The sequence below is a fragment of the uncultured Campylobacter sp. genome (genome assembly GCF_938045345.1).
In the GTDB taxonomy this organism is placed as follows: domain Bacteria; phylum Campylobacterota; class Campylobacteria; order Campylobacterales; family Campylobacteraceae; genus Campylobacter_B.
On the sequence record NZ_CALIMS010000059.1, the window covers coordinates 1 to 57671 of the forward strand.

The following is a 57671-nucleotide window of genomic DNA, read 5'->3' on the forward strand; positions in this document are numbered from 1 at the left end:
ATTAAAGATATAATTAAAATTTTACAAATTATTTTACTCGCTGATATTTTTTATCCTTAAGATAAAATTTAAAACAACTTAAACAAATATTGTGTAATATTTCAAAAGTATCTTGACCTAAGGCGAAATATGGAAAATATATTTTTAGAATCTTACGACGTATTTAAGGTATCGAAAAACGCGAGCAAGCTAAAAATTTACAACGACTTTTTAAGAGACAACAAAAGATACTCCGTAACGCGCTGCTATTATGTCATAGTCGTGGATAATACCTTTTTGACCTACTCGCATTTGATGATTTATGAAGAGCTGCTTTATCTTCTGTATTCACAAAATAAGCTAAAAAACGGCGATTTTTCGCTGACGCTCAAAAAATCGGAGCTAGCGAAAAAATTTAAGACCGATATCACAAAAAGCGCTACCGAGACGATAAAGCGCTTTTATGAGATGCAGCAGGTCAAAATCACTATTTTCGTAAAAGACAAAGTCGAAAAACAGATGAATATCATAGAGCGCATCGACGCACCGCAAAGCGAAAAATACGGCGACATCCCCGACGAGATCAATATTTCGCTAAATTCCGAGTTCGTGCGACTTTACCGCTGCGCGTATCTGGATAAAATCGAGTATTTAAATAGCTTCGATATCGAGCAGGGCAGCTTCATCCGCTACTTCATGCAGCACGAGCTGGACGGAGGCGTCAAAAGCTCTGCAATCATCGATAAAATGGGTGTTACGACCTATCTGCCCTTCACTTATAAAAAGCGCTTCGAGCAAGAGATCGCAAGAGTGAGCTTTTACTATAAAAACGAGAAATTTTGCATAAAAGACGGCTTTGTTGTCATCGAAAACCACGAAAACAAGGCGATAGATAATCAAAACGCGTCGATTGAGCTTTTCGGCGTGATATATGAGCAGATGACGCAAAATTGCACCAAAGCTGTTACGCTAAACGAGCAAAATTTAGCGAAGTATTACGCGCGCTTCGGCAGGTTTGAGACGAGCCAGACGATATTTAAAATTCTAAGCAATATGGAGCTCATGCTAAATCAATCGATGCAGAAAGAAAACGCGAAGATCGCCTGCTTTTCGCACTTTTTCGAAAGTATCGTCTGCAAAAACGGCGAGGAATTTGAAATTTTGATCGAGCTAAATCAAAAGGGCTTTGAGTATATCGTCTCGCGTAGCGCGAATTTGGACTTTTGGAATGTCGAATCCGCAGACTATGGACTCACGCCGTATCCCGTAAATAGCTGTGCGACAAACGGCAAACTGGGGTAAATTTAAGTCGGTAAATTTTAAAATCTATCCGTAAAATACGGGAGTACGCCCGCTGCATCAAGGACAAAGCGCGGGCAAAATTTTAAAAATTTACTCCTGCGTCCTTAGCTCGGCGATGAGCCCGTCAAGCTCGCCGTTATTTTGCGCACTCAAAAGTCGCTCGTTTATGAGCTGCATTTGCGCCGAAAATTCGCTACCAAGCATATCTGCGACGAAATTTTCACTCTCGCTCTCATCCGTCATCGGATACATATCGCGCCAGATGTCGGTTATCCACCAGCCGCACTTCGAGACGCAGGTAAAGTCCTTCAAAACGCCCGTTTTTAGCTTCATCATCACTTCGTCGGTTTGCTTGATCTCGCTTGCGACGAAGTCTTTATGGATGCCGTCTAGGCAAGTGAAAATGCGGTGCCCTAGACTTTGGACGCTGTTTTCGGAGCAGATCCTAAACTGAAAGACGCTATCTTTAAAATTTAAATCAGACAAGCAGATTGGATGCTTTTGAGTAAAATTCGGAAACGAATCAAAGCTCCTATCGTCGATGCTAAGCGCCCAGTTAGAGCTTGGATTTTTGCGGGCGAACTCGCCGAAACTTAGTCTGATAAATTCTTTATGGCTTAGCTCTTCGGCGGTGAAAAAGTCGTAGTTAGCGCAGTTTGCAGCTTTAAAATCTCTAAATTTCATGATCCCTCCCGTAAAATTTCGCTTCAAATTTACTCAAAACAGCATTTTATCATTTTGCGGGATTTATTTTTATTAATCCGAATAAATTTAATCAAGAATTTGCCAGGTTTAAACCTCGCAAAAAGCGTCTAGTTATATTTTGAGTGAAATTTATGCATGCCGAATAGTTAAATTTGCTGAAATTTAAAATTTTTGAAAGATTTCGCCGCTTGGAACTTCGCATCGCAAAATTCCGAGAGCGGAATTCCAAAGTAAAATTTTACGCCAAACCCATACGCGCAGAATTTTGCTCGCGAGAGGGCTTCGCCAAATACGGCATGGAATATCTATCTAAAATTTCGCGGATTTGGGGCGTCTAAATTTACGCGCCGCACACGAAGTTAAATTTTGTATTTCGCGTCGCAAAATAAACAATCATCACATTATAGAAAATTTGCGAATTTATAAAATTCGGGCTTTTAAATTTACTTCAAAAGCCCGAATTCTAATTTACTTCACCAGTTCGTAATTATATTCTTTCGTGCCGTCGAGTAAATTCGTGACGTTGTAGCCTCGCTCGTTTAGGGCTTTGGCGAGCTTGGCGCTGCGGTTGCCGCTGTAACAGTGTGTGATTATTCTTTTGCCTTTGTTGGCCTCAAGCACGTCCTTGTAGTTTTCTAAAGGCTCGCCGTATGGGATATTTATCGCGCCTTTCATATGCCCCGCGTCGTAGTCCTGCTTCTGCCTAGCGTCGATGATCAGCACGTTCGGCTCATTTGCTATTTTCAAAAACCCATCTGCGTTTATGCTGCCGACCTTATACAGCTCGTAGTCGTACTGCTTCACGCCGGGCGCATTCATAAGCATGCTAAAGCCCTTTTGTTTAAGCAGATCAAGCGCCTTGCCGCTGCGGTTGCCGGTGTTACAATAAAGCACGACGTTTCTATCCTTGTAGGCGTTTATCTCATCCAGTCTGCTTTCCAGCTCTCCAAGCGGGATGTTGATCGCGTGCTTCACGTGGCCTGCGGCGTACTCATCCGCGCTTCTAACGTCGATGACTAGATAATTTTCTTTCGCCCTGTTATCCTCCTCTATTGCTGATAGCGCCGCGCCGCTTATGGCGTAGCCGTTAGGCTGTTGCATCTCGGCGTAGCAAGTCGCAAAAGATCCCAATGCCGCCAGCAAAACCGCGCTTTTTAAAATTTTGTGAGAAATAAATTTCATATGTTTCCTTTGAATTTTAGCTTTTAAAGCGGGAGATTATATCAAAATTTTATCTAAATAGTGTGAATTTGTGCGGAATGTGATAGGTTATGCTGATACGGATTACCGATGTGAAAACGCGAAAGAGACTCGAATAAAAAACTTTTGCCAAAATATCTTAAAGGCTCGTAGGTAAAGATACTTTGCGTAAATTTATCTTTTAGAGACGGAGCAACAAATTCAAAAAAACTCACATTTGCCCGAAGGTAAATTTTATGCTTTTGCCAATTTTCATTATTTTTCAAGTATAAGTAAGATATAATCTCTAACTTTTTTGAGACGCTGTATGCTCTTAAAGGTAATTTGAAGATGGTGTCAAGAGAGAGACTTGAACTCTCGACCTCCGGCTTATGAGACCAGCGCTCTAACCAGCTGAGCTACCTTGACACGTGAAAAGAAATGGCAAGTATAGCTAAATATTCTTATTTTTAATTGAAACGCTTTAAAAGGAGAGAAAATGAATGCGGCTTTGATTTTATTAGTTGTCATAGTTTTGTTAGTTTTGGCGCTAGTGGGCGTTTATAACTCATTCATCGCCAAGCGCAACCAGGTGCGAAACATCGCTTCCACCGTCGATACACAGCTTAAAAAGCGCTACGACCTCATCCCCAATCTAGTTAGCGCTACGCGCGAATATATGAGCCACGAAAGTGCAGTGCTAACGCGCGTTAGCGAGCTTCGCTCACAAGCGATCAGCGCAAGCTCTAACGCCGATAAATTTAGATTAAATAGCGAAATCTCGGCTCTTTTGGGACAGATCCGCATTGCGGTAGAGGCGTATCCAAACCTCAAGGCTAACGAATCGTTTGCTAAGCTGCAAAACGCGTTAGGCGAGTGCGAAGAGCAGATTAGCGCCGCACGCCGCGCTTATAACGGCGCTGTTACGGTCTATAACAACGCCTGCGAAATGTTTCCTACTAACATCATCGCTAGCGTTTTTAACTTCGTCAAAGCGGAATTTTTCGCCGCTAGCGAGCAAGAAAAGCAAGCCCCGAACGTCTCTGAGCTTTTCAAAAAATAAGCGCGAGACGTAGAAAATTTGCGATGAAATTTTAAAATTTCATCGCAAATAATGTCGAGCGTCGCAAAGCTAAATTTTATAGCGAGCAAAACAGATTGCGCGCAAAACACGCGCTTTTAAAAAAGGTTTGCTTCGCTCCCCCGCATACTCGTCATCTCGTTTGAGATATTTTGCGGCATGCGGTACTGAGAATTTTAACAATAAAATTTTACGGTGCAATGCCAAATTTTAAAAGTCTAAATTTCGCAGTGTAAATTTTAACTAGCTTGCCGCCGGAGTTACTTACGCAAGCGGCGGTGATATATGCAGCGTTAGTCGTGAGTAATTTTGCAAATTTGCGCTTCGGTCGCAGTTGCGAGATCCTTCGGCGCGAGAGCAATCTGTTTTCCGCGCACACCTGCGCTAACGTAAATTTTCTCCTGCGCTAGCGCTCGCTCGTCGATGAAGGTGCGGAAGTACTTTTTCATCCCAAGCGGCGAGCAGCCGCCCCTGATGTAGCCCGTTACCTTTTGCAAATCCTTCAAATCCATCAGCTCGCAACGCTTCGCGCCGCAGATGTGCGCGAGCGCCTTGAGATCCAGATTTAGATCGCCTTGCAGGCAGGCTACGACATATTCGTGATCCGCCGTGCAAACTATCGTTTTATAGACCCGTTCGATCGGCTCATTCACGCTATTTGCCACGTGCACCGCGTCTAAATTTAAAGGATCAACCGCATATTCTTTGATCTCGTAAGGGATTTTCAGACCGTCCAGTACGCGTGCGGCGTTTGTTTTTGAGCTCATTTCGCCTCCTTAAATTTAATAGCGGATTTTGTTTTCTTTCAAAAAATCGCGTAAATCTTCGTATTCACTCTGATCGAAATAGCGCCATTTGCCGGGCTTTAGCATCCCGAGGGTCATTCTGCCGAATGCCGTGCGCTTAAGCTCCACGACATCCAGATCGAAATAGCCGAAAAATCTACGCAACTCGCGGTTTTGACCCTCGTTGATGATCGCTTTTATTTTCGTATAACCACCGCTGCTAGGCATTATGCGGTAGCCCAAAAAGGGTTTAAATTCCATCGATTTGATCTTACTTTTGGCGTGCGCACCTTTGCTCGCATCTGCAGCAAAAAAGCCCTCGCGGATCGCCGTTACTACCTCCTCTTTCACCTCGCCTTTTACCTTTAGATAGTACTCTCGCTCGATGTCGCTGTTCATCAGCGCCGTAGCGATCGCGGGCGCATCGGTCAGCAGCAAAAGCCCCTCGCTTGCAAAATCCAAACGCCCCACGCTAACAAATCTGCTAAATCCCTCCGGCAAGCTATCGTAAATCGTCCGCCTGCCGCGATCGTCCTTTTTAGTAACTAACTCGCCTTTCGGCTTGTTATAAACGATCATCGTAAATTCCGTCTTAGGCTTGATGAGGCGCGAGCCTATGCGGATCTTCTCCTCGCCGCTAACTTCGATGAAATCGCTAACGACGCGACCGTTAATGCTAACTTTGCCTTGCTTGATCAGCTCATCTGCCTCACGGCGTGAGTAGCCGGTGTTATGGGAGATAAATTTATTCAGACGCATCTTTTGCATTATTTTAGCCCCAAGCTCGTTAGATCGTGAATATGCAAGATCCCAACGGGCACGCCATTTTCGACTACGGGCAGGACCTGGATTTTAAATTGCTCGATCAAATTTAGCGCATCTATGGCTAACATATTTTTATCGTCTAGCATTTTAGGATTTTTGGTGGCATATTTTAGCGCGGCGTCATTGATGTCAAAATCCTCTCGCATCAGTGCGCGGCGCAGATCGCCGTCGCTTAGGATCGCCTCGAGCGTGCCCTTTTCGTTCACTAACAAGACGGTGCCGAGCTTTCCGTGCGTCATAACGTCGATAGCTTGTTTTAGGCCGGTATTATGCTTTACGACCGGTAAATTTTTACTTTGCATTACGTCTTTTACTTTGACGAAAAGCCGCTTACCGAGGCTTCCGCCGGGATGAAAATTTGCAAAATCCTCCCTGCCGAATCTGCGCTGCCTCATCAAACAGATAGCTAACGCGTCTCCTAACGCAAGTGTTAGCGTCGTAGAAACCGTCGGCGCGGCGCCTAGCGGGCAAGCCTCTTTGACGATATTTAGGCTTATAAACTCATCGCTAACCTTGCCGAGCGAGCTATTTTTATCGCGCGCCATCGCGATGATCTTTACGCCGAAGCGTTTGAGGTGAGGCAGAATTCTAACCAGCTCCTCACTCTCGCCGCTAAAGCTGATCGCAAGCACCATGTCGTCCTTACCGATCATGCCCAAATCTCCGTGCAGTGCCTCGGTAGGGTGGACGAAAAACGACGGCGTGCCGGTGCTGGCAAGCGTCGCGGCGATCTTAACGCCTATGTGGCCGCTCTTACCCACGCCGGTGACGATTACCTTGCCCTTGCAAGCTAGGATCAAGTTTACAGCTCGCTCAATTTCGCCGCCGATAAGATCCACATGCCGCAAAAGCTCCGCTCCTTCGAGCCTTAGCACCTCTCGTGCCGTATCTAAAATTTCACTCATTCAACCTTCTTTTTAAAATTTGCTTTCATTTTGCGCCTCTTTGCGCCACGCCTAAATTTACGCTAGCTGAAATTTCGCGCCTTTGAAATTTGCGCCATAAAATTTTAATCCGCGAAATTCTGCGCCGCTTCGTTCGTATAGCTGCTGGCTTGCTAGATGCTCTTTAAATTTTGCTTTACGCCGAAATTTGCGCTCAAATTTTACTAGCCGCTTTAAAATTCCGCGTCGCAAAAGTCACTCACATCGCAAAATTCCACACCCAAAAGCTCGCAGGCGCCATAAAATTTCATTCGTCCGCCGCAGATCAAATCCGCCTCGCACGCTAAATTTAGCCGTGCTTACATCAAATAAATCACCGGCACTATGGTCGGATATTTTTTGATCTTTCTAAAGATGTGCTTTCGCACGGCCTGGCGGATCTTACCCTCCAGCGCCCAGTGATCGAGTAAAATTTCATCTTTTAAATTTGCTAAAAACTGCTCGATGATGCCCTGCATCTCCTTGGTAAAGTGCGCCGTTTGGTTATCGGCGACGAGCCCGTAGGTGATGACGCGCGTCTGAATGAGCCTCTTTTCATTTTTGTCGATCTGCGCAATGATGACCGCGACGCCCGCATCGGCTAAATTTTGACGGTGCTTGACGATCTCGTCGGAGATCTGCTTGTTGATCTGATTATCAATAAAAACCTTACCCGTCTTGACGGTCTTGACGCGCTTTAGATATTTTTCGCAAACCTCCATCTGATCACCGTCGTTCATTAGATAGATATTTTTCTCCTCGATGCCGCACTCCATCGCAGTCTCTTTGTGTTTTACGATATGATTATATTCGCCGTGCACGGGTAGGAAAAATTTCGGCTTTATCAAGCGCAGCATGAGCTTTTGCTCTTCGATCGAAGCGTGCCCGCTTACGTGTATCTCGCTGAAGTCCTGATACGCGACCTTTGCGCCGCTTTTTAGAAGGTAGTTAAGCACGGTCGATACGCTGCTTTCGTTGCCGGGGATCGCTTTGGCGCTGATAATTACCTGATCGGTGGATTTGATCTTAATGTATTTGTGCTCGTCCGTCGCCATGCGGTACAGCGCACTCATCGTCTCGCCCTGCGAGCCGGTAGTAACGATTAAAACCTCATTATCCGGGTATTTGGAGACCTGATCGGCATCGACGAAGATCTTTTTGTCTAAATTTACGTAGCCAAGCTCCATCGCGGTAAATAAATTTCGCTCCATACTTCGTCCGATGACGCAAACCTTGCGGCCGTATTTTACGCCGCGCTCTATAGCCTGATATACGCGGTGGATGTTTGAGCTGAAGGTACTCATTATCACGCGCCCCTTACAGCTCGAAAATATTGTATCAAAGGTCTTTCCTACCGAGCTTTCGGACTTTGTGATCCCCTCTTTGTGCGAATTTGTGCTATCGCTCATCAAAAGCATAACTCCGCTATCGCCGTAATAAGCTAGCCGGTTCAGATCGGTCGGATAGCCGTCGATCGGCGTGTGGTCGATCTTAAAATCGCCCGTATGGATGATCGTGCCCGCCTTAGTCGTGATCGCAAGCGCGCTCGCATCGATAATCGAATGCGTTATGTGGATAAACTCGACCTCAAAATCACCGATCTGATAAAGCTGGCGCTTCTGCACGGGCCGGAAGTAGCTACGCTCGGCTTTAAGGCCGTGCTCTTCAAATTTATTGCTTATCATCCCCAGAGGAAGCGGCGTAGCGTAGATCGGGAATTGAAATTCTTTGAAAAAATATGGCATCGCGCCGATGTGATCCTCGTGCGCGTGGGTGATGAGAATGCCCTTGATCTTGTTTTTTATCTTGCGAACATAATCGAAGTCGGGGATTAAAATGTCCACGCCGAGCATGCTCTCCTCCGGAAAGCTCATGCCCACATCGACGATGATCGCACTCGTATTGGTCTCAAAAACGGTCATATTCGCGCCGATCTCGCCCAGTCCGCCAAGCGGCGTGATACGCACCGTCTCATCGCTGCGATTAGCGTCTTTAAGCGGGTGCAGGCGCTCCTCGTGGATCAGCTTGTTTTGCGCGATCGCATCGTCCATCGCCTTTTGCCACGGCTCGTTGCCAGTAAGACTTTTTGGCATATTTGAGCGTTTTTTGTGCTTTTTCTTTTTCTGCGAGTCCGAAGAGCTATCGTCCGCAGCGCTAGAATTTGCGCCTTTTGCGTTATTGCCGCTTGGCTTTGCACGGCCGTCGCGGTTTAAATTTGAACCGCCCGCGCCGTTTTCGTTGTTTTTTGGGTATGCGCCTGCGAAATGCGCACCATTCGCGCCGTTTGAATTGCCGCTTGACGAACCGCCCGAAGAATTTGATCCGTTGCGGGAGGCGTTTTTTGAACCCTTTGAACGAACGGAATTTTGCCCGTTTTTCGCGCCTTTATTTTTGCGAGAGCCGTTTTCGTGCTCGCCGCCGAATTCCACATCGCCCGCAGAGCTCTCGCTCGCGATAGATTTTTTTAGATTTTCCTTGCGTTTTTTGTAGCGATTGCTTTTTTTGAGTCGTTCGACGCCGTTTTCATTTCTGTTTTCTTCCATCTTTTACCTTTAAATTTTTAAAAATTTCTAAAAAAAGGGTGGAATTTAACTCGTGCGCCCGAACTGTAGGCGGAATTTTCAAATTTAAAAAGATCTCTTCGGCTAAGCCTCTATCAAATTTTGCACTTAAATTTTTAATAAGCGTCTTTCGCGGCGCGCTGAAAGATACGCGCAAAAAGCTTTTAAATTTCTCGTGTTCATCGAGATTTTGGAGCTGAGCGCAACTTTTTACGCCGAGGCTATCTGCGTTTATCTCGGCACCGGGCTTGAAATTTTTGCCCTTTACGAGCCTGATCACCGACGAAGTTACCTTCGGCGCAGGCTCGAAGCAGCCAGGCTCAACGTCGAATAGAAGCTCGCAACCGCCAGCGAGATCGGCTAGGATCGAAAGAGCGCTAAAATCGCTCTGCCCGGCTCTAGCGCAGAATTTTAAAGCGACCTCCTTTTGGATCATCACCAAAAATCCGCCGCATAGCTCATCGTCGATCGCCTGCAAAATCATCTTTGTAGCGATGTAGTAGGGCAAATTTGCGACCAAAAAATATTCGCCGCAGCCAAGACCCCGCTGCTGCCAAATCCGCAAAGCATCGCCCAAAACGAGCTCAAGCTCGCCGCTAGCGATCTGCTGTGCAAATTTAGCGCTTAAAATTTGATATAAATCTTCATCTATCTCGAAACTCTTTAATCTGTAAAATTCCAAAAGCTTGCGAGTCAAATCACCTAAGCCAGCCCCGATCTCAACGACATTCTGTACATTCTCGGGAATCGCTTGGATGATCTTGCTTAAAACGGCTTCGTCTTTTAAAAAATTTTGCCCGAACTCTTTTTTCGCCCTAATCATCGAGGAAGCTTAGCCAAATTTTACTTATAAAGTCATTATATTAAGTAAAATTTGGCTAAAATCATAAAAAATTTTATTCCAAAGGGCCGCTTTGAATAGATTCGCAAAACGCATAATCCCATGCCTAGACGTCAAAGACGGATGGGTGGTAAAGGGCGTAAATTTCGTAGGTCTCGTGGATGCGGGCGATCCGGTGCAGGTCGCCAGACGCTACAATGAAGAGGGTGCGGACGAGCTATGCTTCCTCGACATCACGGCGTCGCATTTGGGGCGCGATACGATCGTGGACGTCGTGGAGCGGGTCGCTCGCGAGCTTTTTATCCCGCTGACCGTGGGCGGCGGCATCCGCACGATCGACGATATCTCGCGCCTGCTAAACGTCGGCTGCGATAAAATCAGCCTCAACTCTGCCGCGATAAAAAATCCTGATTTGATAGACGAGGCGGCGAATAAATTCGGCTCGCAGTGCGTCGTAGTCGCGATCGACGCAAAACGAAATTCGAGTGAAATTTCGCGTGGCAATTTATGCGACGTGACTCAGAATTTGAGCAGAATTTCAAGCGGTTCGCAGGATGAAATTTTGACTGGGAACGGCGAGCTTTGCGGCTATAGCGTTTTTATAAACGGCGGTAGGCTGGATACCGGCAGGGACGCGCTTACTTGGGCAAAAGAGGCGCAGGAGCGCGGTGCGGGCGAAATTTTGCTCACGTCGATGGACTGCGACGGCGTTAAAAACGGCTTTGAGCTAAATTTGACGCGGATTTTTAGCGCGCTTGATATCCCAGTGATCGCAAGCGGCGGTGCGGGCAAAATGGAGCACTTTAAAGATGCATTTTTAGCGGGCGCGGACGCATGCCTGGCGGCATCGATTTTTCACTTCAGAGAAATCGAAATCAAGGCACTAAAAGCGTATCTGCAGGAGCAAGGCATCGAAGTGAGACTGTAAATTTAGTCAGATTTATACCGCAGGGTTGAAACTTAGCCGCCAAAGCGACCAAATAATTAATTTTATTTCAGCCTTTATTATCTTGCAAGTTTTTTGCAAGCATCGTTTTTGCTTAGATAAAATTTATTCGTTTTAGCTAAATCATAAGCTTTTTTTATGATACTTTTACATCTTCTACCCGCCACCTGCACTGCTACCATTATGAAAGGTAAGAGTACAGCTCTCATAGATATTTGCTCAGATTGATTTTAATTTCATCCGATACTTTACGACGAAAAAATTTCAAAATTTAGCCTTAAATTTATCGTCATTTTGCTATGATTAGCGAAAAATAACGAAAGCGTAAATCCATAAATGATAATCTCTGCCGGACGAAATGAAATTTTTGATTTTGCCCTGCCTATGGGCGTAGGGCTAGTGGATATGAGTATAAATTTGACTAAATTTCTATGCGAAAATAGGCAAAGCTTGCCGAGTGAAATCATTTTCGTGGGTTCTGCAGGGCTATACAAAGAGGGTAAAATTCTAAAAATTTATGAAAGCAGATCGGCTGCAAACTGTGAGATATCGGCGCTTTATGAGCTTTCATACTCTCCGATTAGCTATGAAATTGCAGCTAGGAATTCTACCAATGTTTCATATGAAACAATAACTAATAGCTCAAATTTTATCACGACCGATAAAAAATCTGCGCTAAAATTCTTTGAACGAGGTTATTTTTTAGAAAATATGGAATTTTTTGCGGTTCTTAAGGTAGCTCAAAAATTTCAAATTCCCGCTTACGGAATTTTTTGTGCGACAAATTTTTGCGATTCAAACGCTCACGCAGATTTTTTAAAAAATCACGCCGCTGCAAAAGAAAATTTAACTAAATATCTAAAAACTAAGGCATTAATTTGAAAAATATCTTTGATTTTACGATGAAAGAGCTTGAAAATTTCGTCGAACCAAAATTTAGAGCCAAGCAAATTTACGAATGGATTTACAAAAAGAATGTGGATGACTTTGCACAAATGCCAAATCTACCAAAAGAGATCCGTCAAAGTTTAGCTCAAAATTTTTATTTAGACCCGCTTAAATGCATCAGATCCGAAACAAGTAGCGACGGCAGTATCAAATACCTTTTCGCTCTCAAAGACGGCAAGACGATAGAAAGTGTCTTATTGCCGATGAAGGATGAGCTGAGAGATGAAAACGAAAAAATCATAAGACACGCGCGCTATTCAATCTGCGTAAGTTCGCAAGTAGGCTGCAAAATTGGCTGCAGCTTCTGCTTGACAGCAAAAGGTGGCTTCGTACGGAATTTAACTCCAGGCGAGATCGTGGCTCAAATTTGGCTCATCAAGAAAATGAACGCGATCCCGTACGAGCGCCGCGTCAATGTCGTATATATGGGGATGGGCGAACCGCTTAATAACCTAGACAACGTTGCCAAAGCCGTGCAAATTTTAAAAGAAAACGACGGACTCGCAATAGCGCCGCGTCGCCAAACGATAAGTACGAGCGGACTTTCTACGCAGATAAAAAAGCTTGGCAAAATGGATCTTGGCGTGCTGCTTGCAATCTCGCTGCATGCAGTGGATGACGAATTGCGTGAAAAACTAATGCCGATAAATCGCGCCTACAATATCGCATCGATTATGCAGGCGGTGCGCGAGTTCCCAATCGATCTGCGAAAACGCGTGATGTTTGAATATCTAATGATCGATGGGATAAATGACCGCTCAAGCGATGCCAAAACGCTAGTGAAGCTTCTGCACGGCATCCGTGCAAAAGTAAATCTGATCTATTTTAATCCGCACGAAGGCTCGAGCTTTGGCAGACCAAGCCCCGAAAATATGGTGAAATTTCAAGACTATCTCTGCGCGCACGGCATTACTTGCACGATCCGCCAGAGCAAGGGGCTAGATATCAGTGCGGCGTGCGGACAGCTCAAACAAAGAAACGAGCAGGGTAAAATTTTAGATCAAAATGGCGTCAATATGGATAAAATTTTAAAAAAATAGAAAAAATTTGGCTAATATTTCCAGATCATAAGGCAAATCGGCAAAAAATTTATAAAGGAGTAGCAATGAACACGCAAAAAATAGTGGATGAGATCGGCATCTTCTTAGACAGATCGCTGCTTAAAAAATCCTAGATTACAAAGGCGGAGATTATCCGCTTTATCGAGGCAAAATGGGTGGAGACGGACGATGAGAAAAACCGCGTCTATGCCTCATACATCTACGCGGCGCGCATGGTGAATGAGTACAAATGGGCGGGCGACGCCTCAAATATGCTGCGCTGGCTAAGCGAGATGGACAAGCATACCAGAAGTAATGAAAATCCGCCCTGTGTGAGCGATTATTATAAGGGCGAATGCTGCTTGGAGTGCGGAGCGGAGCAGGAGGCGCTTAAATTTTTGCGCAAAAGCTACGAAGCGAATGAGGAGCACCTTTTCACCCGTAGCCCAAAGGTCGCGGAGTTTTTTAATGCACATCTTGCGGAGCCTAAAATTTTTCCTAAATTTGAAGATGAAGAATACGAGGACTTTAGTTTCCCGCTGCGGCTGGAGTATTTCGGTAAAGCTTTAGAGCAAGAAGGCGAGTTTTGCTGCACCTTTTTAGATGAAGACAGCGAAGAGACGGACGAGTCAAGCCGTATGCGCTCAAACGCAATCGAGTTTTTAAAGCAAAATCAGGAAGAAATTTTAACGGGCATCTTAGCTGAAATTCTAAAAAACTACCCAAAATGGCAGAAAATTTACGACTATCCGAGCGAGACGAAAAGCGATTTCATGCCAGGCATCAGCACGCCGCAGGAGCTTAGCGAACTATTGGAGCTACAAAATATCTATATCCTAGACGGCGCGAAAATCGGCTTTGAGTTTAGCTGCTCGCGGGATATGGGGCACGGCCTAGGCGTGATGACGCGCAAAGGCGAGGTCATTAATATCGGCGAAGCAGAAGTAGCGTTTATGGCTATTTGAATAAAATAAACTAAATTTTAAAGCATAAAACAAATTTTTATAGTTACTTTTAGGCTAAATTTTACGCATTTTTTTATCACTTTTACCATATGCAAATACAAGAAGCCAAAATAATAAAAATTAACTGCCGCGTCTTAATCTTACACACATCTTACCGATCAAATTTCGCACTAATTTGCAATTACGATTGTATAAATGAATGGGTGTAGAATTTTAGCGATACAATGAGAAATATTGCATTTCCTCTCTCGCTTTAACATTTATAAAGTTTCTCTCATATTGGTTATACCGCTATTCCGAATTTTAAATTTACATACTATTAAACTCGCGATTATGCTAAAACAAACTCTGAAATCATCCGCGAATTCCTTCTTATCTACCCTTAACATTTCGAATTTTCATAGAAATTAACAATTACAATCCAAGTCTCATGCCAATATCTTGCGATATTTCTATTGTTCGTTTTTGTTCTATGCTACGGTCTATGCCCAAACCAAGTACCCTCTTGCAATATTCCCCAAAAGAAGCAACTACCATTTTGCTCCCTATGCTTGCTATCAATGCCGAGCTTTCTAAATTAACAGAGCTTCCCACCCCACCCTTTTGCTTAAATAGAAAATTAGCGTATTCGTCAAATTCTTTTTTAAATATTCCATGTTCTTGATTGTATTTTTTAAAAGAATCAACACCAGATTTAAAATCTTTTATACTGCCACCCAACTTATCTTGAAGCATCCAATATTTATGCGCTCTGAGCTCAAATTTACCGTAATCTTCGCTACCGAAAATAAATATATGAAACCCGCTGTCTAGCCAAGTTGAATTATATGCTTTTATGGCCTTAGCGCTCTTTTCCCAATCTGCATATTTTCTCTTTTCTGAGGATAAATTCTCGAATGCCCTTTTAAACTCTATAAGTAAAAACTTCCCATTGTTATGAGTTAAAGCATCACCTATTTTTTCTATATCACCATCAAGTGGAGCTATATCGATATCCAACAAACACTGCCTTACAAAATAATACTCCACTGTTTTTTCCCACCACAACATTTTCATCCTTTATTCACAATTACTAATATTCTAATTATGAATTATAGCCATCGCAAAATAAAATCGTCTTAAAATTTTCAAATAACTATAGATGAGAAATTAATAAATTAAACACCGTTATAACCATAAAATTTTATAAAAACCGGCAAAAGCAAAATCCTGGTCATAAAAATAATCGTCGCCACTTCAAAATTTTATTGAGTTGCTTAAATTTTACCGATTTTAGCAAGATTATAAAACTCTCTCGCGGCATCGAATTTGCTTTTTATCTCATATCGCTCTCCGCTCAGTTCGAAGCAAATTACATTCGCGTGCAGTAGCAATCTAGGCGCTCCCGTCGTCTTGACCCGCTCCGTCTCATCCATCTTTTTATCCAATATCCGCTCCGCTTGCTCTCGCGAAAGCCCATACAGCGGCTCTCCCAATATCGGCGCGCCCGCGGCAAATAGATGCAGCCTGATCTGATGCTGCCTACCCGTCAGCGGATAGCACTCAATCAGGCTAGCGTCCATGTCCTCAAAATATCGCAGCGGGCAAATCAGCGTGATCGCCTCTTTTCCGTCGCGCGATATTTTCATACGAATTTTAAGATCGGCGAACTCGCCGCTAGGGGCGATCGGAGCATCGATCACAAACCCCTCAAAATCCTTTAAAAATTTCAGTTTCTCACTAAATTTTGCGTATTTTGCAGGCTCAAATTTTTTAAAATTTACGCATCCCGTAAAAGTAGCCGGCATAGATTTAGCCGCAGGTAAGGCGCAAGGTTTATGTCCGTTATCCGCGCTACTCATCGCGATAGCGGGTTTAAGCTTATCGCTCACTCCGCAGGATAAGGCATCAAATTCAAATTCGCCGCCAACATCGCCAGTAGGAGCACCAGATTTAAATTTAGCCTGCGCGCCGCCAGATAGAGTGCTGCACCATAATCCCCTACTCGCACCATTAGACAAGATATTAAATCCAAATTTATCGCCTGCCCCTTTTAAAGCTCGCATATCGCGCAGATCCGATACGTTATATGGTAAGCTCACAGCATCGCCCGCAAATTTTGATCCGCAAATTTCATCAAAGCCTAGCGCATAGCAATCCTCTATCTCACCATTGCAAGCGGCACCTTGCAAGCTCTCCCTCAAATCTCCTCGCACGAGCGCTAAATAGCTTTTCATCACTCTACGCTGTTCGAAGCACTCTTTAAGCTCGCGCGCCGCGTCTTTATCCTTAGCGACGATAAGAATTCCGCTGGTTTCTAAATCAAGCCTATGCGCCACGCACGCGTCCTGCCCGTATAGCGACCAGATCTCGTCATACATATTATAAGGCGAGTTACGCCCGCTCGGATGGCTTAAAATTCCACTCGGCTTGTCAAATGCCGCAAACGCATCGCACTCAAAGATCGGCTTCAGTCCACGCGGCTCGCATTTGTAATCGATCAAAAAAATTTCTCCGTGCGCGACGGAATTTTTATGCAAATTCTGATCCTCTGCATCGGTTACGCGATGCTTGTCACAGATGCGCTGCGCGGATTTCATATCGTATCCGAGGCTAAGCAGAATTTCATAAATTTTGCGCCCCTCAAAGCTTCCCAAGCTTCTCTTCTCATAACCCATATTAAACTTTCAGCCCCATTTTTATATAATTTTTACCGTCATTATACAAGAAATTCTAACCGAAAGGCTGCTAAAATGGTCGAAAGATACGCAAGAAAAGAGATGTCTGAAAAATGGAGCTTGCAAGCCAAATACGACGCGTGGCTAAAAGTCGAGCTCGCGGCGGTTAAAGCGTGGAATAAGCTAGGTCTAATAAGCGACTGCGATAAAGATAAAATTCTACAAAACGCAAGCTTTAGGATCGAGCGGATAGATGAGATCGAAAAGACCACCAAGCACGACGTGATTGCATTTCTAACGAGCGTGAGTGAGAGCCTTGGGCAGGAGAGCCGCTTCATGCATTACGGAATGACTAGTAGTGACTGCATCGATACCGCCGTTGCGCTGCAAATCAAAGAAAGCATGGAGCTCATCATTGAGGATGTGCAAAATTTAAAAGCCGCGATAAAATCTCAAGCCATGAAGCATAAAATGACACTGATGGTCGGACGCAGCCACGGTATCCACGGCGAGCCGATCACTTTCGGACTCGTGCTCGCGGTCTGGTATGATGAGATAAATCGCGCGCTAGAGCTTTTGCAACATGCAAAAAGCGTCATCAGCTACGGCAAAATAAGCGGTGCGATGGGAAATTTCGCGCACGCTCCACTAGAGCTGGAAGAGCTGGTGTGCGAATATCTGGGGCTAAAGCCCGCCCCCGCGTCCAATCAAGTCATCCAGCGCGATCGCTACGCGCAGGTAATGAGCGCACTTGCGATCCTAGCTTCCAGCTGCGAAAAGATCGCCATCGCAATCCGTCACTATCAACGCACCGAGGTTTATGAGGCGGAGGAATTTTTTAGCCCAGGTCAAAAGGGCAGCTCTGCGATGCCGCACAAACGAAATCCTGTGCTTAGCGAAAACGTAACGGGACTATGTCGTATGATCCGTAGCTTCGTAATACCTGCGATGGAGGACGTAGCTCTATGGCACGAACGCGACATCAGCCATAGCTCGGTCGAGCGATTTATCCTCCCCGACGGCTTTATAACTGCTGATTTTATGCTAAATCGCTTGACAAGCTTGATCGAAAAACTGCTCGTATATCCCGAAAATATGATGAGAAATCTAAATTTAACCGGTGGGCTCGTGTTTTCGCAGCGAGTACTACTAGAGCTGCCTAAACGAGGAGTTAGCAGAGAGGATGCTTATAAAATCGTGCAGCGTAATGCGATGAAGGTCTGGGCAGATCTGCAAGAGGGCAAAAAAGCTATAGATGAGCAAGGGCATAGCCTGTTTTTGCAAAATCTGCTCGCAGATACAAAGCTACGAGAAAAGCTAAGTGCAAGCGAGATCAAAGAGTGCTTCGACTACGGATATTACACCAAAAACGTGGACGCGATTTTCGCTAGGGTTTTTGGCAAATAGCAGGCACGGCGACTTGCTATTTTAAAGCTCCGAACGGGCCTACAAAATGTAGCGAAGCGGCTAGAAATTTATGTTTGCGCCGAAGCATTTTAATAACCGCGATTGAAATTTTAAAATTTTGATAAAGATAAAATTTTAGTAAAAGCGTAGCGCTTGCGGATTAATATAGCATCTAAATCCGTACGACAGGCGTCACTGCTTTTACTATGAATTTATAAAGGTAAAATTCTACGCTTGCGGCTAACATTAAAATAGTAAAAATTTAATGCTTTAAAACGGTAAAATTCTTAGGTGTAGTAGTTTTTAAAATTTTACCGCAAAATTTAAGTGCTAATCCAGAAAATGTAAATGCGAGATTTCCATAAAGCAAACAGGACCAATTCGCCTCTAAATCAACTGCCATTAAAGCGCAATCCTTTTACGTGCTCGCTTAGCATTTTGCCTATGGCAACCAACCAAATTTTAATGATTTTATGGTGCTTCTGCGTTGGCTCAAGCTAGGGGTCGTGAGATATTCGAAGCAATTATGAAACAAATTTAAAGTGGCAAATGGAGACATTAATAAAATTCCGCTTTTTTAACTTGAGATTTTAACGATTCTTAGAAAAAAGAGGATTGAGTAAAATTTCATAAATTCCATCAATTTAAGCGCTTAGCAGATAGCACTAAAAATAGGAAATTAAGCTTGCGTAATGATATTTTTAAAAATTTTAAAATTTTATACGCGTAAGCGGGTAAAATTTGACGTCTAGTACCGGCAGCATCCTTGATTATCATATAATTGCATCTGAATTGCTCGCAAATTTCGGATTAAACAATCCTGCGATTTGACGTCTAATAATTATTTGGAATTTAAAACGGATGGAGTGGGAGTTCGTTCGCTCCATCCTGCACTAGTACGTTAGAATTTTTAGAATTTAAAGTTATACCCCAGATAAATTCCATGGTTAGTCTCATACACCTTGTCTACGCCTTCTCCAAGCTTACTAGCCTTGTATCTCGTATAGTCCGCTTTGTAGCCAAACTCGATCTCGTTATGCTCATCAAAGCTATATAAACCGCCCAATCTTGCGCCAATTACCCAACCAGGCAGAGTCTTTGAAAGCGAATCGCTGCTTCCGTCAGATTCGTCATATGAATAAATTTTATATTTCAAAAATGAAACTCCTGTATAGGCGCCCGTTACGAGTTTAAAGCCGTTTGTAATCTCGGGCGTAAAATCCCCGCCTACGAGCAAGCTATGCTTATTCCACTCGTGTTTAAATATGATGTCCTCCTCGTCAGTGCCAGTTTTCGAAGCTTTGAAATCATACAAGTACTCGCCGTACGCCCTAGCTATACCAAAATCATAGCCGCCTTTAAAGCCGAGCGCAGCCTGCCCCTTATTATCTTTATTCGTGCCAGAATCTTCCTCGTCAGACCATTTAGTAGTGATGCTGGATTTAAAAGAATAATCTCCCTCGATACCTAAAAATATCCCCTCGCCGAAGCTTGAGCTCGCGCACACCGCAGCGGTAAACGCCGCGATTAAAATTTTATTTTTCACATTTTCTCCTTACAATTTATAATTTCGGGCTTTCCGCCGCCGCCGCTTTGCCATTTTACCGCTTGCTATCTTTAAGCGTCTTCCGCCAAGCTCGCTCATAAGCGCGTTTAAAATTTGCTGATTATAATATCCTTTTTTTGAAATTTCTATGAATTTCGCGACAAGACTTGGAATTTTATCTCACTCGCCTTGGATAAAATTTTATCTCGTTTGCTAAGGACAGAATTCTATCTCGCTTGCCAGCACGGAATTCGACGAAATTCTACGCCACCTCCCCGTGAGCAGTTAGCAAATTTAAACACCGGACACCATTAAAAAAACAATCTGTGATAAAATTTAAATCGCCTATTTAGTTGTTCGTTTTTATGTATAATTTAAAATTTACACACGAGATAAGTGCCGTGTTACCGATAGTAACTGCACTTTTAAAAATTTAAGACGATTTGATTTGGAATTTATAAAATTCCCGCCTCATTTTTGTATCATAAGCCAAATCCAAAAAAGGAGTATCTATGGAAGAAAACAAAGTGGAGTTACACAACTCCCGCTTACAAGGGCCGCTGGACTCGGACGTAGACGAGCTGGGTTTAGACAGGCTCACCGACACCGTGCCGTTTCCTAAGCGCGGCGTCATCATTATGACGATTGCCGCTGCAGTAGGCTTTGCTCTATATACCGCGTTACCATTTGAGCCTAATGTCAAAAAAGGCCTTGCGCTACTTGCTTTTATCGCGATTATGTGGCTTACAGAGGCCGTGCATATCACGGTAACCGCGCTTATGGTGCCGGTGCTTGCGGTAGCTATAGGGCTTGGTAAATTCGCTAAGGACGGCACTTTCACGGCTGCCACCATCAAAAGCACGCTTGCAAATTTTGCAAACCCTACGATCTTTACCTTTTTCGGCGGTTTTGCTCTGGCAACGGCTCTGCATATGCAAAAGCTCGATAAAAAGATCGCGATGTGGCTAATCGCCCGCGCAGGCGGTCGCTTGGGTGTAGCTGCGATTTTAATCTGCCTTGCTACGGCAATCCTTTCGATGTGGGTTTCAAACACCGCAACTGCTGCGATGATGCTTCCGATCGCGCTTGGAATTTGCGCCAACATGGACGAAAGCAAAGATCGCGGCACGCTCGTGTTTTTGCTTTTAGGCATCGCGTATTCTGCAAGCATCGGAGGTTTGGGCACGCTCGTGGGATCTCCGCCAAATTTAATCGTGGCTCAAGCCTTGCACTACAGCTTCGCAGACTGGATGAAGGTGGGTTTACCGCTAATGTGCGTGATGCTACCAATAATGCTTATGGTGCTTTATATAATTTTCAAGCCGAATTTAAGTCATAAAATAGAGATGGATCTGGAGCATATCCCTTGGACGCGCGAGCGCATTATTACGATCGTCGTATTTGCTCTAACAGCGCTTGGCTGGATATTTTCGAAGCAAATTTCAGCCCTTGTGGGCTTTAAAGTGGATGATGCTTACGTCGCCATCTGCTCGGCAGTCGTAATCGTCATTCTAGGGCTTGCCAAGTGGCACGATATCGCCGAAAACACCGAGTGGGGCGTGCTGCTGCTTTTTGGCGGCGGACTTACGCTAAGTGCGGTTTTAGGCGATTCCGGAGCTTCTAAGGTGCTTGGCGATCTAGTCGCGCATACTTTCGGTGGAGCGCCTACTTACATCGTACTTTTGGTAACAGCAGTTTTCATCATCTGCCTTACGGAATTTACAAGCAATACCGCCTCTGCTGCGCTTTTAGTGCCCGTATTTGCGGGTGTAGCGGCTCAGATGGGACTACCGAAAGAAACTCTTACGATCATCATCGGCGTGGGCGCGAGCTGCGCTTTCGTAATGCCGGTAGCGACGCCGCCAAATGCTTTGGTTTTCGGTACGGGACGCATCCGACAAATAGAGATGGTACGAAGCGGCGGAATTTTAGCGATATTTTCCGCGATTTTAGTTTCGGGGTACGCGTATATTTTTTACTCGTAAAATTCCGTCAAAATTCTATAGTCCGGGTATCTGCTCGGACTAAATATATTTATAAGATATATTTTTGAACTCCTAAATTTTCGGAATTTTTATAAAAAAATTATAATTTAATACTATTTTAATCAGTTATCTGTATAATACGCATATTTTATGGAAAGAAGAATTTATGGATTTTGATTTTATAGCTAAATTTAGCCCGATGTTTGTAAAGGCGGGAATTTTAACGCTAAAGCTCGCATTTTACGGGATTTTACTATCCATCATCATCGGTTTTATCTGCACTCTGATAAAATATAAAAGATTGCCGCTGCTAAGCCCGCTCGTGGGCGCATATATCGAGCTATCGCGCAATACTCCGCTTTTAATTCAGCTATTTTTTCTATACTACGGCCTGCCGAAGCTCGGCGTTCAAATTTCGGGCTTTACCTGCGCGATCGTAGGTCTTGCGTTTTTGGGCGGAAGCTATATGAGCGAGAGCTTTAGGCTCGGTTTTGAGGCAATAAAAAAATCCCAGATCGAAAGCGCGATGAGCCTGGGCCTTAGCGAGGCGCAGATAGTATTTTACGTCGTGCTGCCACGCGCTTTTGCGATCGCCCTGCCCTCCATCAGCGCAAACATCATATTTCTACTCAAAGAAACTTCGATCGTTAGCATAGTCGCACTCGCCGATCTCGTTTATGCCGCAAAGGACGTGATCGGGCTGTATTACAAGACGAACGAAGCGCTGTTTATGTTAAGCGTTTCGTATCTGATCATAATCTTGCCGCTTTCGCTAGCGCTTACGCTGCTTGAAAAGCGCCTTGCGTATATGAGAGGCTAGCGATGGAACTCTTAAGCGGCGAAAATTTAATCAGGCTTCTTGGCGGGCTCGGGGTCACGCTGCAAATCGCGTTCATCTCGATCGCGGTTTCGCTCGGCCTAGGCTTGGTACTTGGAATTTTAATGGCCTCCGGGCGCAGAGCCTTATACATCCCGCTTAAAATTTGCCTAGAGATCGTGCGCATAATGCCGCCCATCGTTTGGCTATTCATCGTATATTTCGGCGCGAGCAAGGCATTTGGCATCCACATCTCAAATATCGCGGCTTCGATCATCGTCTTTAGCATCTGGGGCGTTTTTGAGATGATGGATCTGGTGCGTGGCGCCGTACTTAGTATCCCTAAGCATCAGTTCGAAAGCGCCGAAGCGCTCGCATTTAGCAGATCTCAAATTTATCTCTACGTCATCCTGCCGCTTGCAATGAGGCGGCTAGTGCCCGCAACGATAAATTTATTCAGCAGGATGATAAAAACAACCTCGATCGCCGTGCTAATCGGCGTCATCGAGCTCGTCAAGGTCGGACAGCAGATCATCGAAGTGAATGTCTTCCGCGACAATTACGCGCCACTAATCATCTACGGAGCGATATTTTTCGTATATTTTTTGATCTGCTATCCGATCTCGGCGCTTTCGAAAAAATTAGAAAACAGGTGGAGCTGATGGAAATTTTAAAAATCGATAAAGTCAATAAATTTTACGGCGAGTTGCACGCGTTAAAGGACGTCAGTCTTGACGTCGCGCAGGGCGAGGTCGTGGTGATCCTAGGTCCTAGCGGCTGCGGCAAAAGCACCCTACTTCGCACAATCAACGGGTTAGAGCCGATACAAAGCGGAAATTTTATAATTGAGGGCGAGCGGATCGATCAAAATTTTAAAGAGTGGCGCAGGATCAGACAAAAGATCGGTATGGTCTTTCAAAGCTACGAGCTTTTCGATCACCTTAGCGTGCTACATAACATAATCCTGGGCCCGATGAAGGTACAAAACGTCCCGAAAGAAGACGCGATAGCTTTAGCTCGCGAATGGCTAAAGATCGTAGGTCTTGCGGATAAGGAAAACTCCTACCCCAAAGAGCTTAGCGGCGGGCAGAAGCAACGCATCGCAATCGTGAGAAGCCTTGTGATGAAGCCAAAGATCATGCTTTTTGACGAGGTTACCGCGGCACTTGATCCAGAGATCGTGCGCGAGGTGCTCGACGTAATGCTAAATCTTGCCAAAGAGGGGCAAACGATGCTAATCGTGACGCACGAGATGGGCTTTGCGCGCGCCGTAGCCGATCGCATAGTTTTTATGGACGAGGGAAGCATCGTGGAGATTAACGAACCGGAGGCCTTCTTTACCGCTCCAAAGAGCGAGCGCGCGAAGAAATTTCTAAATATGTTCGAATTTAAAAAATAAATTTTAATAAAGGAGAAAAGATGAAAAAAACGCTAAGCACGCTTTTTATCTTAGTTGCGTTATTTTTCGCAGGTTGCAACGACGAGGGCAAAGGCTCCTCAAATTCCGCACAAGGTTCCGCCGCGCCGCAAAGTTATATCGACGGGATTAAAAAGCGCGGCGTAGTAAGGATCGCGGTTTTCGGCGACAAGCCGCCGTTTGGTTACATCGACGAGACGGGCAAAAACGCGGGATATGACGTGTATTTTGCAAAACGTATCGCAAAGGAGCTTTTGGGCGATGAGAGCAAGGTTCAGTTCGTGCTCGTAGAGGCCGCCAATCGCGCGGAATTTTTGGCGTCGGATAAGGTCGATATCACGCTTGCAAATTTCACCGTCACGCCAGAGCGTAAAGAGGTCGTGGATTTCGCACTGCCGTATATGAAGGTAGCTCTAGGCGTCGCGAGCCCGAATGGCGATATTACCGACGTTTCGCAGCTTAAGGACAAAACGCTTTTAATCAACAAAGGCACGACTGCGGATCTGTATTTTACGAAAAACCACCCCGAGATTAAGCTTTTAAAATTTGACCAAAATACCGAGACTTTCGGTGCGATGCTGGACGGCAGGGGCGACGCTATCGCGCATGATAATACGCTTTTGTTTGCGTGGACGAAATCAAACCCTGGTTTTAAGGTAGGCATTCGCTCGCTCGGCGATCAGGACGTCATCGCGCCTGCGGTCAAAAAGGGCAACGACGAGCTTCGCAAATGGCTTGACGATCTAATCGTAAAGCTTGCGGGCGAGAAATTTTTCCACGCCGACTACGATGCGACGCTAGCGCCGGTATACGGCGACGACATCAAAGCTGACGACGTCGTAATCGAGGGCGGGAAGCTATAAATTTAGATTCGCCGTCTAATTTAGCAGGGCAATTATCAAGCCCTGCAACTTCGCAGCTACGAGCCTGCCGTATCTTTGCCGAACGGCGGCTGTAAATGTCAAAAGTGGCGGCGAGCGCTTTTATAGGTAGCTAAATTTATCGATCTAGCGGTAAAGTTTTGCTTCCGCACAACAAATTTAGCCGCGGAGTAAATTTAGCCGAACCGAAACACAGCCTAGCGCAGATCGTCTCGGCAAAATTTAAGTCGCGCGCGGCGGCATAAATTTCAAGCGATAGTAGAATTCTAATACAACCCGCTCGTGCAGTAAAAATTTATACCGCACAAGCAGCAATAAATCGCAAGCGGCCGCGCATGAAACGAATCTGAAATTTATAAAAATTTTATAGACGACTTGCAAAATTTTATGCGGATACTAACCGCACACCCATCCTGTCTTTTGATTAGAGCTCAAAGCAGCTTGTAGGCTCCGCGCAGGTAAATTTGCTCTACCGATTTAAGAGCCAAACGCATAAGCCGCGCAACGCATCCATTTCCACACTCAGCTACACAACGCATCCGCGCCGCTGCCACCAAAGCCTACGATCCCGCGCGCTTTGTCCTATCTGTGCGCCGCCACGGCCGTATGCAGCCGCCTCTGCCATACTTCACCGCGCTGCCGCCCACTTCATTCGCTCCAAATTTTACGGTTCAAATTTAGCTCGCTCACGATACCCGCAAGCGCACCGATCTCATCTACGTAAAGCGCCATAGTAGCGTCCTGCTTTAGCGAGCAGTCGATTCTAGGCTCGAAATTATCGCGCCAGGTCTCGATCGCCACGTAAATTTTATCCTCCCTTAGCACCGCGTTTATCTGCGAGCCCAGCCTTAGATAAACCTCCGTCAGTCGCTGCATTAAAAGCGGCGTAAGAGCGTATCTGGCGCCTACCTGATCGGTCGTATAGACGTCAAAAAATTCCTCAAATTTCACGTCGTCCATATTCGCTCGCTGCCCGTATTTGCGCAGATTTCGCGAGTTTTTATGACATACGCGCACCTCGCAGTTAAGCCTTTTGTGAAAGTCTGCGACGAAAAGCACTCCTTGAAATTTTACGTCGGTGCGAGTGCCGTTTTTGGTGCGCACCTTTTCGGCGGCGTAAAAGTCGCTAAACCTCACTGGCACGCCCTGCACCTCCCCGCTCATCATATCCTCGCTCGATTGTTCGTTTATGTAGCAGTCGTAAATTTCAAAAAACTCATCTGCTGTAAGCCCGCCGCTTTCATCGTAGCTAAGCCCGAAGCTTTTTGCGATGCTCGCGACGATCCTGCTTTTGAAATTTGATCTAAAATTCCGTTTTTTGCTCGCCGTTAAAAGAGCGCCTACGACGCCATAAACGGAGATGCCGAAAAATACGCCGGGCGCCACTTCGTCCCAAAAGCGCGCCACTAGTGCGCCCACGCTGGTCCCTACGACAGCGGCGATGAGACCGGCCTTTTTCACCGCTTTTTGCAGCGCCGCACGCTCATCCTCTAGGCTCTGTAGATCGGCTAAAAAGTTAAATTTTGATCCGCCCGCGCCGTCTTTTTCGCTCCCGCCCTCACCCACTTCAGCTTTTAATACCCGCCCCTCTTTCGCATCGACACTTAAAATTTGCCCATTTTGCGCCGTGCTCTGCCCTAGCGTGCCCCTATTTTGCGCCGTATCGGAGCCGCTAAATTTATCGAAATTTGCGTGCTGCGTGCCGCCGTTTTTGCCAAAGCTTAGGCTGTAAAATAGGCGGTAGAGCAGCCCGTTTAAGAGGGGAAAGATGATGAAAAGCGCGACTATGAGCCAGTTTGTATCAAACGAGACGAGCTCTGCTCTGGTATTCAAAAACACGTAAAGCCCGAGCAGCAGCAGGGTTATCAAAAATGAGGCGAGCTTGCTAATGCGCGCGAGCTTTTCGCGCCGTTTTTCAAGCAGGTAAAGCTCCTCTAAATCGCCGTTTCTATCCATAATCCGCCTTTTGTAGCGCATTTAAGCGCTAGTTTTTGCCGCGCGTAAATTTAAACGTTCGCACGCCGCCGCCTGATCGCCGCTAAATTTAGCGCCCTGCTGTGATAAATTTTAAAATTTACTGCGCCTGCCTTAGATTTAGCCGTTATAAATTTTAAATTTCGTCCTTGCCGCGCCGCAGCTTGCTTAATGCGGGCAAATCTTTAGCGCCTCTTTCAGCCGCCCTAGCCCGTCTTTTAGCAGCGCCCTAGAAGTCGCGATATTTAGGCGCAAAAATTTCTCGCCGCCCTTGCCGTATTGCGCACCGCAGGAGAGATACAGCCCCGTTTTTTCGCGGATGAAGCGCGCAAGCTCCGCGCTATCCTGCGTGTAAGCGCCCGCGTCAAGCCACATCAGATAAGTCGCGTCTTGCGGCACGACATGCACCTGCGGAAGCTCACGCGCGATAAATTCCGTCGCGAATTTGCGATTTTCGCTGAGGTATTCGCGCAGCGCGTCCAGCCACAGCGCACCCTTCGTAAATGCGGCGATCGCTCCTTGGACGCCGAAAAAATTCGGCTCGGCGATGTCGTCGGAATTTAGCGCCTTTGAAATTTTATGACGCAAGCGCTTATCCGCGACAAAGACCGCCGCGCTTTGCAGCCCCGCGATGTTAAACGCCTTGGTTGGCGCGATTATGCTGGCCGAGATCCTCTCGCAGCTCTTGCTTGCCGCAGCAAAGGGCGTGTAGCGCACGCCCGGCTCGGTCAGATCGCAATGCACCTCATCGCTAAGCACCGTCACGCCGTGCTTCTCGCACAGCTCACCGATGCGGGCAAGATCTTCTCTGCTAAAGGTGCGGCCGACCGGATTGTGCGGGTTGCAAAGGATAAAAAGCGTCGTCTGCGGATCGGCTAGCTTAGCCTCCAAATCCGTCCAATCGATGCTATAATCGCCGTTAGCATAGGCAAGCTCGTTTTCTATCGGCACGCGGGCGGCGTTTTTGATGCAGTAGTAGAAGCAGTTATAAACCGGGCTCATCAGCAGCACGTTTTCGGCGGGCGAGGTGAGCTTGCGGATGATCGAATCGATCGCAGGCAGCGTGCCGCCAGCATAGATCAGCCACTCCTTTTGGATTTCATAGTCGTGGCGCGCGAGCCACCAGCCTTGATACGCGCTGCGCCACTCATCATCGATAATCGAATAGCCCAAAACCCGCTCGTTCAGCCGCTTTTGCAGAGCCTCGATGATCTCGGGCGCGACGGCAAAGTCCATATCCGCGACCCACATCGGAAGCTCATTCTCTCCAACATCCCATTTAAGCGACTTCGTACCGCGGCGGTTTGGCAGAGTGTCGAAGTCGTATTTCTCCTTGCCACTTATAAAATCAAAAAGTCCCATCTTACGCCCTTAACTCAGTGATGATCTCTATTTTAGACGCGTCGGTCGAGCCGTCTAGGATCAGCTCGCCGATGCTTTCTGCGCGGATCAACCCACTGCTTGGATTTTTGACGCTATCGATCGCGCCTTTTACCTCGGCATGCACATCGCTGTATTCAAACGCTAGCGTCGTATTTATAAGCTCGCAGTCTTGCAAGCGTAAATTTTGTATATAGCAAAAGCCCTGCAGGCTCTCGATCTTACAGTTTCGTAGCGTTACGTTTTTAGAATTCCACCCGAAGTACTCGCCCGCGATGAAGCAGTCCTCGATGAGGATATTTTCGCAGTTCCAAAACGCGTCCTTGGAGAGGAGTTTGGAATTTTTGATCGTTACGTTTCTGCAGCCGTCGAAGCAGTAATCCCCAAAAAGCGATAGATTTTCGATGCTTAAGCTTTCGCAATCAAGCCCAAAATACGCGCCCTTTGCGGTGACGTTTTTTAGCGTAACGTCGCTGCAGTGCCACAAAGTCTCCTGCGCGTCGTGGAATTCCACATTTTGCAACGCGGCGTCTTTTACGCGGCGAAGCCCCTTGGGCGCGCCGTAGAGGCAGTCTTTTAGCACCACGCCACGGCTATACCAGATCCCTGCGCGCGCGATCTCGTCGAAGAAGCAGTCCTGCGCGCGGATATTTTCGGCATACCAAAACGGATATTTCCACTCAAATTTACAGTTTTGCGCGACGATATTTGCGCTGTGTTTTAGCGGCGACTCGCCCTCGCCGAAGACGGAATTTTCGATCCGCAGATCCTTTGCGCAAAACAGCGCGCGCTCGCCGCTAAAGTGCTTTTGTCTTAATATTTGCATGGCTTTCCTTAGATTTAAAATTTGCTTCAGATTATACAAGGAATTTCAAAATTCCGCGTAGCTTAGGCGTATGAAACGCAAGCGAATTTTAAAAATTTTAAAATTTTAGAGGCGGCGAGGGGCTAAATTTGATGTGCCTCAGTAATGGTTACGAAACATATGCGGCGAATGCGCGGCAAATCGCAGGGCTTTTTATAATGGCGTGCTTGCAAACGCCCATGAAGCGCGCCCAGGTCGTTATGGCGAGCCACACAGGCGCCCGTATCCACTCGCGACGTGCGTCGCTCGAAAGATACATAAAATTTATCGCAAGCGGCGCCTTATAAAATTTGTAAAATTTTCTACAATCAATGTGCAAGTTCCTCTAAAGCGTCGTGCCTGAAAAGCGCAAAATTTTACCCCGCGCATAAACGGGGTGCGTCTAATGCTCGTGGTGATGCGAGTGCGCGTCTTCGCCGCGGTCTCGATCCGTAGCACGCTTTCGTAGATCAAAATACACAAAAAGCCCGCTAGGCTCGCCATCCTCGTAAATTTCAAGCTTGTAGCGCATTACGGCGTGCGTGCACACTGCAACGTCAAGCGTCGCTTCATAGCCGTCTGCACTGCGCTTTAGCGGGAATTCCGCATTGCCCATATTCATACTCACGCCCGAAATTTTAACGCTCGGATTTTTCAGCTCACGCGAAATTCCGCTTATTTTTAGCTCGTTTGCTCCCGCTTCGATCGGATGGCGCGCCACGCTAAAGAGCGCCTTCTGCCCGCCCGCGTTAGTCTCGCAGTCCTGTGCGGCTAGATTGCAACCCAGACGCGTCCTTATATCCTTAAATAATGCATCGCTCTCATCCGCGCCAAATCCTAAAGTAGCAGCGAAAATCAAGCTAAAACGTAGAGCCTTTATCATTATGATCCTTTGTAAATGAAATTTGTGCGCAATTTTAGCAGAAAATTCCGCGCCTATTAAAAATATTTATTAAAATTTTAGCTAAAATAACGATATCTTCTACGAAAGGATGAAAAATGGCTGAGTTTTTAATCAAAGACGCCAAGGACGGCTGCAAATTCGATCTACTCTATGACGGACACGTGCTATGTACTTCGGAGGTTTACACGAGCAAGGCCGCTTGCAAAAACGGTATCGAAAGCGTCGCAAAAAACGCCGCTCTAAATAAGATCGAGGATCAAATCGCGGGCAGAGAAAAGCTAAACAATCCGAAATTTGAGCTTTACACCGATAAAGCAGACAAGATTCGCTTCCGTCTAACGGCCAGCAACGGACAGATCATCGCCGTTAGCAAAGATTTTGAAGCCAAAGCGGATGCTCTAAAAGTAATAGAGCTTATCGTAAAACAGGCTCCGAAAGCCAAGATCAAGGAGGCGTAAATGGACATAAACGGACTTGTAAATATGGTCTCGGCGCTCAAAAGCGATGATAAAAATTTAAGAGAATTTCAAAGCGGTCCGGTCGCTTTTATCGAAAAATTTCTAGGCGTGGACCTGCCCGACGACCAGATAAATGCGATAATTGCGGGCATCAGCTCAAATTTTTTAAGCAAAAACGAAAGCGGCGGATCTAGCTCGCTAGGCTCGATGCTGGGCGGACTTTTGGGCGGCGGCGAGGACGTGCAAGCAAACGCCGTCGATAGCAAAGGTGTGGATTTTAGCGCGCTGATCGGCAAAATCGCAAGCGCCAAGCTCGACCTTAACGGCGACGGTAAAATCGATATCAACGACGCAAGTAGCTTTTTGGGCGATCTTTTAGGAGGCGGCGCAAACGGCGAAGACAAGGGGTTAAGCTTAGGCAGCCTGCTAAAAACGTTTAAAATTTAAACGAGGCTAAAATTAAAATGCAGGCCGGATTTTGCGCGACGATGTTTAAATTTGCGCGCGTTATTTTAATCCGTTTTAATCCGTGCCTGCAACGTTTAACGCTCGCGTGAAGGGTTAAATTTACGCTGCATTGCGCGCAAAAACCTCGCGCTTAATTAAGGCGGATTTAAATTTAAAGCAAAAAAGGCATTGAATTTAAGCCGCTTCTTTGCAGCATTTTATTTATGCTGCCGCGACATAGCGCCCTGCTCCGCTCTTTTGAGCGTCTATATTGAGCCAAAATAACCAAAAACTCTGCTTTAAATTTTATCTTTGCCATTTAGCGTCCGCTTCAAATTTAATCACTCTTTGGCTCGATTTCATTTCGCTACTCATTCAAATATCCGCGCAGCGCGTCAAAGCATATAGTCAAATTTCATCAAAATTTTAAAAACGGCTATAAATTAAGCGTGAAAGAGTTCGCCTAAAAAGGATATATTTTATTTCTATTTACTATTTAGGTAGTATAATCGTTCTCGTCCGACAAGATAAAACCTCCTTTTTGTATGAAGCCCGAGTTTAAAAGCTCGGGCTTTTTTTATGCCCGAAATTCTGCTATAATCCCGCCAAAAACTGCAAGGAAATTTTATGCTTTCACATATCGACGAAAACAATATGCCGCGCATGGTGGATGTCGGCACTAAGGATGATAGCGAGCGCGTAGCCACCGCTAGCGGTATCATCCGCATGAGCGCGGAGGCGTTTGCCGCCGTCAAGCAAAACACAGCGAAAAAAGGTCCCGTACTTCAAACCGCCGTCGTTGCCGCGATAATGGGCGCTAAAAAGACGAGCGAACTCATACCAATGACCCATCCGCTTACGATTACTTCGATTAAAACCGATATTGAGGAGCTTGCGAGCGAGTGCGCGTTTAAGCTTTTCGTAACGGTAAAAATCACAGGCAAAACCGGCGTCGAGATGGAGGCGCTAACGGGCGTGAGCGTGGGGCTACTGACGATTTATGATATGCTAAAAGCGATAGATAAGTCGATGCAGATCACCGACGTCGTACTGCAACGCAAAGAGGGGGGCAAGAGTGGCGTGTATATTAGGAGCTGAAAAGCCAAAAATCGACTATCCACTCTTTTGGGAATACAAAGTAGTCCTAGACACGACTACCCAAAAGCGCGAGCAGATCGATGAAATTTTAAAGGGCGAAGATTACAAAATAGACTTTTCGCGCTTTTCAAACGGCGGCAAATACATGAGCTTCAACGTAAGCGTTTTCGTTAAAGACGACTTACATCGAAACGAAATTTTCGAGCGCTTAAAAGCCCACTTTAAATATGTATTGTGACAGGAGATGAAATGAAAGAAGCAATAATCAAAAAATTCGGCGCCGATCTCGCGCAAATTTCACAAGCCGAGCTAGCCTCATATGTGCAAGAGCTCGCCTTGCAAGAAGCCACGAAGGCTTTGTGTGAGCTTGACGACGAGAGTAAAAGCGCCAAAAGCACGCAATTAACCCTAGACTTCGCAGCCGAGTTAAAAGACGCGGGCGCGCTTAGCGATGAGACGGCAGAAGCCCTACTTAACGGCGTTAAAAAGGCGCTGTGCGACGAGGACGAGCAGGCTCTTTACAAGCTTATCTACGACTACGACGATCTGCGCAAAAAGATCGCTTGTAAGCAAAAGGCGATTAAAACCCTTGTTCTGCGCAGCTACGACGATCTAGAAACGGCGCTGCAAAACGCAAGCGAAACAGAGCTAAAAGAACGTATAGGCTCGGCGCTACAGCGAGCGATCGCGAGCAAACTGCCGCTTGCGGACGTGCTGAAAGAAGCGAGCGAACTGGCCTTCATAAGCGTGCTCGAAAGCGGCACCGACATCGAGGACACCGCGCACGAGACGGCGAAAAACATCGCATTTTCGGCTATCGGCGACGGGGAATTTACGAAATTCCGCACTAAAGAAATTTCAAAAATCATCATAAATCGCGCGATTTTCGTCGCAAACGAGAGCAAAAATACCGCCTCTGCGCTGATTAGAGGCGCGATTTTAGGCTGCTACGACGGCATAAACAAAGCCGCCGAAAGATACCGCGACGAGCTAAGTTTCTCGCCAGTAAGCGACGCACAGAGTCTAGAGAACGAAAGACTTCAAATTTCGCAGATGAGCGAGCTATTTAGCGCGGTTTTAAGCGATGCGGTCGCAAGCTCGGAGGAGCCCGCTAAAAGCGAAATCGCCAAGATCGCCGATGAAGAATTCGGCGGCTACCTGGCTAAATTTAGAAAAATTTCAAGCGATCTTGCCGAGCAGCTAAGCGCCAAAATCGGCGAAATTGAGCTTGGCGAGCGCGCGAAAAAGGCGAGCGCCAAAGCGCGCGAAATCACTCAAGAACTGAGCCAAAAAAGCGCCAAAATCATCGAAAACCTCGATCTGGACGAGAAGCTCGACGCAATCAAAAAAGAGCTTAGCGAATTTGAAAAGAAAATGAGCCAAAAATTTGCCGAGCTAAAAAGCTCCGACGTCGCTAAAAACGTAAGCGAAAGAGCGCGCGAAATGAGCGCTAAGGCTTACGAGGCCGCAAAAGAAACGATCGCCAAGCTAAAGTCCAAAAAGGACTAAATGGGCGCCGCAGGCGCAAAATCCCTAGCGGTAAACACTCAGCGCTCACTGCTTTGCGCTGCAAAATTGACTAGCATGCCTTAAAGCTCGCGTGCCCTAAAAGAAAGGAGCTTTCGTTAGAGTTTGCGAGGCCTGCGCAGAATTCTTTATGCGCTTTAACGGCGCTGTAAAATTCCATGCCGATAAAGAATTTTACGAATTTTGCATAACTAAATTTAGATGCGCGCTGTAAAATTCCGTGCCGCCAAAAATCCTACGGCGATGCGAGACCTCGGTCCAACCAAATCTTGTCGCAACGATAAAATTCTAAGTGTAAGATTTTATAGCTGACGTGACGAATATAAAATTCCAAAGCCGGCGCGGATTTTCAAGCTTGAAATTTCATCGCGTAGATTTGCGTAGCCGAATTTTAAAATTCTAAACGCGTAAAATTTAAAATTCCATCCAAAATGATACGGTGCGACTTGCAATTTGAAATTTTATCCTGTCGCGCACAAATGGAATTCCGCTAGATGAAATTCTACGAAAAGACGTCTGTGGCGTTTGACATTTCTGTGATCATTTCAATTCTAATAAAACGCGATTCCGCTACAGCGTAAGATGCGATGTGAGGAGCTACCACTAAGCTAACAATTAGAATTTTGCATTGCAAAGATTAGCGCGACTCACCTCAAATCATAGCGACATCCGAGCCCATTTTATCGCACGATTTGATCGCATAAATTTTAAACCAATCTTGCTGCGCCCGGGTCGAGCGCCTGGTGTAAATAAAATTCTACCGGATTTATCGTTGCGTAAATTTAAAACCGCACCCCCGCTCTATTTGAGCGCAGAGGCGCCTTATTTATACAACGTCGCACTTGGATTTGGATAAATCCACTACTTTCACATAGCAATGCCTCGTTTACGCCACGATAAAATTCTGCGAAATCACCGCTAAATTTTATCGCTAAATTACAAAGCCCAATCCTATTTTAAAGGCGACGGCCGTCCTTAAATTTTACGACAAATTCCAAATAGATCGCGCCTGCAAAATCCGGCAATCCAAAATAAAATTCTAAAAATTTAACCAAATTTCGCTAAAATCGCCGCAAAATTTCAAGGAGAAAAGATGAAAAAATTAGCTCTTTTAATATCCTTTGCTGCGATGATGATTTTTAGCGGCTGTGCGAGCACCACGCAAGGCGGCGCCGTAGGCATCGACCGCTCGCAATTCATCACCGTAAGCGAAGCTGAAATGGATCAAAGTGCCGCGCTTGCCTACAAGCAAATTACCGCCCAAGCAAACGCCAAGCACGTCCTAAATACTGATAAAAAGCTAACTGATCGCGTTAGAGGCATCTCGAGGCGCCTAATCGCTCAAGTCGGCGCATTTCGCAAAGACGCACTGAAATGGAACTGGCAGGTAAACGTCATCAACGACCCTACGATCAATGCTTGGTGTATGCCTGGCGGTCGCATCGTCGTATATACGGGCATCATCGAAAAGCTTAAACTTACCGATGCCGAGCTGGCTGCTATTTTGGGGCACGAGATGTCGCACGCACTGCGCGAACACAGTCGCGAGCGAGCCTCGACTGAACAGATGAAAGATGTCGGTATCGCCGTAGCAAGCTCTGCAGCAGGGCTTGGAGATCTGGGCTCGGCGGCTTTGAACATGGCGGCGCAGTACACTTTCACGCTGCCGTTTTCGCGCACGCATGAGACGGAGGCTGATCTGATGGGCGTTGAGCTGATGGCGCGCGCGGGATACGATCCGCGAGCGGCGATAAACGTCTGGGAGAAGATGAATAAGCTAAATGAGAGCCATCCGCTTAAATTTATGTCCACGCACCCTTCAAACGAAGATCGCATCGCTGATCTGAAAGAGGTGATGCCGAAAGTCTTGCCACTTTACGAGGCTGCCACAAGAAATAGATAGTCTTGCGATTTAAAATTTCGCAAGAGTTTGTGCGCTAAGGTTTTTTAAGTAGCAGGTTTTATCGTCGCATTTAAATTTCTCAATGGGCTTGCGCGCAGCGCTAGGATTATCCGCCGCCGCGCATAAGCTCTATCGCGATAAAATCTCGCCGCAACAAAGGTCTGCCGCAACGCAGAATTCTAAATCACCGCAAAATTCCATTAGCACGCCCGATAAACAAAATCGCGCCGAGATAAAATTTCATCTTTTAAAACGCAAGCGCCGGACGGAATTCTGCCGCATAGGAGGCCGAAATGCCCGTCGATGCAGAATTTTACGGCGCGAAATTTTATGATTTTAAGCGCGACGAAATTTGGAGTAAAATTTTGCCCCTTCGGGCGCAGATGGAATTTTGCTATGGTCGTATGCAAACAAAATTTTACAACCACAGTCAGGCATGAAAATAAAATTTATTCGACTGGGCGGCAGATTTTAGCGCTATTTTGCGTAGCGAGAGGTTTCGCGCGGGCAGATGAAATTTTACGCGATAAAAGAAGCAAAATTTCAACTCCGTAAAATTCTACGAGCGGGCGAGAGGCATTTTCCATATCTTTTGGATTTTAAAGAGTTTTTAGATATAATCATAAATATTTATTTTTAAATTTCAAAGGATAAAAAATTTGGACACGGACAGTTCGGTTTTAATGTTAGTTTTAGCTTTTGTATTCATCTTTATGAATGCTTTTTTTGTTCTTTCGGAATTCTCAATCGTCAAAGTAAGAAAGTCTCGCCTCGAAGAGCTTATCAAGGATAAAATTCCAAACGCAAAGCTCGCTTTTAAAATTTCAAACTCCCTTGACACCTACCTCAGCGCCACTCAGCTAGGCATTACGATAAGCTCGCTCGCCCTCGGCTGGATCGGTGAGCCAGCAGTATCGAGACTGATCGAGCTGCCGCTAAGATCCATCGGCATAGGCAGCGGAGCAGCGGCGCATACGATCGCCTTCGTCATATCTTTTACGCTCGTTACGCTATTTCACGTTGTGCTCGGCGAGCTAGTGCCAAAATCCATCGCTATTGCCAAAACCGAGAAGATCGTGCTTTTTATCTCCAGACCGCTTCATATTTTTTGGATTATGTTTTTTCCGATCATAAAAGCGTTTGACTTCATCGCTGCCGTCTCGCTTAAAATCATCGGCGTAAAGCCTGCCAAAGAGAGCGAGCTTGCGCTTTCGGACGAAGAGATCAAAATCATCGCAAGCGAGAGCCTAAAAGGCGGCGTACTCGATAGCCTCGAGACCGAGATCATCAAAAACGCCGTCGATTTTAGCGACACGGTCGCTAAAGAGATAATGACGCCACGGCGCGATCTCATATGCCTAAATAAGCAAAAAAGCTACGATGAAAACTACGCAACCGTATTGCAGTCGAAATTTACGCGCTTTCCGTATATCGACGGCAGCAAAGATAACGTCCTAGGCCTCATCCACATCCGCGACATCATCCAACAAAAGGGAGATAAAAGCTTCGATAAAATCGTGCGCAAACTCATCATCGTGCCTGAAAACAGCCCGATCTCTAAAATTTTACCGATGATGAATAAGCAGCGCATTTTTGCCGCGCTCGTCATCGACGAATACGGCGGCACTGCAGGATTTTTGACGATGGAAGACATCATAGAAGAAATTTTTGGCGACATCAACGACGAGCACGACGCGAATGCACAAAATTTCAAACGTATCGACGAGAATACCTTTGAGTTTAGAGGCCGCTTCGAGATCGAAGGCGTCGAGGAGGTGATGGGCATTGACTTTGATGAGGAGACCGAGCAACTAACGATCGGCGGCTACGTCTTTAATCTCTTTGGTAGCCTACCTGAAATCGGCGATAAAATAAGCGATGAAAACTGCGATTACGAAGTACTGCGAATGGATGGCACGAGGGTCTCGCTCGTAAAAGCGATCAAAAAAGTAGTCGCGCAGCCGCAAGAAAACGAAGAGACTGAGAAAAATAACTAAGCCAAAGTGCGGGTTAATAAAATTTCACTTTGCAATGCTGCGCGCCGGAAATTTCAAACATGCTGCCGCTTGCGACGCTCTCAATCCCCATATAGGGCAAAATTTATTCACCGCTCCCGTATAGATGCCCTAATAGCGGGCGCAGGAATGCCACTCGCCTTGTAGAGCGCCATAAAAGTGCTATTTATAAGTCCTCTTCATATTACAAACAAAAGGCGAAATTCTACCGCGAAAATTCTGCCAGAGCGACGCTAGATAGAATTTCTTGATGAGCCTATTTTTAAATTTTGCGAGATCGTAAATTTTAAAATTTCGCGGAATTTTAAAATTCTAATTGATCTAAATTTCTCGCCTAATTTAAATAGCAAGCCCCACTACAAGCCCAGACCAAGCGAATTTTAAAGCCAAAGCCTAAGCGCAAAATTTTCTAAAATTATAAAGATAAAATTTTACCGCGCAGTATCGCAGAATTAACTCTATCGATTTTGATCATAAAATTTCACCAATCTTACTTTAAAACTTCGCGGCTTTAAATTCTAAAAATTCCTCAGTAATCAAGTTGGCACGCCTTAAAATTCCGCATAAATAAATCTTAAATTCCTTTTTGCTACCATAACGAAAATTTTTTGCACGGATGGCTTTATGACAAAACACAAATTCTCATCGCGTTGGGCTTTTATCATCGCTTGCGTGGGCTCTGCTGTAGGTATGGCAAATGTCTGGGGCTTCCCTTACAAACTCGGCACGAACGGTGGCGGCGCATTTTTGCTAATTTACGTTTTTTTTGTAGCGCTGTTTTCATACGTAGGCCTAAGCGCCGAATATGCGATCGGTCGCCGCGCCAAAACAGGCACGCTAGGCTCATACGAATACGCGTGGAAAAGCCGCGGACTGGGCGCTATCGGTAAGGTTATCGGCTGGCTACCGCTTGCCGGTTCGATGTGTATCGCAGTGGGCTATGCCGTCATCATCGCCTACGTTTTAAAAGCGCTAGTCCAAGCCATAGACGGCTCGCTAATGAGCGAAAATACCGATACGTGGTTCAACTCTTTTGCCCTGACGCCCTACTCCGTGGTGCCTTATCACTGTATAATCGTCGCAGGCACGTTGCTGACGCTGTTTTTCGGCGCCAAAAGCATCGAAAAAACGAATAAAATTATGATGCCGCTATTTTTCGTGCTATTTACAATTTTAGCAGTTAGAGTGGCGACACTGCAAGGCGCCGCGGGCGGATATGCCTTTCTTTTTGGCGCCGATTTTACTAAGCTAGCAGATCCGATGGTTTGGATTTCTGCGATGGGACAGGCATTTTTCTCGCTATCGATTACGGGCTCAGGGATGATCGTCTATGGCGCGTATCTATCCAAAGACGAAGATGTGGTATCTGCAGCGAAAAATACCGCGCTATTTGACACGCTAGCCGCGATGGTAGCTACACTAGTGATGATCCCTGCAGTATTTGCTTATGGAATGGATCCTGCGGCGGGGCCTAAGCTACTTTTCGTAACTCTGCCTAAAATTTTGCAAGATATGGCAGGTGGTAGAATTTTTGCGGTGATTTTATTTACCGCCGTGATTTTTGGTGGAATTTCATCGCTTCAAAATATGTTCGAAGTAGTCGCCGAGTCGCTAATGCATAAGTTTCCAAGGCTAAGCCGCGCCTTCACGCTTGCGCTATTGTGCGCGATCTGCCTGGGTGCGGGCCTTGGTATGGAAGCGATAAGCTCATGGGGTCCGTGGATGGATTTCGTATCGATTTATATCATTCCGATCGGAGCGGTAATCGGCGCGATATCGTGGTTTTGGGTGATTAAGCGGAATGAAATTTTAGATGAGATCAATCTGGGCGCAGAGAGGGTCCGCGGCAAGCTCTGGTATGATATCGGGCGCTTTGTCTATGTCCCACTGGCGCTACTTTTATGCATAATCGCGCTTAGTATGCATATTTCGTTTTGAATTAAAATTTCGCTAGATTTAGCATTAATAGTATTCTCTCATAATGGAGTTTTAGCAAATCACATTTATAAATCATTGCATTATCCATATAAATAATGTATAATGCAATCAAAAAGGAGACAATATGACGCGATCTATAAACGTAAATTTTAGAATGGATGCCGAGCTTAAAAAAGGATTGGAGGAAGTATGCACTGAAATGGGGCTAAATTTAACTACTGCTTTTACAATATTTGCTAAAAAAGTATTGCAAGAACGCAAAATTCCTTTCGAGCTGACAGCAGATCCCTTTTACAGCCACGAAAATTTATCTCATCTTAAGCGCTCTTTTGACGAATTAAAGGAAAATAGCGGGATTGAGCACGATTTGTTAGAAGCGGATCAATGAAAAAAATCTGGTCGCAAGAAGCTTGGAAGGATTATCTGTATTGGCAGGAAAATGATAAAAATATTCTAAAGCGCATAAATAAGTTAATCCTAGATATAGAGCGTAACGGCTACGATTGTATAGGCAAACCCGAAGCGCTAAAGGGCAATTTATCGGGGCTTTATAGTGTTAGAATAGATGGAAAAAATCGGCTCGTATTTAGAATATCTAATGGCGCCATAGAAATAGCTCAGTGTAAAACTCACTATGGAGATAAGTAAAATACGTACAAAAGCATCAATATCAAAGCGGTAGTATTTGTCCCAAAATAAAAACTTTCACACCAAAAAAAAGGCGTGGAATTTTAAAATTTTATCTTATTTTATGGCTTAAAATTTTGAAATTCAGTGCAGATTTAAAGCAGTAAATTTCAAAATTTTACCTTGGCTGCTAAAAAGAAATTTCGTCGTTAAATTTAACAACAGAAATTGCTTTTTAATAAATGCCGTATCTGCAAAAGAATATCATGAGCTGCTGCAATATTTCAAGGCGCTAAACGTAAAAATAGAAGATCGGACCGACTTTATACCGCAGGCTCAAAATAGCGGTTATTTCACCGATAAAAATGAAATTTACAGCGACAATTTTAGCGATACGCAAATTCCGAAGAAAAATTTTAAATGGAAGCTTAGGCGATTTTTTAGTTTGGATTGAAATTTTAGTCCAAACGGCAAGTTCTTAAATTTGGCGAGAATTTCACGAGCGAATGGAGAGTAGGACGGCGAGGCAAATACTCGCTCGCCCCTCCTCTGGCTTGCCGCATTCACAAAGCTATGGCGGGTAAAATTCACTCAGCCCGTCGCCAAGGTAGAAAAGCTTTGGGCAATTCAGAATTTAACCCCAGCCCATCACAGCCGTAAAGCTGCGGCAAGCCAATCGATCCGACTCGTCGCCGTAGCAAATCCTCGGCGATCCGAGGATAGAGCCTCGCCCTAAAACCCCAGACCGCCCCCAATCTTTACTTCGCCCCTTTAGGCGGCATAAATGCGGTTAGTTTGATGTCCTCGCCCGCCTTGTGTTTATAAAGCTCGATATCTACCAGCGCCGTGTGGGAGATGTTGCCGTTGGCAAGCTCGCTCGTAGGAAGATCGATCGTAAGTACGTTCGGATTTCCGTTTTTGCAAAGCCCCTCGGCGTTAGGATCGTACCACGCGCCTTCGAAGATCTGCACCACGCCGCGCATTATGTCGTCGCTTACGTTCGCACCTGCTAAAATTTCGCCGCGAGCGTTATACACGCGCACCAGATCGCCCTGCTTGATGCCGAGCTCCTTAGCGTCCTCGGTATTGATCAGTACCGGCTCGCGATCTGCGACGGCGTATCTCTTACGATTTGAAGTGTTGCTCTGCTGCGAATGCAAGCGATCGAGCGGATGCAGGCTAAGCAGGTGAAATTTCGCAGGCTTATCCTTCATACCAAGCCACTCAATGGGCTCGAACCACATCGGATGCGCGCCGCAGTCTTTGTAGTTCATCGCCTCTATCGTATCGGAGTAAATTTCAATCAGCCCGCTAGGCGTTCCCAAAGCCTCCAAAACGGGATCGTTTCTAAAATCCTCAAAGCTCACGTACGCAGCACTCTCTGGCGTTTCGTAAAATTCCGTCGGCTCGTTTTTCTCCCACCACTGCTCAAAGCTCGGCATCTGAATGCCTAAAGCCGTGTTTGCATTCACGGCGCTAGCTGCCCCTTCGTAAAATTCTTTGATCCAGTCCATCTCTGTTTTGCCGCCGTCCGTATAAACCTCGGCAAGCCCGTCCGCGTAAGCCTTGCAAAGGTCGGTAAAAATTTGATAATCGTCCTTCGCGCCGTGCTGCTTGGCGACGACCTGCTTCATCGGGATTATATGCATATTGGAGTAGTCTCCGCTCATCGTGATGTCGTTGCGCTCATACTCCGTCGTGGTCGGGAACACGATGTCCGCCATCTTTGCAGTCGGCGTCCAGTAAATTTCATTCACTACGATGGTGCGCGGCTTGCGCCAAGCCTTGATATTGGTGTTAGTATCTTGATGATGCACGATAGGATTTCCGCCGACCCAGTAGATAAAATCGATCTTCGGATAGGTGATCTTTGCACCATTCGCGTCGATCGTCTTGCCTGGATTTAGCAGCACGTCCGCGATACGAGCTAGAGGGAAGGCGACCTTCGCCGTATTTACCAGCCATGCTTGAGTAGCTTCGCCGCCTTGCTTCTGATCCTGCGCAAGCCCTAGGAATTTGCCGTCCTTAACGACGCCGACGCTTGCCGCGTTCATTCCGCCGATCACGCCGCCCGCGCAGGTAGGCGCGCCGCCGTTAGCGTAGTGGTAGCTAAAGCCAAAGCCCCCTCCGGCAAGTCCGATCTGCCCCAGCATTGCGCATAGAGTTACGATCATCCAGTGCGCCTGCTCGCCGTGATGAGCGCGCTGGATACCCCAACCCGCCATTATCATCGTGCGATTTTCGTAAAATTTTATCGCAAGCTCTTTTATCACATCCGCGCTAATGCCGCAAATTTCACTAGCCCACTCGGGCGTCTTGGCTACGCCGTCGCTCTGCCCCGTAAGGTACGGCACGAATTTTTCAAAGCCCACGGTGTAGTTTTGTAAAAATTCCTTATCGTACTTGCCCTGTGAGTAGAGATGCTGCGCCATGCCTAACATCATCGCCACGTCGGTGTTCGGGCGAGGGGCGATCCATCGCGCCTTGCCCTCGAAATACTTGCCGCTTACGGTTTTGATCGGATCGATGATGATGATCTCTTTATCGCTGTTTTTTAGCTGCTCGAAATACTTAAATCCCTGCTCGTCCGAACTCGTCCACGCCACGCGAAGCGTAGAGATCGGATTTAGCCCCCAAAAGACCACGACTTTGGAGCTTTCAAGCACCACCGGCCACGAGGTTTGCTGTTCATAGACCTGGTTTGAACCCGTTACGTGCGGCATTATTACCTGCGCCGCGCCCGTAGAGTAATCGCCCGTGACGCCCGTAAAGCCGCCGCTTAAGTTCATAAATCTATGAAGCAGCGTCCTTGAGACATGCACGTTGCCCGTGCTCTGCCAGCCATAGCTGCCCGCAAACACCGAACTTGCGCCCTTTTGCTCGCGCGTCTTTTTTAGCTCGCGCGCGACGAGTTTGATCGCGTCTTCATATTTTACCTCGACCCATTCGTCAAGCCCGCGAAGCTCGGGTTTTGGATTATCGGGATCGGCGAGGTAAGATTTTCGCACCATCGGCGCCTTGATACGCGTGTTATAAACGAGATCCGCCATCGTATTTTGAAGAGTATTTGGAATTTTAGAGGTAATCTTCCACGGCGCGGATTTTACGATCTTGCCGTTTTTAACGCTCGCTTTTAAAATTCCCCACCGCGCCGCGGTTAAAATTTCGCCGTTTTTCTTAAGCGCGGTAAGCTTATCCGCCGCAAGCATCGAGCTTGGAATGAGCGGAAGCGCCGAGACCGCCGCGCCGAGCTTTAAAAAATTTCGTCTTTTCATTTCATATCCTTTAAATTTACGTCCTTGGAGTGCTTTTGCAGATACTGCACCACCGTCCAGCTCTCATCCTTGCTAATAGGCGTGCGCGAAAGCATCGATTTGATGTAGCCCGGCCATCTGTTGGCTTCGTAGCTGACGGGCTGGTGCAGAGCGTGACAGACGCTACACGAGGCTTCAAATTTCTCCTTCGCGCCCGCGAAAATTTTATCCACGTCGCCGCTTAGCGCGCCCTCGTCGGTGTAGGCGGTTATTTTAACCTTATTAAAGCCGTCCTCTTCGCCCAAGCTCTCGCTTTGAAATTTAGCCTGCTTCGAAAACGCCACCGCGATTATGCGCGCTTTAGGCGTGAAATAAATAACATTGGGCGCCTTTGGATTTTGATAGCCGATGAGCGAAAATTTCACCACTCCGTCCTTGACCTCCAGCACCTCTATGGCATTCGTAGGCAGCAGCCTGCCGTCCTTATGCGACAAATCGCCGCTTACGCTTACCTGCTTTAGCACCGTGCCGTAAAGCGTCTCGCCCGCCTTAACCTCGGCGCCAGCGTAGCTTGCGATCGTAGCCGCAAGAGCCGCCGCAGCCGCAAGAGAATTTAAAAACTTCATGCTTATCCTTTCTTAAAATTTTAAAAACTTCTCGTAAATCTGCCGTATAAAAAGCTCGCAAACATCACAGCCAAAACAGCCGCAAATGCCGCAAACGCTACCTGCGCGCACTGCGCCGCGTCTGCAAATTTAATGCTCGGCACGAGATAAAATCCCTCGCCGTAAAATCCGCCGAAAAAGCTCTGCACATCGCTAAGCGCGGTGCCTGCGAGGAAAGACGGGGTGCCCGTGCAGCTTGCGGGACGAAATAGCTCCGGCAGCAGGCTATCAAGCGGCGCCGCAAAAGGAAATGCAGGCGCTGCGAGGCAATTTGCGATATCTGCGGCGGGGTGCGGCGCGGAGCTTTGTAAATAGCCGTATATCGCGCCTGCAAAGCCAAGCAGGTAAGCAATGAGCCTTGCTATGAAGCTAAACGGTAGCAGCAAGCCGATAAGCGCGCCCACGCCCGCCACGGCAAAGCCCAGACGCACGAGGGTGCCCATCTGCGTAGGCGACATAAAAAGGCAGCGCTGAAAGAAAAAATATGATACCGCAAGATAGCCTGCGCTTATCACAAAGAGCCAAAACCACAGCGTAGCGGTATTTTGCCACACGTAAATCTTTAAGATCAATCTATTCAAGATCTCCTCCATCTTATAAAATTCTTAAGAATACTTTTTAATCTTAAGATTTAAATTTATGAAGGAATTATAGCAATAAAAGATAAAAATTCGAGTCTGTATTGCCCTAAATATCGGAGTTTTATAAGCTTTAAGCTTGACGTATAAAATTTCAATTTTAAAATTTGACGCTTCTTGCGCGGCAGCGAAACGTTTTTGAGATATGAAATTAAAATGGTAGATTTTATAAAATTTTATCTTTATTCGAGCCTGTTTTGATAAAAAATATATCGATTTCAAAACTCCGTAGCTCCAGCACCCAATAAATATTATGAAGATGATATAATGAGCCGAAATTTTTAAAAATATTTAACTTCATATTCAAGGGCGGGGCGCTATATGAAATTTAACATAAATGCCGTTATCGGCGGGGCGGATGATGTGCCGATCTATATGCCGGATATTATAAGAGCGGTAAGGCAAGAGATTAAAAGGGTTTTTAGCGATTTTGAAATGCACTCGCTGCAAAAGATCGATATTTGCCTTTGTTTGAGCGGAGAAGTATCGAGATATTTTCCCAAATCGGGAATTTATCAACCGAAATATTATCTTAAAAGCAAAAAAATTATCGCGTATATTCATTTTAGCTCAGACGAGTGGAGCTCCGATAAAAGGGCAAATGCAGATAAATTTTTAGAAAAGTTCAAGCAATATCTTATGGAGCTTGGAGATATTACCGGGCGGAAAATTACGAATAATAATTTAGAATTTGACGATAAGCAGTACAAAGATAATATAGACCTAGTTTTTGAAAATTTAGTAGTAGATTGTTGAAATAAAATTTGAAAAGAATATCTATCTGAAGCAGCAAAATTCCGTTTCAGATAAGGCAGACGCTAGCCCGGGCTAGTGAAATTCCAAACGCCCTTAAGACGCAAAATAGCGACGAGGCGAGTTTGGAATTTCATCATCAACGATAATTTAAAATTTTGCCTGAAAGCTTATTGGCTAGCTTAAAGCGCCTTGGTTGGCACCCCGTAGAATTTCAACGCGCTGTTAAGCAAGCGATGAGCGAGCCGCGCAAGGCGGGTCTTGCGCGAGCGCATAGAAGCGCGCGAGTGTTATTTCACAGTAGAGCTTTACGGATTTGATCTCGCGCGTAAAGGGCGAGATCAAGCCCAAATACCCGCGCAAGGACAAATTTTACGCAAGCCGCGCAAGATGGGCCTTGCGCGAGCGCTAAATCGCGGCTTTTAGCGCTTCGAATTTCGCGTCTTGCTCGGCTAGCAGCTGTCCTTTCTCATCGCGCGAAACGTAAATTTTAAAGATATTCTCGCCCGCTTTGTCGTAAAAGCCCACGAATTTCGAGAGCATCCCCATAAAAGTCTGCGTCACAAGGATGATCTTATCAATCTCATCCGTCTTTAGATGACCCCCCAAAATACCCAGCCCATGCGCCTCATCGCCGTTTGCGCCCATACCGAAATTATAATATCCCTGCGCATTCTTGCCGCTTGGGATCTTGGTTTTAAACTCGATGATGAAGCTCGGCGTATTTTTTACGAAAAGCACCTCGCCCCAACTCTCAAGCTCCCTAATGACCTCGCCGAATTTATCGCCGCCGGCGCTCTTTCCGAAGCGCTCGGGCAGGTTTAGCAGTACGTCGATCTCCTTCGCGCCGAGCTCCTTGCAAATCTGCGCGATCGAAATTTTAGGGTTTTGCGCAAACAGCGCCTCGATTCTCTCTTTCATTTTTATCCTTTCTAAAATAAAATTTTAAGAGCCATTATAATATAAAAATTCTAAGTTACAGATAACGGCAATCAATTAAAGAGGATTTGAAAAGCTTATTCTAAGAAAAATTTAGCGCTACACAGTGCTTATGCGTAGAATTTTAAGTGATAATACAAAGAATTTTATCTGCACGGAATTTTAGAATTCTAAAATTCCGCAAAGCTTTAGAGCTTTATCATAGCGGATCGTATCCGAAGCGATTGGACCCGCTATCGCCGCGCTGCACGAAAAATACAAGCAGCACTATCCAACCCACAAATGATACCAAAAGCCCGATATCGCCGAAAAAAGCACCCACTATCGGCGTTAAAATAAGCAGAAAAAACCAGCCGCTTCTATCGGTGTCATGTAATCGCCTGACTGATACAGCGATGGCTGGCACTAGCATGGCTAGCTGAAAAAGCGCATCTATAATGCCGATTTCTTGATGGACGATTTTGCCGGCTATTATTTGATTGTACCCTATCGTAGTGCCTAAAACGCCATCTATCAAGCTCAAAACAATCCCGCCAAGCACGGTAAATAGAAAAAACCACCAGTACTCCGACCTCGATGCTCGCCCGCTAAATGCGGCGTATTTTTGCTTTACGCAAGTTTGCACGGACTCCATAAAAGTCATTTTAAACTCCTTTTTTAAAATAATGTAGGATTATACTAATCGCCCCTTAAATAAATGTCTAAAACTCCCGCCTATTCATCTGCCTTACGTGATATGCCAAATGCGCTAGATCGTAGCCGCCTTTTGAAGCGGTAACCTCTCTGGTGCCATGAACCGCCGAAACATTTAGAACTGCTGCGACAACCTGACCTATGGTGGATACTAGAACTAAAAGCTGCGAGCCAAGTATCGCAAGAACTAGAGTTATCATCTCCGTAGCTGCGATAACATAAAACGCTCTCAAATAGTCTTTCTCGCCACTACAATCATAAAGCTCCTTGCTAATTAATAACCGATAAATCAAATATACCAACATGCACACGCAAGAAACACACAGTGCAAAGACAGAAGGCTTAAAAAGCCCAAAGCCTATAAATACGATGATTAACGCACTTATAGTCGAAAAAACTCCAGCAATCGCAGCATTTGATAGCAAATCCGTGCTGCGTATTGCGCGCGCTAAAAAATATAGCCCTACAGCTAAACATATTACCAAAATAATCCCGATACCTTGTAGTGCACCAGCCTTGTCCGCATTTTTAATATATCCACTCACTGCACTTAGTACCTCAAGTCCAAATGCTATATAAAGAGCGGTTTCGGCATTAGATAGACTCTCGCCACATTCCATAACATCGTCCGCATAAAGATAGGTAATATCTCCCACACCCACGGAGGCATTTAGCTTTCGCACCATATCAGGCAACCTAAAAAAGTCGCTAATAAGCCAAATTAAAAACAAAACATTGGGCACCGAGAAAATAACCATAAAATGAAAAAAGCCCTGTTCTATATCTTTTAGGTCTGATGCTTGCACACCCAAATCCGGACGAGACGAGTTTATAAGCGCTAACAGATCGTTACCTTCTATACTCGTCCACATGACAGCAACCACTACTAAAAAAAGCCAGATGAGAAATGGTAGCCCGCCTAAAAGCTGAAAAATCGCGGAAATTATACGCCCAAGATAAAATCTATGCGCGCCGAAAGGCCCTAGGAACATATAAAATACGTAGGCTTTATTTAGATCGTAAGCCTTAGCTGAGCTTTGCGTAGAGCTAATTCTATCGGAATTTGAGGAAGCTGAATTTTGCCAAGTGGAATTTTGCTCCACAAAATTCTGCGAGCTCGCAGCATCTTCGGTAGAATTCAAGTCTTTCGCGTTAGAATCTTGCTCGCTAGAGCCTGTCGCGACGGAATCTCGCAAAATAGAATTTTCTTCATCCAAGCCTTGAGCTTCAAAAGCTAAATTTTGCTCCGTAGAATTCTGTGGCGTAAAATTCTGCCTTGTGGAAGTGGAATCTTGCTCTATAGAATTCTGAGCCGCGAAATTTTGCTCGCTAGTATCATCCGCCGCAAGAGCTTCTTGCGCTAAATCTAAACTCTCAGATTGCTCCTGTGGTTTCTCATCCAGAGGCTTTTTCTCTTCGCCACTTTTACGTCTTATACTGGCTAGCGACGCAGGATTGCTGCTGCCGCCCCAAATATCTTCGCCCATCTGCTCTCCTTGATTTTTAAAGCAATTTTACCTGAAATTTAAGGAATTTTTGTATATTCGCCGCTACAAATTCAAAACAAAGGACAAAAATGCCAACAGTAACATTTCAAGGAAAGCCCGTAGAGTTAAGCGGGCAAGAGATAAATCTAGGCGATCGCGCGCCACAAGTGCGCTTAGTAGCTCAAGATCTAAGCGAAATCGAGATCGCTAGCGGCAAGCACGTGCAAATCATCGTCGCCGTGCCGTCACTAGATACGCCCGTCTGCGCGACGGAGGCACGTAAGTTCAACGAGCGCGCTGCATCGCTTCCTAACACCGAAGTAATCGTCGTTTCGATGGATTTGCCGTTTGCGATGGGGAGGTTTTGCACGACTGAAGGGATAAAAAATCTACGCGTTGCAAGCGATTTCCGCGATAAGGAATTTTGCCGCCGCTACGGCACCCTCATCGCCAGCGGCGCATTAGCAGGTCTTAGCGCCAGAGCGATCTTCGTCATAGATACCGCAGGCGTTGTGGTTTATAAAGAGCTCGTAAGCGATATAGCCTCTGAGCCCGACTACGACGCAGCCCTAGATTTTGCAGAGCTCGTCGCTCGCAACAGCTGCTCTAACTGAGCAAGATAATAGATCCAAGGTTTGGATAATTTTCGCCTCGCTTTAGTTCACTACTTTAAGCAAATTCGCCCTACTGCAAGTAAAAAACGAAGTAGGGCGCTTAAAATCAACTTCAATTTTACATTTTGATTTTACGCTTTGATTTGCGCTTCGGTGCACGCAAAGCTATTAACGCACTGCGATAGCAAGCGAACGAGCACGAAATATAGGATCGTCTGCTGCTAAATTTTAAATTTAGCAGCAGCGAGAGTTAAAATTTTAAAATTTGCCCGCTTAGCTACTACGCGCGATAAATTCGCTAAATGAAATTTTGCGCGCGTAAAATTTAACTCCGAGCGAGGCGAGTTTGTTTTGCAGCGGCAGCGCCAGCTCCTCTATGCCGCTAAAAAGACAAAGCGGCAAATTTCGCGTCCTATCTTTCGTATCTGCAAAACTCTCGTCCTCAAAAAATTTCTTTAAAAACACGAGCGTTTTTACCTTGTCCGCGCCCAGATCCTCGATGAAAACGCTGAAATATTTGTAGTTTTTTTCTTCGACTTCTTCATCCACCTGCGCGTAGTCGTCTGCCAGCTCGCGGTAAAATTCGTTGTTTAAATCAGCAAGCAGCGCAATCGCTTCAAGCGAGCAAGGCGCCTCAAGCGCGGCAAGGGCGGTTAAAATTCCTTCAAATTTAACGATGTCGTCCGCGACCTTTATCGGCTCCCACGAGCCCGCGCCATGATACGCAAAATACACGGGCGAGGCATCCCCCAGGGCAAAGTCTACGAAAAACGGATCATCCATTCCGTTACGCGCGATGGCTCGCCAGCTCTTGCGCCACTGCCCGGGCGTATCGTCCGCTAGCTCCTCGCTCGTTTTGCGGCTAGCGAGCCTATATCCCTCCTGAAAGCTCTCAAACTCGCTCTCGTCAGGATAGAAAAACGGCAGTAAAATGCACTCCGAGACGATACGTTTGCGGATAAAATTTCGGATTAAGCTCGGAATTTGCACGGCGCGACCTTTGGGTTAAATTTGAGCGAATTTTAGCAGAGTTTTTAATTCGTGCAAATTTACGATCAAATTTTGGTGAATTAAATTTGAGTGCAAAACACAAGCGGAAGTATCGCGAGATGATTTTGAGAGTTGTGCAGAAATTTTAAGTCAAGGCTAGACAAAGTAGTCTGCCGCAGACTTAAAATTTCAAATCTCTCTCAAAAGCACTCGCGAGACGACGCGCTAAATTTTATAGCGACTGCAAAATTTTAGGTTTACCAAACGCCTGTATCGGCTTAATCTCTCCCTTAAATTTCTCAATCTGCACTAGCACGGTGTGAGCCGAGTTGCTTTGCGCGAGACTTGACGTGCCTTTATCGAACGTAAGCACGTTTACGCAGCCGTGCTGGCAGAGGCTCTTTTCGCCCCAAACCTCGGGATCGTACCACGCGCCTTCGCAGATCGCTGCGACGCGCTCGGGCACGATGTCGGTGACTAGCACGCCTGCCAAAATTTCGCCGCGGTCGTTGAAAACGCGCACGATGTCGCCGTTCGCAAGCCCGCGAGCTTCGGCATCTTTTGGATTGATAAGCACCGGCTCTCTGCCGCTAACCTCGGCGAAATTTCTGATGATCGAGTTGTTTAGCTGGCTGTGCAGGCGGTAGCGAGAGTGCGGGCTTACGATGTGAATCGGATACTTCGCCGTCTTTTTCGCATCGCCTAGCCATTCCTTAGGCTCGATCCAAGTAGGCATCGGCGGGCAGTCGGCATAGCCCATCTTAGCGATTACGGGCGAGTAAAGCTCGATCTTGCCAGACGGCGTGCCTAAGCGGTTTTTGGCGGGATTTTCGCGGAATGCCGCAAGGCGCGTATATAGCGCGCTGCTCTCGTCGTCCTTTTCAAAGCGCACGAAGCCTTTGTCGTAAAATTCCTCAAAGCTAGGCATCGTTATATTTAGGCCTTTGGCTTGCTCTACGGCATCGGCGTAGAATTCTTTCATCCAGCCTAACTCGTCCTTGCCCTCGCTAAAGACCTCGCCGTATCCCCAGCGCTTGCAGATCTGCTCGCAGATCCAAAAGTCGCTCTTACTCTCGCCCATCGGCTCGATTGCAGGTCTGTAAGCAACTATATATTCGCCCGTAGCGCCCGTTTGGTTGATGTCGTTGCGCTCGACCTCGATCGCGACGGGAAGCACGATGTCGCTAAGCTTCGCCGTACTCGTCCAGTAAGGCTCGGCGGTGATGACGGTGTCAAATTTACGCCACTGCCTCACAATATTATTCACGTCCTGATGGCGCGTAAACATCGATCCGCACGCCATATACGCGACTCTCATATGCGGCAGTTTGATCTTGGTGCCGTCATAATCGATCTGCTTGCCCGGATGCTCCAGCGCCTCTATGCTGCGAGAGGACGGGATGGTGATATTTTTCGCGCTTTTCCAAGGCGCAGAGCCCGTATTTTCGTATTTCTCATCTATGCGCGTGCTAAGTCCCTTTAAAATAGGAGCCACCTTGTTCGTAGCGCCCGCAGAGCCGTAGCCCAAGCTAAATTCAAAGCCGAGCCCCTCCTTGCCGATATATCCCAGCATCGCATTAAGCGCCACTAGCGCCCAGAAAGGCTGCTCGCCGTGATCTGCGCGCTGCAAACCGCGACCGATCAGGATCGTGCTCGGCTCCTTTGCAAGCGCCGTAGCAAATTTCGCAATAGCCTCCTCGCTAAGCCCGCAAATTTTGCTCGCCCAAGCTGCGTCCTTTACGATTTTATCGCTCTCGCCTAGAAAATACGCTTTAAATTTATTAAATCCGACGGTGTATTTTTTGATAAATTCCTCGTCGTAGAGGTTGTTCGTAAACAGATAATGGCACATACCGATGATGAGCGCGGTGTCGGTGTTCGGGCGCACGATGATATCTTCGCTGCCGAAGTAGCGCGCGGTGTCGTTTCTCATCACGTTTACGCTGTAGGTTTTGATGCCCGATTTTTTAAGCTCTTGCATGCCGATGTAACCGTCGTGCGTAGGTGGAATGGATGAAATTTGATTGGTTACCGCAGGATCGGTCGCCCAAAATACGACGTTTTTAGCGTTTTTGACGATCGCTTTCCACGTAGTAGGCGCGTCGTAAACGGCGCTTGAGCCCAATACGTGAGGCATGATAACCAGACCCGCGCCGGTCGAATAATCACCGCTTTCCTCTACGTAACCGCCTAAAATTTTAAGCATTCGGTGCGCTACGGTGCGTCCCCAGCCGATCTTGCCGCTGCCGCCCCACCAGTAGCACTCGCCGTAGATCGCCTCGGCGCCGTATTTTTCGAAATTTTCTTTCAAAGCCTTCGCCGCTAGATCAAGCGCTACGTCCCAGCTAACGCGCACGAACTCCTCTTTACCGCGCAGTTCGCTCTTTGCCGCGCCTTTAGCCTTCAGATAGCTTTTGCGCACCATCGGATAGAGCACGCGGTTTTCGTTTTGGATATTATCGGGCAGGCTGTAATTCATCGTGTTTGGAAATTTATCGCCTTCAAAATCGCTTACCGAAACGATCTGCGACGAGTTTAAATTTAGCCAAAAAGTACCGAATCTATTTGCGCCGAATACCTTTTTGTTATCAAAAATCGTCTGCGTGACCCCCTCAATCCTGCTAGCGCTTGCCGCGCTTGCGCCTAAAATCCCTGCCTTTAAAAAGTCTCGCCTTTTCATCTGATCTCCTTTATCATTCAGGTTTTTTTGCGTTGTGTTGTAGATATTTTATGATCAAATTTAGCTCGTCGCCCTCGAGCGCTACGTAGTTTGCATTGATCATCTCTTGTAAATTTGCAGGCCACTGATTTGCCGTGAAGCTCTTTGGCTCATGCAGGCGGTGACACGCCGAGCAGATCTGCTCGTAGTTCGTCTTTGCTTCCGCATAAAGAGCCTTAGCGTCCTTAGCTACGGCATCTGAGCTGATTTCGTAAATTCCCTCCGCCTCATACCAGATCTCGCCGTAATCGTCCTCGAGCTTTTTGCCCTTTTTAAAATTTGCTTCGGCTTCGTTCGTAAAAATCGCGTAAATTTCAGCCTCTTTCATATTTTTTTGGATTTGAAGCTGATAGTTTTCGCTCACGACGCCTTTAATTTTAATCTTGGTAACGCCGCCATCGCTGGATATCACCTCGATCGGCGTTAAAATTTCAGCCTCGCCGATAGTTTTTCCGTCCTGCGAGATCGCCGTGGTTTTGGAGATCACCTCGCCGCCGAAAAGCGAACACGCACAGACAAATGAGATAAAAATTTTCCTCATAAAGTATCCTTTCTGGGTTGTCTTTAACGCGAATTATAAATCAAAGATAAATTTAAATTTGTCGCGATTGCGACGAATTTATCCTTTTTATGTAAAATTTACGTGAAATTTTATGCAAAGAGCTGCTATGATAGATAGACTAAATAACGATTACAGCGAGAAATTCGACTTTTTAAGCAGGGAGCGGATTGCTAAATTTAGGCGCGAAAGCTACGCTCGCGGCGACGTGATCTACGCGCAAAAGTTTAAATTTATCATTCTACTGCGTGGCAGGGCGAAGCTAAACTGCTACGAAAACGGCAAGGAATTTATCTTTAGCTTCGTAAGAAGCGGCGCCTACGTCTGCTTGGATAAAAACACGAGCCTTGAAATTTTAAGCGACTGCGAGACGCTGCAGATCAATATCTCGGAGCTTTTCGAGCTGCTTGGAGACGAGTTTGCAAGCTCGATCATAAACGCGCTTATCAAAAACATCTACTCGCAGCGGATTTTAATTAAAGAGATCGTTTTTGCGAAAATTCAGACGCGGATTTTAAATTTTCTAAACCGCATCGCAAATGCCGATAAGATCGTGGAGCTTCCCTTTAATATAATGACGCTGGCAAGCCTGCTCGGAGCGCCTCGCCAAAACGTCTCCTCGGCGATTACGAAGCTGGTAAATGACAAAAAGATCGTGAAATTAAAAGGAAATAGAATTAAAATTTTGTAGTTTGAATCTGCGCAGGGGATCTAAATTTAAACTATTTTGGCGAAAGCCGCCCGCGAAATTTTAAATTTAACCCGATAAAAAGGCGCGCGGCGCGAATCGAACGAAAGGACGCGCAGATCAAAAAGACAAGCGAAAGCATCGCAAAGTAAGATGAGGCTCGGATAAAATTTGGAAACGGGGCGCTTGCGCGACCGAGCAAATTTCACGCGCAAAATACGGTGCGACGATTTAACGCTCTTGGCACGAATTTCAAATTTAACGAAGCGAGGCAGCGCGCTAAATTTTACAAAGATTGCAAAATTTTTACAGCGTCGTAAGTTTTTACCTGCGCTTTTAGAAACTCGCAAAGCTCTTTCTGCTCGCAAAGGCCGTGAGCGAGCAAAAACTCCGCCGTGTCTGTATCATCCAGTACTGCGGCTAGCTTAATCAAGCCCGTTAACTCATTTTGCGGTAGCTCGCGCAAGCTTTGAAATTTTAAAATTTCCTCCACATAGCGTAGCCTCCCGTCGCGGAATTTTTTAAATCTCGCGCTCTTTATGAACTCACGAGCGCGTGGATCAGGCGGATTTTTATATGCCGAAACGATAAAACCTGCATCTCGTAAAAATAGCAGCTCACCGCCTGCAACCGAGCTTACCACGCCGCTAATATCTGTAGCGCCCAGCTCAAGAAGCAATGAAAACGTCTCAAAATCTCCGCACGATGTGGCTAGATGTAACGATCCGCGTGCATGTATGTTTGCGCCGTGCTCTACCAAAAATCGCACTAATCGCAGCACATCCGCATTTTTTAAAATTGTGCGACGTCCTAGCTTTTCGCTTGGAGTTATCAAATTCTTTTCGTCTGCACCCAAATCAGCGCTGCTTGGCGCATCAATACCCGCACCAAAATAAAGCGGACAGCCGTAAGAAATCGCAGTTTGCAACGGCGAGCCGATATATCCTTCATTGTAGTTCAAATCAGGCTTAAACGCAAGTATTCGAGTAATTCGTGTAAAATCAAGCTTTCCACTTCGCATTAGTTTCATATTTGCAATAAATGGCGTAAAAATCCGCTCGTCAAACTCCCCGAAATCCTCGTCGATCCTGTCCCTGTTTTGCGCCGCGAATTCCAAAAGGGCGTCCAAGCCCGCATCTATCTGCGCATCGCTAGCATTTTCATCGTAAAAAATTTCAAAATTTGGCTACGATAAATTTGACTCTGCTTGCTGTGAAGCAGAAACTCTCGCGTCATCCTTAGCAGCGCCAAAAGCGTAGCCCGCAAGCAAAAGCCACAAAAAGATAAAATTTTTCATATCATCCTTTCCATAAATTTTGCCCGATTATATCAAATCTAAGGCTAAATTTAACGGCGTCTTGAAATTTCATAAAAAGCAAACGGCAAATAAATTTAGCCCAAAAAAGCGCCTTTTGATTTTAATTTCGCTAGAATTAGCCATAAATAACCTAAACAAAGGAGCGGCAAATGAAACTACTTTTTACTTTGATCTTGCTTTGTGCGGGGCTTTTTGCAAACACGCTGCAAGAGATCAGAAATAGCGGCGTCATTAGAGTAGGCGTCAGAGACGGCAGACCGCCTTTTAGCGAGATTAGCGGTGGTAAATTTGAAGGCTTTGAGATCGAGCTTGCCAATGCGATCGCAAAGGCGATTTTCGGTGCCAAACAAGGCGAAGTGCAGTTTGTCTCTCTAAGCGCCGCCGATCGCGTCTCGTATCTAGTCAATAATAAAGTCGATATGGTTGCAGCTACCTTCGTCATCGATTCGGCACGCAAAAATCATGTAGACTTCTCGATGCCGTATTTTTCGACCAATCTCGGCGTACTAACTCGCAAAGCGGACGCCATCAAAGATATATCGCGTTTGCGCGATATGAGACTCATAACCGAAGAGGGCACAACCGTAGATAATTATCTCAAAAAAGAGAAATTTAGCAACGTAAGCTACTGCAAAAACACAAGCGAATGCTACGCGATGATCCGTGACGGCAAAGCCGACGGATACGTCAATCTAAATATCACGGTGCTAGCCTACGCCGTCGTGGACGATACGCTCGAAGTGCCGTTTCAAAACTTCGGCAAGCCCGATTTCATCGGTATTGGCGTGCAAAAAGGAAATAAGGAGCTGCTTGATTTCATCAACGCAGAGCTTGTCAAACTAAGCAAAGAGGGCTTTTTCAAAAAGGCTTATCAGGATACCTTTGAGCCTTTTTACCGCGGTACGGCGGATAAAAAATACTTCCTGCTAGATGGAATTTATGACTTGCTATAAAAGCGAGCTAGAAATTAAAATATAAAATTTATCGAAGGCAGTTTGCATAACGAATAAATCTTGGGATTTAAAATTTAGAATTTGCGAAATTTTAAATCCCCACTTCGCCCCTAAATTTCAAACTTGCATACGCGCGGTGATTAAATTTTAAACCGCTTGCATTTATTTTCTCTAAAATATATAGTGCTATAATTATTTCAAAACTAAAAAGTAGGGGGCTTTTTATGAGATTACTTTTTATTTTAGCCTTATTTTGCGCTAGCATTTTTGCAAATACACTAGATGAAATCAGGCAGGCAGGTGTTATCAGAGTGGGCGTGCGCGAAGGTCGTCCGCCACTAAGCGAGTCTAATAACGGCAAGTTTGAGGGCTTTGAAATTGAGCTTGCTAGCTCAATCGCCAAAGACATTTTCGGCGATAAAAAAGGCGAAGTGCAGTTCGTAGCCGTAACCGCAGGCGATAGAATCCCGTTTTTGAAAAATAACAAGGTCGATATGGTCATCGGTACCTTTATGATTACGCAAGAGCGTAAGAAGCAGGTGGATTTCTCACTTCCGTATCTATCGGTAAATTTTGGCATTGTAACGCGTAAAGAGGATCAAGTGAAGGACTTCGCGCAAGTTCGCGATATGAGGATTTCAATTGAAAAGAACCCAAACGGCTCGATGACCGAGCGCTATCTACGCAAAGAGAAATTTAGCAATTTAGTTTACTGCAAAAATACCTCCGAGTGCTATGCGATGATGAAGGACGGCAGAGCCGACGGTTACGCAAACGACAACATCATCGTCCTAGCCTACGCCGTCGTGGACAATACGCTCGAAGTGCCATTTAAAAACCTAGGCGCGGCGGAATTCTTAGGCGTCGGCGTGCAAAAAGGCAATCAAAGCTTGCTTGATTTCATCAATGCCGATCTAATCAAACTAAGCAAAGAGGGCTTTTTCAAAAAGGCTTATGAGGACACTTTCGAGCCATTTTACCGCGGCACGGCGGATAAAAAATACTTCCTGCTAGACGGAATTTATAATATGCTTTAGGTCTTAGAATTCTAAGGCGCAGGGCTTTAAAATTTTAAAATTCCGCTTCGCACGCGGCGAGTGGAATTTTAAAATCTGCAAATTCTAAAATTTTAGTAAGCGAGAAATTCCGCAAAATTTCAAAATTTAAAATTTTATCTCACGCTCGGTTTAAAAACATCTATTCTATTTGAAGCAAAATTCTACGCTACGAACAGAATTTTAGAATTTTACCCGCACCGAGAATTTTAAAATCCCGTGCTGCAACACAATTTCGTAACTCATGGCTTTTGCGCTGCGATAAAATATAAAATTTATCGTGCGGTGTAGAATTCCGCAGATAAGCGCGATAGATTTAAAAGGATAAAATTCCGCGTGAGGTAAATTCTGCTCACGGCAAAAGCGCGGTCGTCGCAGATGTTATCGTTTAAGCTTTGTGGTCGCAGAAATTTACTCAAACGCCTTGTAGTGCGCCTCGTC

55 protein-coding genes and 1 tRNA gene (1 of these 56 running past the window's edge) are annotated in these 57671 nt (G+C 45.9%); 30 read left to right on the top strand and 26 right to left on the bottom strand.

The features are described from left to right. Nucleotides 1–129: 129 nt before the first annotated feature. Nucleotides 130–1281 (top strand): hypothetical protein, encoded by a 1152-nt coding sequence (locus Q0144_RS10110; protein WP_298063948.1) that lies wholly within the window; start codon nucleotides 130–132, stop codon nucleotides 1279–1281. A gap of 90 nt (nucleotides 1282–1371) precedes the next feature. Here Q0144_RS10110 and Q0144_RS10115 read toward each other — a convergent pair whose 3' ends face one another. Further along, entirely contained in the window at nucleotides 1372–1965 is a 594-nt protein-coding gene (locus tag Q0144_RS10115) for an effector protein (RefSeq protein ID WP_298063950.1), read from the bottom strand. 209 nt (nucleotides 1966–2174) lie between these two features. Between Q0144_RS10115 and Q0144_RS10120 the strand changes: the two genes are divergently transcribed. Next, nucleotides 2175–2324, top strand: coding sequence for a hypothetical protein (locus tag Q0144_RS10120; RefSeq protein ID WP_298063952.1), 150 nt, complete (start codon nucleotides 2175–2177; stop codon nucleotides 2322–2324). A 130-nt stretch (nucleotides 2325–2454) separates the two neighbouring features. On the opposite strand, the gene Q0144_RS10125 is transcribed toward Q0144_RS10120, so the two are convergent. Both Q0144_RS10125 and Q0144_RS10130 read right to left on the bottom strand, forming a co-directional pair. Next, nucleotides 2455–3168: a rhodanese-like domain-containing protein gene (locus tag Q0144_RS10125; protein WP_298063955.1), complete on the bottom strand. Its 714-nt coding sequence runs from the start codon at nucleotides 3166–3168 to the stop codon at nucleotides 2455–2457. A 349-nt stretch (nucleotides 3169–3517) separates the two neighbouring features. Next, nucleotides 3518–3594, bottom strand: a tRNA-Met gene (locus Q0144_RS10130). A gap of 70 nt (nucleotides 3595–3664) precedes the next feature. Here Q0144_RS10130 and Q0144_RS10135 point away from each other — a divergent pair. Beyond that, nucleotides 3665–4228, top strand: coding sequence for a LemA family protein (locus Q0144_RS10135; protein ID WP_298063956.1), 564 nt, complete (start codon nucleotides 3665–3667; stop codon nucleotides 4226–4228). A gap of 311 nt (nucleotides 4229–4539) precedes the next feature. Here Q0144_RS10135 and ybaK read toward each other — a convergent pair whose 3' ends face one another. The 5 genes from ybaK to rsmA all read right to left on the bottom strand — a co-directional run bounded on the left by ybaK (nucleotide 4540) and on the right by rsmA (nucleotide 10163). Further along, nucleotides 4540–5013 (bottom strand): Cys-tRNA(Pro) deacylase, encoded by a 474-nt coding sequence (gene ybaK, locus Q0144_RS10140; protein WP_298063958.1) that lies wholly within the window; start codon nucleotides 5011–5013, stop codon nucleotides 4540–4542. 15 nt (nucleotides 5014–5028) lie between these two features. Then, on the bottom strand, nucleotides 5029–5790 hold the full coding sequence (locus Q0144_RS10145; RefSeq protein ID WP_298064073.1) for a pseudouridine synthase: 762 nt from the start codon (nucleotides 5788–5790) through the stop codon (nucleotides 5029–5031). A gap of 8 nt (nucleotides 5791–5798) precedes the next feature. After that, nucleotides 5799–6761 carry a KpsF/GutQ family sugar-phosphate isomerase gene (locus Q0144_RS10150; RefSeq protein WP_298063960.1) on the bottom strand — a complete coding sequence of 321 codons (963 nt, stop codon included), beginning with the start codon at nucleotides 6759–6761 and terminating at the stop codon, nucleotides 5799–5801. A gap of 338 nt (nucleotides 6762–7099) precedes the next feature. Further along, nucleotides 7100–9322, bottom strand: a complete 2223-nt coding sequence (locus tag Q0144_RS10155; RefSeq protein WP_298063963.1) for a ribonuclease J — start codon at nucleotides 9320–9322, stop codon at nucleotides 7100–7102. Beyond that, nucleotides 9303–10163, bottom strand: a complete 861-nt coding sequence (rsmA, locus tag Q0144_RS10160; protein ID WP_298063966.1) for a 16S rRNA (adenine(1518)-N(6)/adenine(1519)-N(6))-dimethyltransferase RsmA — start codon at nucleotides 10161–10163, stop codon at nucleotides 9303–9305. Before rsmA ends, Q0144_RS10155 begins: the two co-directional genes overlap by 20 nt. 91 nt (nucleotides 10164–10254) lie before the next feature. Between rsmA and hisF the strand changes: the two genes are divergently transcribed. The 4 genes from hisF (at nucleotide 10255) to Q0144_RS10180 (ending at nucleotide 14080) form a co-directional block, all read left to right on the top strand. Continuing rightward, entirely contained in the window at nucleotides 10255–11109 is an 855-nt protein-coding gene (gene hisF, locus Q0144_RS10165; RefSeq protein WP_298063969.1) for an imidazole glycerol phosphate synthase subunit HisF, read from the top strand. 354 nt (nucleotides 11110–11463) lie between these two features. Next, complete coding sequence (locus tag Q0144_RS10170; protein ID WP_298063972.1) at nucleotides 11464–12009, top strand: purine-nucleoside phosphorylase; 546 nt, start codon at nucleotides 11464–11466, stop codon at nucleotides 12007–12009. Then, a complete protein-coding gene (gene rlmN / locus Q0144_RS10175; RefSeq protein WP_298063975.1) occupies nucleotides 12006–13115 on the top strand; it encodes a 23S rRNA (adenine(2503)-C(2))-methyltransferase RlmN in 1110 nt (369 codons plus the stop codon). The genes Q0144_RS10170 and rlmN overlap by 4 nt, the downstream gene beginning before the upstream one ends. A gap of 176 nt (nucleotides 13116–13291) precedes the next feature. Further along, nucleotides 13292–14080, top strand: coding sequence for a hypothetical protein (locus tag Q0144_RS10180; protein WP_298063977.1), 789 nt, complete (start codon nucleotides 13292–13294; stop codon nucleotides 14078–14080). Nucleotides 14081–14494: 414 nt separating this feature from the next. On the opposite strand, the gene Q0144_RS10185 is transcribed toward Q0144_RS10180, so the two are convergent. Both Q0144_RS10185 and Q0144_RS10190 read right to left on the bottom strand, forming a co-directional pair. Next, nucleotides 14495–15130 carry a hypothetical protein gene (locus Q0144_RS10185; RefSeq protein ID WP_298063979.1) on the bottom strand — a complete coding sequence of 212 codons (636 nt, stop codon included), beginning with the start codon at nucleotides 15128–15130 and terminating at the stop codon, nucleotides 14495–14497. A 206-nt stretch (nucleotides 15131–15336) separates the two neighbouring features. Further along, entirely contained in the window at nucleotides 15337–16737 is a 1401-nt protein-coding gene (locus Q0144_RS10190; protein WP_298063982.1) for a pseudouridine synthase, read from the bottom strand. A gap of 75 nt (nucleotides 16738–16812) precedes the next feature. Between Q0144_RS10190 and purB the strand changes: the two genes are divergently transcribed. Beyond that, nucleotides 16813–18144: an adenylosuccinate lyase gene (gene purB, locus Q0144_RS10195; RefSeq protein ID WP_298063985.1), complete on the top strand. Its 1332-nt coding sequence runs from the start codon at nucleotides 16813–16815 to the stop codon at nucleotides 18142–18144. Between the two features lie 910 nt (nucleotides 18145–19054). Here the strand turns inward: purB and Q0144_RS10200 are convergent. Next, entirely contained in the window at nucleotides 19055–19690 is a 636-nt protein-coding gene (locus Q0144_RS10200) for a hypothetical protein (RefSeq protein WP_298063987.1), read from the bottom strand. A 638-nt stretch (nucleotides 19691–20328) separates the two neighbouring features. On the opposite strand from Q0144_RS10200, the gene Q0144_RS10205 reads away from it, so the two are divergent. The 5 genes from Q0144_RS10205 to Q0144_RS10225 all read left to right on the top strand — a co-directional run bounded on the left by Q0144_RS10205 (nucleotide 20329) and on the right by Q0144_RS10225 (nucleotide 24772). Continuing rightward, nucleotides 20329–21675, top strand: coding sequence for a DASS family sodium-coupled anion symporter (locus Q0144_RS10205; protein WP_298064075.1), 1347 nt, complete (start codon nucleotides 20329–20331; stop codon nucleotides 21673–21675). 166 nt (nucleotides 21676–21841) lie between these two features. Then, nucleotides 21842–22495 (top strand): amino acid ABC transporter permease, encoded by a 654-nt coding sequence (locus tag Q0144_RS10210; protein ID WP_298063989.1) that lies wholly within the window; start codon nucleotides 21842–21844, stop codon nucleotides 22493–22495. A 2-nt stretch (nucleotides 22496–22497) separates the two neighbouring features. After that, nucleotides 22498–23154, top strand: coding sequence for an amino acid ABC transporter permease (locus Q0144_RS10215; protein ID WP_298063992.1), 657 nt, complete (start codon nucleotides 22498–22500; stop codon nucleotides 23152–23154). Beyond that, nucleotides 23154–23891, top strand: coding sequence for an amino acid ABC transporter ATP-binding protein (locus Q0144_RS10220; protein WP_298063995.1), 738 nt, complete (start codon nucleotides 23154–23156; stop codon nucleotides 23889–23891). Before Q0144_RS10215 ends, Q0144_RS10220 begins: the two co-directional genes overlap by 1 nt. Before the next feature lie 20 nt (nucleotides 23892–23911). Beyond that, nucleotides 23912–24772: a cysteine ABC transporter substrate-binding protein gene (locus Q0144_RS10225; protein WP_298063998.1), complete on the top strand. Its 861-nt coding sequence runs from the start codon at nucleotides 23912–23914 to the stop codon at nucleotides 24770–24772. 666 nt (nucleotides 24773–25438) lie between these two features. Here the strand turns inward: Q0144_RS10225 and Q0144_RS10230 are convergent. The 3 genes from Q0144_RS10230 to Q0144_RS10240 all read right to left on the bottom strand — a co-directional run bounded on the left by Q0144_RS10230 (nucleotide 25439) and on the right by Q0144_RS10240 (nucleotide 28970). Then, nucleotides 25439–26746, bottom strand: a complete 1308-nt coding sequence (locus Q0144_RS10230) for a DUF3137 domain-containing protein (RefSeq protein WP_298064000.1) — start codon at nucleotides 26744–26746, stop codon at nucleotides 25439–25441. 186 nt (nucleotides 26747–26932) lie between these two features. After that, nucleotides 26933–28126: a MalY/PatB family protein gene (locus Q0144_RS10235; RefSeq protein ID WP_298064002.1), complete on the bottom strand. Its 1194-nt coding sequence runs from the start codon at nucleotides 28124–28126 to the stop codon at nucleotides 26933–26935. Between the two features lies 1 nt (nucleotide 28127). After that, nucleotides 28128–28970, bottom strand: coding sequence for a DUF3737 family protein (locus Q0144_RS10240; protein ID WP_298064005.1), 843 nt, complete (start codon nucleotides 28968–28970; stop codon nucleotides 28128–28130). A 128-nt stretch (nucleotides 28971–29098) separates the two neighbouring features. Here Q0144_RS10240 and Q0144_RS10245 point away from each other — a divergent pair, with 128 nt between their 5' ends. After that, the gene (locus Q0144_RS10245; protein WP_298064008.1) at nucleotides 29099–29296 is read left to right on the top strand and encodes a hypothetical protein; all 198 of its coding nucleotides are present in this window, start codon (nucleotides 29099–29101) and stop codon (nucleotides 29294–29296) included. Between the two features lie 95 nt (nucleotides 29297–29391). Here the strand turns inward: Q0144_RS10245 and Q0144_RS10250 are convergent, their stop codons facing one another. Continuing rightward, nucleotides 29392–29871, bottom strand: a complete 480-nt coding sequence (locus tag Q0144_RS10250; RefSeq protein WP_005873035.1) for a hypothetical protein — start codon at nucleotides 29869–29871, stop codon at nucleotides 29392–29394. Nucleotides 29872–29987: 116 nt separating this feature from the next. Here Q0144_RS10250 and Q0144_RS10255 point away from each other — a divergent pair, with 116 nt between their 5' ends. The 11 genes from Q0144_RS10255 (at nucleotide 29988) to Q0144_RS10305 (ending at nucleotide 39926) form a co-directional block, all read left to right on the top strand. After that, entirely contained in the window at nucleotides 29988–30350 is a 363-nt protein-coding gene (locus tag Q0144_RS10255) for a DUF1508 domain-containing protein (protein ID WP_298064011.1), read from the top strand. Next, nucleotides 30351–30797: a hypothetical protein gene (locus tag Q0144_RS10260; protein ID WP_005873031.1), complete on the top strand. Its 447-nt coding sequence runs from the start codon at nucleotides 30351–30353 to the stop codon at nucleotides 30795–30797. 627 nt (nucleotides 30798–31424) lie between these two features. Beyond that, nucleotides 31425–31895, top strand: coding sequence for a cyclic pyranopterin monophosphate synthase MoaC (gene moaC, locus Q0144_RS10265; protein WP_298064017.1), 471 nt, complete (start codon nucleotides 31425–31427; stop codon nucleotides 31893–31895). Further along, nucleotides 31873–32133, top strand: a complete 261-nt coding sequence (locus Q0144_RS10270) for a DUF493 domain-containing protein (protein WP_298064020.1) — start codon at nucleotides 31873–31875, stop codon at nucleotides 32131–32133. Before moaC ends, Q0144_RS10270 begins: the two co-directional genes overlap by 23 nt. 11 nt (nucleotides 32134–32144) lie before the next feature. Further along, complete coding sequence (locus Q0144_RS10275; protein ID WP_298064025.1) at nucleotides 32145–33404, top strand: hypothetical protein; 1260 nt, start codon at nucleotides 32145–32147, stop codon at nucleotides 33402–33404. Between the two features lie 1111 nt (nucleotides 33405–34515). Continuing rightward, nucleotides 34516–35325 carry a M48 family metallopeptidase gene (locus Q0144_RS10280; RefSeq protein ID WP_298064028.1) on the top strand — a complete coding sequence of 270 codons (810 nt, stop codon included), beginning with the start codon at nucleotides 34516–34518 and terminating at the stop codon, nucleotides 35323–35325. Between the two features lie 303 nt (nucleotides 35326–35628). Continuing rightward, nucleotides 35629–35880, top strand: a complete 252-nt coding sequence (locus Q0144_RS10285; RefSeq protein WP_298064031.1) for a hypothetical protein — start codon at nucleotides 35629–35631, stop codon at nucleotides 35878–35880. A 128-nt stretch (nucleotides 35881–36008) separates the two neighbouring features. Then, nucleotides 36009–37322 carry a hemolysin family protein gene (locus Q0144_RS10290; RefSeq protein WP_298064080.1) on the top strand — a complete coding sequence of 438 codons (1314 nt, stop codon included), beginning with the start codon at nucleotides 36009–36011 and terminating at the stop codon, nucleotides 37320–37322. A gap of 642 nt (nucleotides 37323–37964) precedes the next feature. Then, nucleotides 37965–39278 carry a sodium-dependent transporter gene (locus tag Q0144_RS10295; protein ID WP_298064032.1) on the top strand — a complete coding sequence of 438 codons (1314 nt, stop codon included), beginning with the start codon at nucleotides 37965–37967 and terminating at the stop codon, nucleotides 39276–39278. A gap of 124 nt (nucleotides 39279–39402) precedes the next feature. After that, nucleotides 39403–39666, top strand: a complete 264-nt coding sequence (locus Q0144_RS10300) for a type II toxin-antitoxin system RelB/DinJ family antitoxin (protein WP_298064033.1) — start codon at nucleotides 39403–39405, stop codon at nucleotides 39664–39666. Further along, nucleotides 39663–39926 carry a Txe/YoeB family addiction module toxin gene (locus Q0144_RS10305; RefSeq protein ID WP_291938836.1) on the top strand — a complete coding sequence of 88 codons (264 nt, stop codon included), beginning with the start codon at nucleotides 39663–39665 and terminating at the stop codon, nucleotides 39924–39926. Before Q0144_RS10300 ends, Q0144_RS10305 begins: the two co-directional genes overlap by 4 nt. A gap of 737 nt (nucleotides 39927–40663) precedes the next feature. Here the strand turns inward: Q0144_RS10305 and Q0144_RS10310 are convergent. The 3 genes from Q0144_RS10310 to Q0144_RS10320 are packed head-to-tail and all read right to left on the bottom strand — an operon-like array spanning nucleotide 40664 to nucleotide 44405. Beyond that, nucleotides 40664–43180 carry a molybdopterin guanine dinucleotide-containing S/N-oxide reductase gene (locus Q0144_RS10310; protein ID WP_298064034.1) on the bottom strand — a complete coding sequence of 839 codons (2517 nt, stop codon included), beginning with the start codon at nucleotides 43178–43180 and terminating at the stop codon, nucleotides 40664–40666. After that, nucleotides 43177–43785: a cytochrome C gene (locus Q0144_RS10315; RefSeq protein WP_298064036.1), complete on the bottom strand. Its 609-nt coding sequence runs from the start codon at nucleotides 43783–43785 to the stop codon at nucleotides 43177–43179. Before Q0144_RS10315 ends, Q0144_RS10310 begins: the two co-directional genes overlap by 4 nt. Nucleotides 43786–43805: 20 nt before the next feature. After that, a complete protein-coding gene (locus Q0144_RS10320; protein WP_298064038.1) occupies nucleotides 43806–44405 on the bottom strand; it encodes a disulfide bond formation protein B in 600 nt (199 codons plus the stop codon). Between the two features lie 378 nt (nucleotides 44406–44783). Here Q0144_RS10320 and Q0144_RS10325 point away from each other — a divergent pair, with 378 nt between their 5' ends. Next, nucleotides 44784–45218, top strand: coding sequence for an Imm12 family immunity protein (locus Q0144_RS10325; RefSeq protein WP_298064040.1), 435 nt, complete (start codon nucleotides 44784–44786; stop codon nucleotides 45216–45218). A gap of 405 nt (nucleotides 45219–45623) precedes the next feature. Here the strand turns inward: Q0144_RS10325 and hutX are convergent, their stop codons facing one another. The 3 genes from hutX to Q0144_RS10340 form a co-directional block, all read right to left on the bottom strand. Continuing rightward, nucleotides 45624–46136, bottom strand: coding sequence for a heme utilization cystosolic carrier protein HutX (hutX, locus tag Q0144_RS10330; protein WP_298064043.1), 513 nt, complete (start codon nucleotides 46134–46136; stop codon nucleotides 45624–45626). Nucleotides 46137–46353: 217 nt separating this feature from the next. After that, nucleotides 46354–46797: a DUF805 domain-containing protein gene (locus Q0144_RS10335; RefSeq protein WP_005872982.1), complete on the bottom strand. Its 444-nt coding sequence runs from the start codon at nucleotides 46795–46797 to the stop codon at nucleotides 46354–46356. A gap of 58 nt (nucleotides 46798–46855) precedes the next feature. Beyond that, a complete protein-coding gene (locus Q0144_RS10340) occupies nucleotides 46856–48334 on the bottom strand; it encodes an NINE protein (protein WP_298064046.1) in 1479 nt (492 codons plus the stop codon). 89 nt (nucleotides 48335–48423) lie between these two features. On the opposite strand from Q0144_RS10340, the gene tpx reads away from it, so the two are divergent. Further along, complete coding sequence (gene tpx / locus Q0144_RS10345) at nucleotides 48424–48948, top strand: thiol peroxidase (RefSeq protein ID WP_005872978.1); 525 nt, start codon at nucleotides 48424–48426, stop codon at nucleotides 48946–48948. Nucleotides 48949–49221: 273 nt separating this feature from the next. On the opposite strand, the gene Q0144_RS10350 is transcribed toward tpx, so the two are convergent. The 3 genes from Q0144_RS10350 to Q0144_RS10360 all read right to left on the bottom strand — a co-directional run bounded on the left by Q0144_RS10350 (nucleotide 49222) and on the right by Q0144_RS10360 (nucleotide 53198). Beyond that, nucleotides 49222–49938: a hypothetical protein gene (locus Q0144_RS10350; protein WP_298064048.1), complete on the bottom strand. Its 717-nt coding sequence runs from the start codon at nucleotides 49936–49938 to the stop codon at nucleotides 49222–49224. A gap of 232 nt (nucleotides 49939–50170) precedes the next feature. Continuing rightward, nucleotides 50171–52618 (bottom strand): molybdopterin-dependent oxidoreductase, encoded by a 2448-nt coding sequence (locus Q0144_RS10355; protein ID WP_298064052.1) that lies wholly within the window; start codon nucleotides 52616–52618, stop codon nucleotides 50171–50173. 13 nt (nucleotides 52619–52631) lie between these two features. Continuing rightward, complete coding sequence (locus Q0144_RS10360) at nucleotides 52632–53198, bottom strand: hypothetical protein (RefSeq protein WP_298064054.1); 567 nt, start codon at nucleotides 53196–53198, stop codon at nucleotides 52632–52634. 127 nt (nucleotides 53199–53325) lie between these two features. On the opposite strand from Q0144_RS10360, the gene Q0144_RS10365 reads away from it, so the two are divergent. Continuing rightward, nucleotides 53326–53907 carry a Crp/Fnr family transcriptional regulator gene (locus Q0144_RS10365; RefSeq protein WP_298064057.1) on the top strand — a complete coding sequence of 194 codons (582 nt, stop codon included), beginning with the start codon at nucleotides 53326–53328 and terminating at the stop codon, nucleotides 53905–53907. Nucleotides 53908–54190: 283 nt separating this feature from the next. Here the strand turns inward: Q0144_RS10365 and Q0144_RS10370 are convergent, their stop codons facing one another. Then, nucleotides 54191–55033, bottom strand: a complete 843-nt coding sequence (locus tag Q0144_RS10370; protein WP_298064059.1) for a hypothetical protein — start codon at nucleotides 55031–55033, stop codon at nucleotides 54191–54193. 338 nt (nucleotides 55034–55371) lie between these two features. Here Q0144_RS10370 and Q0144_RS10375 point away from each other — a divergent pair, with 338 nt between their 5' ends. Both Q0144_RS10375 and Q0144_RS10380 read left to right on the top strand, forming a co-directional pair. Next, nucleotides 55372–56175 (top strand): transporter substrate-binding domain-containing protein, encoded by an 804-nt coding sequence (locus tag Q0144_RS10375; RefSeq protein WP_297987635.1) that lies wholly within the window; start codon nucleotides 55372–55374, stop codon nucleotides 56173–56175. 224 nt (nucleotides 56176–56399) lie between these two features. Continuing rightward, nucleotides 56400–57212: a transporter substrate-binding domain-containing protein gene (locus Q0144_RS10380; protein ID WP_298064061.1), complete on the top strand. Its 813-nt coding sequence runs from the start codon at nucleotides 56400–56402 to the stop codon at nucleotides 57210–57212. 429 nt (nucleotides 57213–57641) lie between these two features. Here the strand turns inward: Q0144_RS10380 and Q0144_RS10385 are convergent, their stop codons facing one another. Next, nucleotides 57642–57671: the 3' end of an HAD-IB family hydrolase gene (locus Q0144_RS10385; protein ID WP_298064062.1), read on the bottom strand. The gene runs 558 nt beyond the window's last position; only the last 30 of its 588 coding nucleotides appear in the window; its start codon lies beyond the right edge, outside the window — the gene reads right to left on this strand; the stop codon is at nucleotides 57642–57644.

Coding starts and splice junctions, on each gene's coding strand:
- moaC (WP_298064017.1), top strand. CDS start 31,425: ATGCTTTCACATATCGACGAAAACAATATGCCGCGCATGGTGGATGTC.
- Q0144_RS10190 (WP_298063982.1), bottom strand. CDS start 16,737: ATGGGTTATGAGAAGAGAAGCTTGGGAAGCTTTGAGGGGCGCAAAATT.
- Q0144_RS10300 (WP_298064033.1), top strand. CDS start 39,403: ATGACGCGATCTATAAACGTAAATTTTAGAATGGATGCCGAGCTTAAA.
- Q0144_RS10240 (WP_298064005.1), bottom strand. CDS start 28,970: ATGCAAATATTAAGACAAAAGCACTTTAGCGGCGAGCGCGCGCTGTTT.
- Q0144_RS10340 (WP_298064046.1), bottom strand. CDS start 48,334: ATGGGCGAAGATATTTGGGGCGGCAGCAGCAATCCTGCGTCGCTAGCC.
- Q0144_RS10335 (WP_005872982.1), bottom strand. CDS start 46,797: ATGACTTTTATGGAGTCCGTGCAAACTTGCGTAAAGCAAAAATACGCC.
- Q0144_RS10220 (WP_298063995.1), top strand. CDS start 23,154: ATGGAAATTTTAAAAATCGATAAAGTCAATAAATTTTACGGCGAGTTG.
- Q0144_RS10365 (WP_298064057.1), top strand. CDS start 53,326: ATGATAGATAGACTAAATAACGATTACAGCGAGAAATTCGACTTTTTA.
- Q0144_RS10135 (WP_298063956.1), top strand. CDS start 3,665: ATGAATGCGGCTTTGATTTTATTAGTTGTCATAGTTTTGTTAGTTTTG.
- Q0144_RS10125 (WP_298063955.1), bottom strand. CDS start 3,168: ATGAAATTTATTTCTCACAAAATTTTAAAAAGCGCGGTTTTGCTGGCG.
- Q0144_RS10290 (WP_298064080.1), top strand. CDS start 36,009: ATGTTAGTTTTAGCTTTTGTATTCATCTTTATGAATGCTTTTTTTGTT.
- Q0144_RS10315 (WP_298064036.1), bottom strand. CDS start 43,785: ATGAAGTTTTTAAATTCTCTTGCGGCTGCGGCGGCTCTTGCGGCTACG.
- Q0144_RS10325 (WP_298064040.1), top strand. CDS start 44,784: ATGAAATTTAACATAAATGCCGTTATCGGCGGGGCGGATGATGTGCCG.
- hutX (WP_298064043.1), bottom strand. CDS start 46,136: ATGAAAGAGAGAATCGAGGCGCTGTTTGCGCAAAACCCTAAAATTTCG.
- Q0144_RS10295 (WP_298064032.1), top strand. CDS start 37,965: ATGACAAAACACAAATTCTCATCGCGTTGGGCTTTTATCATCGCTTGC.
- Q0144_RS10210 (WP_298063989.1), top strand. CDS start 21,842: ATGGATTTTGATTTTATAGCTAAATTTAGCCCGATGTTTGTAAAGGCG.
- Q0144_RS10185 (WP_298063979.1), bottom strand. CDS start 15,130: ATGTTGTGGTGGGAAAAAACAGTGGAGTATTATTTTGTAAGGCAGTGT.
- Q0144_RS10110 (WP_298063948.1), top strand. CDS start 130: ATGGAAAATATATTTTTAGAATCTTACGACGTATTTAAGGTATCGAAA.
- Q0144_RS10355 (WP_298064052.1), bottom strand. CDS start 52,618: ATGAAAAGGCGAGACTTTTTAAAGGCAGGGATTTTAGGCGCAAGCGCG.
- Q0144_RS10310 (WP_298064034.1), bottom strand. CDS start 43,180: ATGAAAAGACGAAATTTTTTAAAGCTCGGCGCGGCGGTCTCGGCGCTT.
- Q0144_RS10250 (WP_005873035.1), bottom strand. CDS start 29,871: ATGATAAAGGCTCTACGTTTTAGCTTGATTTTCGCTGCTACTTTAGGA.
- Q0144_RS10235 (WP_298064002.1), bottom strand. CDS start 28,126: ATGGGACTTTTTGATTTTATAAGTGGCAAGGAGAAATACGACTTCGAC.
- Q0144_RS10145 (WP_298064073.1), bottom strand. CDS start 5,790: ATGCGTCTGAATAAATTTATCTCCCATAACACCGGCTACTCACGCCGT.
- Q0144_RS10280 (WP_298064028.1), top strand. CDS start 34,516: ATGAAAAAATTAGCTCTTTTAATATCCTTTGCTGCGATGATGATTTTT.
- tpx (WP_005872978.1), top strand. CDS start 48,424: ATGCCAACAGTAACATTTCAAGGAAAGCCCGTAGAGTTAAGCGGGCAA.
- Q0144_RS10305 (WP_291938836.1), top strand. CDS start 39,663: ATGAAAAAAATCTGGTCGCAAGAAGCTTGGAAGGATTATCTGTATTGG.
- rsmA (WP_298063966.1), bottom strand. CDS start 10,163: ATGATTAGGGCGAAAAAAGAGTTCGGGCAAAATTTTTTAAAAGACGAA.
- Q0144_RS10115 (WP_298063950.1), bottom strand. CDS start 1,965: ATGAAATTTAGAGATTTTAAAGCTGCAAACTGCGCTAACTACGACTTT.
- Q0144_RS10150 (WP_298063960.1), bottom strand. CDS start 6,761: ATGAGTGAAATTTTAGATACGGCACGAGAGGTGCTAAGGCTCGAAGGA.
- ybaK (WP_298063958.1), bottom strand. CDS start 5,013: ATGAGCTCAAAAACAAACGCCGCACGCGTACTGGACGGTCTGAAAATC.
- Q0144_RS10360 (WP_298064054.1), bottom strand. CDS start 53,198: ATGAGGAAAATTTTTATCTCATTTGTCTGTGCGTGTTCGCTTTTCGGC.
- Q0144_RS10285 (WP_298064031.1), top strand. CDS start 35,629: ATGCAGAATTTTACGGCGCGAAATTTTATGATTTTAAGCGCGACGAAA.
- Q0144_RS10255 (WP_298064011.1), top strand. CDS start 29,988: ATGGCTGAGTTTTTAATCAAAGACGCCAAGGACGGCTGCAAATTCGAT.
- Q0144_RS10170 (WP_298063972.1), top strand. CDS start 11,464: ATGATAATCTCTGCCGGACGAAATGAAATTTTTGATTTTGCCCTGCCT.
- Q0144_RS10230 (WP_298064000.1), bottom strand. CDS start 26,746: ATGGATAGAAACGGCGATTTAGAGGAGCTTTACCTGCTTGAAAAACGG.
- Q0144_RS10260 (WP_005873031.1), top strand. CDS start 30,351: ATGGACATAAACGGACTTGTAAATATGGTCTCGGCGCTCAAAAGCGAT.
- purB (WP_298063985.1), top strand. CDS start 16,813: ATGGTCGAAAGATACGCAAGAAAAGAGATGTCTGAAAAATGGAGCTTG.
- Q0144_RS10205 (WP_298064075.1), top strand. CDS start 20,329: ATGACGATTGCCGCTGCAGTAGGCTTTGCTCTATATACCGCGTTACCA.
- Q0144_RS10380 (WP_298064061.1), top strand. CDS start 56,400: ATGAGATTACTTTTTATTTTAGCCTTATTTTGCGCTAGCATTTTTGCA.
- Q0144_RS10275 (WP_298064025.1), top strand. CDS start 32,145: ATGAAAGAAGCAATAATCAAAAAATTCGGCGCCGATCTCGCGCAAATT.
- Q0144_RS10215 (WP_298063992.1), top strand. CDS start 22,498: ATGGAACTCTTAAGCGGCGAAAATTTAATCAGGCTTCTTGGCGGGCTC.
- Q0144_RS10155 (WP_298063963.1), bottom strand. CDS start 9,322: ATGGAAGAAAACAGAAATGAAAACGGCGTCGAACGACTCAAAAAAAGC.
- Q0144_RS10375 (WP_297987635.1), top strand. CDS start 55,372: ATGAAACTACTTTTTACTTTGATCTTGCTTTGTGCGGGGCTTTTTGCA.
- Q0144_RS10225 (WP_298063998.1), top strand. CDS start 23,912: ATGAAAAAAACGCTAAGCACGCTTTTTATCTTAGTTGCGTTATTTTTC.